Genomic DNA, 55,728 nt, shown 5'->3' with positions numbered 1-55,728 from the left:
ACTGCTGACCACCAGCGCATTCAGGCGTTCCGCTTGTATACGTTGCAGCAGCGCCGCCCCTTCCAGGGCTGGGCAGGCACGTCGGTAAAGTTCGAGATAATCAACGCTGGCACCGTGACTGTGCAAGCCTTTGGCCAATACTTCGCGGCCGCCCTGCCCGCGCACGATCAGCACCCTGCCAGCCGAGCGGGCCAGGCGGGCGTGTAAGGCTGGCATGGCCAGCAGGGCTTCGCTGTCTTCGCCGCTGGCAGGCCACAGCGCGTCGATACCCTGCTCCTGCAGCACCGCCGCGGTGCCGGCGCCCACCGCAAACACCGGCTCGGCTGGCGGGCGCCGGCCGGTGGCGGCAAGCCTGGCAAGCAATAGCCGGGCTGCCGGCTGGCTCACCACCAGCAATGCCCGGTACGTGCCCAATTGCGACAACTGCGCCTGCTGCTCGGGCGTTTCGGCCAACGGCTCGATGGCCACCAACGGCAGTACCGCGGCGTGATACCCCAAGCGCCTCAATTCGCAGGCCTGTGTGTCGGCACCGGGTAGCGCACGGGTTATCAACAGCCGCCAGTCGCTCACGTGTCGGGGGCCTGCGCATAAACTGCCGCGAGGATTTCACCCGCCCCCTGCGCCAACAGCGCCTCGGCCACGCGCACCCCGAGTGATTCTGCCTCACCGCGCGGCGCCCGTGCCTCGGCCTGTAGCAACGGGCCGCCGGCCGGGTTGCCGACCATGCCGCGCAGCCAGAGCTGTTCGCCCTCAAGCTCGGCATAACAGGCGATGGGCACCTGGCAGCCGCCATTGAGGCGTTTGTTCATGGCCCGCTCAGCGCGCACACGCACCGCTGTGGCGTCGTGATGCAAGGGTGCCAGCAAAGCATGGATTGCATCATCCCCGGCCCGGCATTCGATGCCGACCGCGCCTTGCCCACCGGCGGGCAAACTGTGCTCGAGCGCCAGGCTGGCGCGGATGCGGCCTGCCAAGCCCAGGCGAATCAGGCCAGCGGCGGCAAGGATGATGGCGTCGTATTCACCAGCATCGAGCTTGGCCAGGCGCGTATTCACGTTGCCACGCAAAAAATGTACGGCCAAATCCGGCCGCCGCGCCAGCAACTGCGCTTGCCGGCGCAGGCTTGAGGTGCCTACCACGCTGCCGGCTGGAAGGGTGTCGAGGCTGTCGAAGCGGTTGGACACGAACGCGTCACGCGGGTCCTCACGCTCGCAAATGCAGAACAACCCCAGGCCGTCGGGGAAGTCCATCGGCACATCTTTCATCGAGTGAACGGCAATGTCTGCGTCGCCTTCGAGCAGGGCGGATTCCAGTTCTTTTACGAACAAACCCTTGCCACCGATCTTCGACAGGGGGGAATCCAGCAGCTTGTCGGCACGGCTGACCATCGGCACCAAGCTTACCTGTAAGCCGGGGTGAGCCTGTTCCAAGTGCGCTTTGACATACTCGGCCTGCCATAAGGCCAAGGCACTTTTACGAGTAGCAATGCGAATAAGGCGTGAAGGCATGGGGCGATCCGTAGGGGTAAATACCCGCGATCATACCAGTTCACACTGCCTCGCAAGGGCCCGCGACCTTTTATAGCACCTGCATTATCTTGCGCACGCCGGCCACATGGCGGCGGCTCACGATCAACGCATCGCTGGGCGGCAGCCCATCCAAGTAAAGCTGGAAGTGCCCCAGCGGCGTGCGCTGCAGCCGCTCGATACGTGCGCGCGCCACCAGCGCGTTGCGGTGAATCCGCACGAAGCGATCGCCGAACTCGTCTTCCAGGGCCTTCAACGGCTCGTCGAGCAACACTTCGCCGCCCACGTGGCGCAGGGTCACGTACTTGTGGTCGGCGATAAAATAAATCACCTGGTCGAGCGGGATAAGCTCGATACCCTTGCGGGTACGCGCGCTGATGTGGGTGCGCGGGCCGCTGCCCCGTTCGGCGGCGGGGCGGGTCAAGGCCGCCAGTTGCACGCGGTTGGGCCGCTCTGCTTTTTTTAGCGCATCGGACAAATCTTGCTGGCTCACAGGCTTGACCAGATAACCCACAGCGCTGACCTGGAAGGCATCCACGGCAAATTCATCGTGGGCGGTGCAGAACACCACCGCCGGTGGCGCTTCACGTTCGCAGAGGCGCGCGGCCACCTGCAGGCCGTCCAGGCCTGGCATGCGGATGTCGAGCAAGACGACATCCGGCTTGAGGTTGTCTATGAGCGTCAGGGCCTCATCGCCATTGGAGGCGCCGGGCTCCAGTACGCTATACCCGTCCAGGCTGCTGACCATCCGGGTCAACCGCTCACGGGCCAGGGGTTCGTCATCAACGATCAGGACATTCATAAAGGGCCGGATTCCTGCGTGAGTCTCGCACATGGGTAGCGTAGACAAGTGGAGTGACGACCGTCACGGCGTTCGACGGTGAGACTGGCGCGAGGGCCAAAAAGTGCCCCGAGCCTAGCTTCGATGTTCGCCAGCGCCTGCCGCGTGCCGCTGGCAACCGGCCCAGCCGAGGCTTCGTCATACGGGTTACTGACGCTCAATACGAACACCCCCCTGTGGTAACTGGCTTCGATACTGACCTGCCCGCCCTCTTTGCGCGGAGCGATCCCATGGATCAACGCATTCTCCAGCAGTGGCTGAAGAGTCAATTGAGGTATCGGCACATCATCGGGTACTTCGTCGATCCTCCATTCCAACTGTAGACGCTCGCCGAGCCGATAATGCTCAATCGATAAATATCGTTTCGCCAACGCCAGCTCATCAGCCCAGCCAACCACGCTGCCGGGGGCCTGCAAACTGGCCCGGAACAGGCTGGAGAGGTCCAGTACGGCCTGCTCGGCCTTGGCGGGGGCAAGCACCACAAGGCTGGCGATACTGTTGAGGCTGTTGAATAAAAAATGCGGTTTGATCCTGGCCTGCAAGGCTTCGAGGCGCGCCTTGAGCTCAGCCTGTTGCTGCAGCCGCCATTGGTTTTGCAAATAAAAGTAGCGCAACAGCAAGGCCGACATGATCAACGCAATCAAACCGTGGCGCAGGTAACGGTAGGCGCCCTCGGCCGGGCCAGGCCCACTGAGATGGTAGTGGTCGGTCAACGCCGTTCCCGCCAGTGCCAGCGCCACCACCAGCAAGCAACAAAGTATGCCGGCCGTGCCGGGGTGCAAACGGGCAAGCCAAGGGCGTAGCTGGCATAAAAGGGCTGCACTGAGCAGCACGATCCACTGTACGAACAGCGACGCCAAGGCCAACCGAACCCAATCGAAGCCGGCCACCATCGGCTCTGCCAGCACCAGTACCAGCACCAGCAGCTCGGCCAACAGCACCAGCATCAGCAGGGCTTGTGGCTCGCATAACTGCGGCAGGAAAAACTCCTGGGGCAAAACCCGCCGTGCCGCCTCACCACGTTTTCCCATGGGGTGTCCTGAATCAGCAGTGCCTATTGTAGTGTCCCAAGCGCATGGCGCTTAGCCGCCAGGCCGGGCAACCCTGCTATGATGGCGGGCGTTTCCGTCCGATGCCCTCAACGAGCCTTGCCATGAGCCTTGAAAAGACCAACCAGTCCTGGGGCGGCCGCTTCAGCGAACCTGTAGACGCTTTCGTAGCCCGCTTCACCGCCTCGGTCGACTTCGACCGCCGCCTGTATCGCCATGACATCATGGGTTCGATCGCCCACGCCAGCATGCTCGCCAGCGTCGGCGTACTGACCGATGCCGAGCGCGACAGTATCGTCCAGGGCCTGGAAACCATCCAGGCCGAAATCGAAGCCGGGCAATTCGAATGGCGCGTGGAACTGGAAGACGTGCACATGAACATCGAGGCTCGCCTGACCGACCGCATCGGCGTGACCGGCAAAAAGCTGCACACCGGACGCAGCCGCAACGACCAGGTCGCCACCGACATCCGCCTGTGGCTGCGCGATGAAATCGACTTGATCCTCAGCGAAATCACCCGCTTGCAGCGGGGCCTGCTTGAAGTCGCCGAGCGCGAAGCGGCGACCATCATGCCGGGGTTCACCCACCTGCAAACCGCCCAGCCGGTCACGTTCGGCCATCACCTGATGGCCTGGTTCGAAATGCTGAGCCGCGACCATGAGCGCTTGGTTGACTGCCGCAAGCGTACCAACCGCCTGCCCCTGGGCAGCGCGGCGCTGGCCGGCACCACCTACCCCATCGACCGCGAAATCACCTGCGCGCTGCTGGGCTTCGAAGCGGTGGGCGGCAATTCGCTGGACAGCGTATCGGACCGCGACTTCGCCATCGAATTCTGTGCCGCCGCCAGCGTGGCGATGATGCACCTGTCGCGGTTTTCCGAAGAGCTGGTGCTGTGGACCAGCGCGCAATTTCAATTCATCGACCTGCCTGACCGCTTCTGCACCGGCAGTTCGATCATGCCGCAAAAGAAAAACCCCGACGTGCCCGAGCTGGTACGCGGCAAAAGTGGCCGAGTGTTCGGCGCCCTGGTCGGCCTTTTGACCTTGATGAAGGGCCAGCCGCTGGCCTACAACAAGGACAACCAAGAAGACAAAGAGCCACTGTTCGACGCGGCCGACACTTTGCGCGACTCACTGCGGGCCTTCGCCGACATGGTGCCGGCCATCAAGCCGCGCCCCCAAGCAATGCGCGAAGCTGCCTTGCGCGGGTTCTCTACCGCCACGGACCTGGCCGACTACCTGGTGCGCAAGGGCCTGCCGTTTCGCGACTGCCACGAAATCGTCGGCCATGCGGTCAAGTACGGAGTAGAAAGCGGCAAGGACTTGGCCGAGATGAACCTGGAAGAGTTGCGCCGCTTCAGCGACAAGATCGACCAGGACGTGTTCGAGGTGCTGACCTTGGAAGGCTCGGTCAACGCCCGTGACCATATCGGGGGCACAGCCCCGGCGCAAGTGCAGGCCGCGGTGATTCGCGGCCAGGCGCTGTTGGCCGCCCGCAGCGCCTGATGAAAACGGCCGGGGTAGCTGCCCCGGCGCCTTCCCCGCCCCAAAGGACCGCCGCATGAGCAGCGAAACCCCCGATGCCGACGAAGACTTCGCCGAAGCCACCTTGACCCAGGCCATCGAGAACCAGATCGAAAGCGGCGAGCCGCCGGCCGCCCTGGCGACGTACAACAAACTGACCCTGGTCGGCTACGAACGTGAAGACATCCTGAACCTCATGGCCCATGTCCTGGCCATGGAAATCGACGCGATGCTCGAACAAGACCGCCCCTTCGACGGCCCCTGGTATGAAAGCGCCTTGCGCACCTTGCCAGAGCTGCCGCAAGCACGCTAAAAAGCAGGCTACACTGGGGGCAGGTGGGGTGTTTCATCGGCGCGCCAAGTGCTGAACCACCCCGCTGGCCCAACAACAAAACCAGGAGCCGCCATGACGCTTGCACCAGACCTGCTTGCCGAATTCGAAATCATCTCCATGTTCAACCTCGCCAACACGCTAGAAGGCCTGAAGGTCCACCAGGATGCCGGCAACCGCCTGATCGACGCGGCCCAGCGCCTGCATGCCAAGGGCCTGACCAGCCAGCCCGATGGTGGCTACCTTACCTCGTTGGGCCTTGAGGCCGCCGAGCACGCCCAAGGGCTTTTAACCATCCTGGCCGAACGGCAGGCGGCATGATGCGGGGCGCCTTGCAGCAGGCAATACCGTTGCTGCATACGGGCCTTTGCCTACTCCAGGCCGGCAACCAGCAGGCGCTGATAGGCACGGGGTAGTGCGCTACACAGCCCGCCCCAAGCGGGCCATGGCCGGCGCCGCGTTCAGGCCGGCGCTTGCCGGCGGGCCTCGGCCAACGCGCAGATCTCACGGCGGCGCTCGTCACTGGCGGCGCGCCATTCGCGGATATGCTCCACGTGGCGCAGGCAGCCCAAGCAGTAGCGGGCTTCGTCGAGCCGGCAAAGGCTCACGCACGGCGACTTCACCGCCGGGCTCACGTTGCTGTAAAGGGGTTTAGCGCGGGCCATCGATCTCATCGAACTCCAACTCGGCGCCGGCTTGCTCCTGGACGATGCGCACGAGCATTTCGCCGAGCAATTCGTCGCTGGAATCGCACATCCACCGTTGGCTGCCATCGTCGTAATCGAAATGAAACCCACCGGAACGGGCCGCCAACCACAGTTGGCGCAGCGCAGGCTGGCGGCTGAAGATGAGTTGGCTGGCGTTTTCGAAGCGCACGGTCAACACACCGCCGGCGTTTTCTACGTCTACATCCAGGTCGCTGTTGTCGAAAACGTCTTCCAGGGCTTGGTGGGTTTCATCTACCAGGTCATGGAAGCGGGCTTCGCTCAAACTCATGTATCCACCTCGGTTGTTGGCACCAGCGCGGCAATGTACGAGCCACGCGGGCCGAATGCAAAGACTATCGCCAGCAAGGCCGCCGAGCGGGCGCCCATTTATTAGGCAACCACGCGGTGCGCCGGTATACTCGGGCGCAATTGCCGGTTTATACAAAGGATTTCCCATGAAGCGCCTGATCGCCTCATTCGCTGCGCTACTTGCCGTTGCCTGCTTGGTGTCTGCCTGCGGCCAAAAAGGCCCGTTGTACCTTCCCGACGATAGCAAAAGCCCGAACGGCGAGCACGGCTCGCATTCGCGCTCGCATTCGTCCTGAAGAGGCGCGCCATGAACGCATTCAACTACCGCGACGGCGAACTGTTCGCGGAAGGCGTAGCGCTCTCGGCCGTCGCCGAGCGTTTCGGCACGCCCACCTACGTCTACTCTCGCGCCCATATCGAACAACAGTACCACAGCTACACCGAGGCCCTGGCCGGCATGGAGCACATGGTGTGCTTCGCGGTGAAGGCCAACTCGAACCTGGCCGTGTTGAACCTGCTTGCGCGCCTGGGCGCAGGCTTCGATATCGTGTCGGGCGGCGAACTGGAGCGCGTGCTGGCCGCCGGCGGGCGGGCCGAGCGCGTGGTGTTCTCCGGCGTGGGCAAAACCCGCGCCGACATGCGCCGCGCGCTAGAAGTCGGCGTGCACTGCTTCAACGTCGAATCCGCCAATGAACTGGAGCGCCTGGCGCAAGTGGCCGCCGAAATGGGCGTGCGCGCGCCCGTGTCGCTGCGCGTTAACCCCGACGTGGATGCCGGCACCCACCCGTACATCTCTACCGGGCTCAAGGAAAACAAATTCGGCGTGTCCATCGCCGAAGCCGAAGCGGTGTACGTGCGTGCTGCGCAACTGGCGAGCCTGGACATCATCGGCGTAGACTGCCACATCGGTTCGCAATTGACCTCGCTGGCACCTTTCATCGATGCCCTGGACCGCCTGCTGCTGCTGGTCGACCGCCTGGCCGCCTGCGGCATCCACCTCAAGCACCTGGACCTCGGCGGCGGCTTGGGCGTGCGCTACCGTAACGAACAGCCGCCGCTGGCAGGCGATTACATCCAAGCCATCCGCCAACGCCTCGAAGGCCGCGACCTTGCGCTGGTGTTCGAGCCGGGCCGCTACATCGTCGCCAACGCTGGCGTGCTGCTGACCCGGGTCGAATACCTCAAGCACACCGAACACAAGAACTTCGCAATCGTCGACGCGGCCATGAACGATCTCATCCGCCCGGCGCTATACCAAGCCTGGATGGACGTGACCGCAGTCGTTCCGCGCCAGGGCCAGGCCAAGGCCTACGACCTGGTGGGCCCGATCTGCGAAACCGGCGATTTTCTCGCCAAAGACCGCGAACTGTCACTCGAAGAAGGCGACCTGCTGGCAGTACATTCGGCCGGCGCCTATGGTTTTGTCATGAGCTCGAACTACAACACCCGCGGGCGCTGCGCCGAAGTGCTGGTAGACGGTGAGCATGCGTTCGAAGTGCGCCGCCGCGAAACCGTGGCTGAACTGTATGCCGGCGAAAGCCTATTGCCGGAGTGAACACATGCTGCTGCGTTTTACCAAGATGCACGGCCTGGGCAATGACTTCATGGTTCTGGACCTTGTCAGCCAACACGCGCATATCACCCCCAAGCACGCGCGCCAATGGGGCGACCGCAACACGGGGGTAGGCTTCGACCAACTGTTGCTCGTCGAAGCGCCGAGCAACCCGGACGTAGACTTTCGCTATCGCATTTTCAATGCCGACGGCTCGGAGGTCGAACAATGCGGCAATGGTGCGCGTTGCTTTGCCCGCTTCGTGCTCGATAAGCGGCTAACCGCCAAGCGGCAGATCCGCGTAGAAACCAAGGGCGGCATCATCGAGCTGCACGTGCAAAATGATGGCCAGGTACGGGTGAACATGGGCCCACCACGCTTCGTACCCGAGCAGGTTCCCTTTCAGGCCCCTGAACAGGCGTTGAGCTATGCCCTGGAGGTCGATGGCCAACGGCTGGACATCGCCGCGCTGTCGATGGGCAACCCGCACGCCGTGACCCGGGTCGATAACGTCGACACCGCCCCGGTGCGGGAGCTGGGGCCGAAAATCGAGCACCACCCGCGCTTCCCGCAGCGCGTCAATGCCGGGTTTTTGCAGGTGCTGGACCGCCAGCATGGCAAGCTGCGGGTGTGGGAGCGCGGCGCCGGGGAAACCCTGGCCTGCGGCACCGGCGCCTGCGCGGCGGCGGTGGCGGCCATCGCCCAAGGCTGGATGGACTCCCCGGTGGAGCTGGAGCTGCCCGGTGGCAAACTCACCCTGGAATGGGCAGGCCCCGACGCGCCGGTATTGATGACGGGCCCGGCCGCACGGGTTTTCGAAGGCCAAGTACGTTTATGAGCGAGTACACCCCATGACCGATAAGCCCCGAGGCTCCGCACGCCAGCCCGCTGAAGACGGTACGCCGCCGGTACCGGGGGCTGAAACGGTCGAACAGTACCTGCAAGCGCATCCGGACTTTTTCGTTGGCCGCGAAGAACTTCTGGCCCAACTGCGCATTCCCCACCAGCGCGGCGACACGGTGTCGCTGGTGGAGCACCAGCTCAAGCTGTTGCGCGAACGCAATATCGACCTGCGAACGCGCCTGGGCCAGTTGATGGACGTGGCGCGCGACAACGACCGCCTGTTCAACAAAACCCGCCGGCTGATCCTTGCGCTGCTCGACGCGGCCAACCTCGAAGAGGTGGTAATGGGCGTCGAAGACAGCCTGCGCCAGGAATTCAAGGTGCCCTATGTGGCGTTGATCCTGTTCAGCGACTTACCTACCCCAGTGGGCCGCTCGCTACCCCTGAGCGAGGCCCAGCAAGCGATCGGTAGCCTATTGGGCGAAGGTAAAGCGGTGAGCGGTACGTTGCGGGCCCATGAGCTGGCTTTCCTGTTCGGCGAGGCGCAGCACCAGGAGGTTGCCTCTACTGCCTTGGTACCGCTGATGCACCATGGCCTGCATGGCATCCTCGCCATCGGTAGCCGCGACCCGCACCATTACAAAGGCGCCGTGGGCACCTTGTTTTTGAGCTATATCGGCGAAGTGCTAGGGCGCGTGCTGCCGCGCTTTGCCCCGAACCTGCGCTCGGTACGCTGAGCATGCAGGCGTGGTTGAACGCCTACTGCGCCTACCTGCGCAGCGAGCGCCAGGCGTCGGCCCATACCGAAGCCGCCTACCGCCGCGACCTGGGCAAGCTCATCGCGCAGTGCGAACACGCCAAAATCGAGCACTGGGAGCAACTGACCACCGCCCAGTTGCGCCGTATCATCGCCCGCCTGCACCAACAGGGGCAGGCCCCCCGCAGCCTCGCCCGGTTGTTGTCTTCCATACGCGGCCTTTATCGCTGGGCCAACCGAGAAGGGCTATGCCCACACAACCCGGCAGTGGGCCTGAGTGCGCCGAAGGGCGAGCGCAAACTGCCCAGGGTGCTGGATGCCGACCGTGCGCAGCAGTTGCTCGACGGCGCGGTGGAAAACGACTTCCTGGCGCGGCGCAACCAGGCCATTCTCGAACTGTTCTATTCGTGCGGCATGCGCCTGTCGGAGCTGTGCGGCCTGGACCTGGACGGCCTCGACCTGGCCGCCGGCCTGGTGCAGGTGGTGGGCAAGGGCAACAAGCACCGTGTGCTGCCAGTCGGGCGAAAGGCCCGCGAGGCACTGCAAGCGTGGCTGCAATTACGCGGCGCGGCCAGCCCAGCGGACCGCGCGCTGTTCGTGAGCCAGCGCGGTCGGCGGCTGGGGGTGCGCGGGGTGCAGTTCGTGGTGGGCAAGGCCGGCGCCCAAGCGCTCGGGCAGCACCTGCACCCACACATGCTTCGCCATTCGTTCGCCAGCCACTTGCTCGAATCGTCGCAAGACCTGCGCGCCGTGCAAGAGCTGCTCGGCCATGCGGACATTTCCACCACGCAGATTTATACCCACCTGGACTTCCAGCACCTGGCCACCGTTTACGACCAGGCCCACCCGCGCGCCCGGCGCAACAAGGAGCGAGAAGGATGAGCATCGATCTGATCACCTTCGACCTGGACGATACGCTCTGGGATACTGCCCCGGTGATCGAAAATGCCGAAATGGTGCTGCGCGAATGGCTGGCCGCACACGCACCGAAGATCGGCCCGTTCCCGCCGCAAGCATTGTTCGCCATCCGCCAACGGCTGGTGGAGGCCGAGCCGGGGCTTAAGCACCGCATCAGCGAATTGCGCCGCCGCGTGCTGTTCCATGGGCTGCATGAAGCGGGCTACGCCGAGAGCGAAGCCCAGGACCTGGCCGAGCGCAGCTTCGAAGTGTTCTTGCACGCCCGCCATCAGGTCGATTTTTTCCCCGAGGTTCACCCTACCCTGGAACTGTTGGCGCAGCGTTATCGGCTGGCGGCGGTGACCAATGGCAACGCCGACGTACGCCGTATGGGGGTGGCCGATTATTTCAGCTTCGCCTTGTGTGCCGAAGACGTGGGCATTGGCAAACCGCACCCGCGGCCGTTCGAAGAGGCCCTGCGGCGTGCCGGCACCGACGCCTCACACGCAGTGCATGTGGGCGACAACCCTAACGATGACATCGCCGGCGCCCAGCAGGCCGGCTTACGCGCCGTGTGGTACAACCCACGGCGCTGCCCATGGGAAGGCGGCGCCGCACCGGATGCGCAAATTGCCAGCCTGGCTGAATTGCCTGCGCTGCTCAGGCGTTGGGAAACCCCCTGATTCACCGGTGAGAAAGCCCGCAGCGACGGCGGGCGAGTGGGTGGCCCCAGAAGAACTGGCGCGTGAATGTTTCAGATGGGGCGGCTACCATATTTGTTATCGGGCTTCTTGGGCGGGTCGGCGACCACATTCGGCTCGACCTCCTGGATGGTACCGCCCCTGGCCAAATACTCCTCCATGGCCCTGGCCAGGGCATCGCGCTCTTTCTGCTTAGCTTCAAGGCTGGGCATCTCGTCGACAGTGACCGCAGCCTTCTTGCCCTTGCCCGCGGGCGTAGGCGCATCGCCGTCGTCAGCGCTGTCTTCGACGGAGACGTCTTCGGCCGCTACTTCCAAGCCGTCATCCGTGTCTTCTTCGCCTACTTCGAGGTCGTCTTGTTCCAGATCATCGTCGCTCATTGTCATACCTCATGACTCGCCAAAGCAGAGTATTTATAGACCAAGCACGCTTGAGATAAAGCACGCCTAAAAAAATTCATATCCCGTGGGGATCAGCGGTCACCCCAGCTCCCCCGACAACGTCGCCAGCACCCGCCGGGCACCGCCATGGTCACGGTGCTCGCCAAGGTAAATGCCTTGCCAGGTGCCCACTGCCAGCCGCCCCGCGTTGACCGGCACGGTCAACTGGCAGCCGAGCAAGCTGGCCTTGAAATGGGCTGGGAGGTCGTCATCGCCTTCGTCGTTGTGCTCGAACCCAGGCTGCCCTTCGGGCACCAAACGGTTGAAGAACCGTTCGAAGTCCCGGCGTACGGCAGGGTCGGCATTTTCGTTGACCGTCAACGATGCAGACGTGTGCTGTAACCACAGGTGCAGCAAACCGATACGGCAGCTTCGCACCTGCGGCAACGCTGCAAGAAGCTCGTCGGTCACCAGATGAAAGCCCCGCGCGCGCGGCTTAAGGGTAATGGTCGTTTGCTGCCACATGGCTTTCTCCCCTCTCTGGGGGCGCATTCTAGCGCGCTCCAGAAAAAAGCAAAGTGCTTGATCTCAAGGTAAAAAATCCTACGTTTTATACGGAATTGGACCCAGCGGTAGCTACGCCCGGCCCCTGCGAAGCGCGGTCACTCAAGCACTGACAAAACGTAGATAAAAAAATGCCCGGCAAGCCGGGCATTTTTTCGCGAGCGGGCAGTTACAGGTTGTAACCGCGCTCGTTGTGTTGCGCCAGGTCCAGGCCAATCGATTCTTCTTCGTCGGTGGCACGCAGGCCCATCACCATATCCAGCACCTTCAGGATGATGAAGGTGACGATAGCGGTGTAGATCACGGTAAAGCCTACCCCCTTGGCTTGCACCCACAGCTGCGCGGCGATGTCGGTAACGGTGCCGAAGCCGCCCAGCGAAGGCGCGGCGAACACGCCCGTGAGCAGTGCACCGAGGATACCGCCAATACCGTGCACGCCGAAGGCGTCCAGCGAGTCATCGTAGCCCAGCTTGCGCTTGAGGGTGGTCGCGCAGAAGAAGCACACCACACCGGCGGCCAGACCAATGATCAGCGCGCCCATCGGGCCTACGGTACCAGCGGCCGGGGTGATGGCCACGAGGCCCGCGACCACACCCGAGGCGATGCCCAGGGCGCTCGGCTTACCGTGGGTGATCCACTCGGCGAACATCCAGCCCAAGGCAGCAGCGGCGGTAGCGATTTGGGTGACCAGCATGGCCATGCCCGCGGTGCCGTTGGCAGCCGCCGCGGAGCCTGCGTTGAAGCCGAACCAGCCCACCCACAACATACCCGCGCCCACCAGCGTGTAACCCAGGTTGTGCGGTGCCATCGGGGTGCTTGGGTAGCCCTTGCGCTTGCCCAATACCAGGCAGGCAACCAAGCCAGCGACACCCGCGTTGATGTGCACCACGGTGCCGCCGGCGAAGTCCAGCACGCCCCAGTCCCACAACAAACCACCGTTACCGCTCCACACCATGTGGGCGATCGGCGCGTACACCAGGGTGAACCACACGCCCATGAATACCAGCATGGCCGAGAACTTCATGCGTTCAGCGAACGCACCGACGATCAGGGCCGGGGTGATGATGGCGAAGGTCATCTGGAAGGTCACGAACACCGCTTCGGGGAACAACGCGGTGGGCGAGGTGATGCTGTCTGGTGTAACGCCCGCCAGGAATGCCTTGGCCAGGCTGCCGACGAAGGAGTTGACGTTGATCACGCCCTGCTCCATGCCGGTGGTGTCGAAGGCCATCGAGTAGCCGTAAACGAACCACAGGATAGAGATCAGGCCGGTGATGGCGAAGCATTGCATCATCACCGAAAGGATGTTCTTGGAGCGCACCATCCCGCCGTAAAACAGCGCGAGACCCGGTATGGTCATGAACAGTACGAGCGCGGTGGAGGTCAACATCCAGGCGGTGTCGCCAGAGTTGAGCACCGGCGCCGCGGCCTCGTCGGCCATGGCCAGGCCTGGCATTACGAGGGACAACAGGGCTCCTAGCCCTGCGAACTGACGCAGAGTCATATTGTTTACTCCTGGGGCTTTTTAGTTATGTGTCGGCTTAGGGCTTTAAATGGCGTCGGTACCGATTTCGCCAGTACGGATACGAATCGCCTGCTCCAGCGGGACCACGAAAATCTTGCCATCGCCGATCTTGCCGGTGTTCGCCGCCTTGCTGATGGCTTCGATGACGCGGTCGAGCTGGTCGTCACCGATGGCGACGTCGATCTTCACCTTAGGCAGGAAATCAACGACATATTCGGCGCCGCGATACAGCTCGGTGTGGCCTTTCTGCCGACCGAAGCCCTTGACCTCGGTAACGGTGATGCCCTGCACGCCGATTTCGGACAGCGACTCGCGAACGTCGTCCAGCTTGAACGGCTTGATGATGGCAGTGACTAGCTTCATGAAACTCTCTCCCGAATTGGTGGACTTGCCCAGGAAAACAAACCCAGCTCAAGTCTAAGCGCAGTGCCTGGCTTTGTAACGCGTTGCCGGTTCCATATCCCGTAACCCGCACCAGAGACCGCTTCTGACGAAACACTTCCCGCTCCGCCTGCGCACTGCATTCGTCTCACGAGACTGCCTCAGTGCATGGGTCAATTGGCACTAAGCAGGTTTCTTGCCACATCTTAATAAACCGCATTTTACAGGCTAGGGGCCGCCCCGCATGGGCCTTGGCCCAGGCCCGCCTCGGCAGGGTTGCACAACATTGGTGCGAAGCGCTCCTGGGCGGAGCGCCAAAACGGTGCGACACCGGCAGCCCAATGAATATAGCCTGCACGTGATAAAATGCTGGCTTTACCGCCAGGAGCCGCCCATGCGCGCCCCCAAAGAATTCATCGATGCCCTCGCCGGCCAGGCTGCACGCTTATTGGACGGCCCCAATGGTAGCACCCGGGCTGAAGCAGAAGGCCAACTGCGCGCGCTGCTGCAAGCCGCCTTCGCCAAGCTCGAATTGGTAAGCCGTGAGGAGTTCGACAGCCAAATGGCCGTGCTTGCCCGCACCCGTACCAAGGTAGACGCCTTGGAGGGCCGCCTGGCCGAACTGGAAGCCAAGGCAGCCGAGCATAACCGTTAAGGTTTGCTGTGGTGTTTATCCCGCAGCGGGCCGCACAATTTTGGTGGCGCCTTTGGCTGCCGGCTCGCATTGCCCAGCCGTAAAACTTATGGGTCAATTCTTGTGCGAACTTCTGAAACACCGCACTAGACTGTTGCCGGTGCCAGCGAATACGGGGTAAGGAATGAACCGCAACGAATTGCGCAAGGCCGATATCAACCTGATGGTCGTGTTCGAAACACTGATGCAAGAGCGCAACGTCACACGCGTGGCCGAGAAGCTTTTTCTAGGCCAGCCCACGGTGAGCGCGGCCTTGAACCGCTTGCGCACGTTGTTCAATGACCCGTTGTTCGTGCGCGTTGGGCACCGTATGGAACCCACCGCGCGCGCCGAGGAAATCATCAAGCACCTTTCGCCGGCGCTCGATGCGATGTCGGTAGCGTTGAGCCTGTCGCAAGATTTCTCCCCATTGGAAAGCACCATGACCTTCCGCCTCGGCCTCTCCGACGACGTGGAATTCGGTTTGCTGCCGCCGCTGCTGCGGGCCCTGCGAACCGAAGCACCGAATGTGGTGGTGGTAGTGCAGCACGTCGATTATTGGCGCATTCCCGACCTGCTGGCCTCGGGCGAAATCACCGTGGGCATCACCCAAACCCGGGGCCTGCCGGCCAACGCCAAGCGCAAGTTGCTGCGGCGCATGCATGCCCGGGTATTGCGGGCCGACAAGTCGGATGCGCCGCTGACCCTCGATGAATACTGCGCGCGCCCCCATGTGCTGGTGTCACATACGGCCAATACCCGGGGTATCGCCGACGAATGGCTCGATGAAATCGGCCGCACGCGCCACGTGGTGCTCTCGGTGCCGCAATTCAGTTCATTGCCGGCGATCCTGGCCGGCACCGACCTGTTGGCGGGTTGCCCCGACTACGCGGCCACGGCCATGCTCGGCTGGGGAGGGCTTTACGCCGAAACCTTACCGTTCGACACGCCGGCACTGGAACTGTCGATGGTGTGGTTGAGCATCTCCGACAGCGACCCGGCCGAGCGCTGGTTACGCTCGCGCTTGGAACTGTACATGGGCGACCACAAGCCCTGATATTTATAGCGATAGCGGCTGTTTCACGCTGCCGGCTGGGTTGAGCGTGCAGCGCCATCAAGGGGGTGGGCCAAGCGGCGTTGGCCCGCCCAATAGCATGAGGCGGGCATTAGCCGGCTGAAGCTGCCTACGGTTACTGGGCGGCGCTGACCATCGCCCGCAGCAGCACCGCACAGCCAGCAGCCAAGTCCCCGGGCGCGGCGTTTTCGATTTCGTTATGGCTGATGCCCCCTTCGCAGGGTACGAAGATCATCCCCGCCGGCCCCAATTCGGCGATGAAGATCGCATCGTGCCCGGCGCCGCTGACGATATCCATATGGCTCAAGCCCAACTGCAGCGCCCCCTCGCGCACGGCATCGACGCAGCGGGTGTCGAAGTCCAGGGGCGGAAAGTCCGCCGTGGGCTCAAGTTCGAAGGCCAGCCCGTTATCCGCACAGGCTTGTTCGATCGCTTGGCGCACGTCATCGACCATTGCCTGCAGTTTGGCGCTGTGCAGGTGGCGAAGGTCGATGGTCATTTTCACCTGGCCCGGAATCACATTGCGCGAGCCGGGGTGAACGCTCAGGCAACCGACCGTGCCGCAGGCGTGAGGCTGGCTGGCATGGGCGACCCGGTTGACCGCGGTGACCACTTGGGCGGCACCAACCAGGGCGTCTTTGCGCAGCGCCATCGGCGTCGGGCCGGCATGGGCTTCCACCCCGCTCAAGGTCAAATCGAACCATTTCTGACCCATGCACCCCATCACAACGCCGAGGGTGGTGTGTTGGTCTTCGAGGATCGGGCCCTGCTCGATATGCGCCTCGAAATACGCACCCACCGGGTGGCCCAGCACGGCGCGGGCACCGGCATAGCCGATGCGTTGCAGTTCTTCCCCCACCGCCAGGCCATGCTCGTCCCGCTTGGCCAGGGTTTCGGCCAAGTCGAATTTCCCGGCGAACACCCCCGAGCCCATCATGCAGGGCGGGAAACGCGAGCCTTCTTCGTTGGTCCACACCACCACTTCGACGGGGGCTTCGGTTTCCACGCCAAGGTCGTTCAGGGTGCGAATAACCTCCAGGCCGGCCATCACCCCGAAGCAGCCATCGAATTTGCCGCCGGTAGGTTGGGTGTCGATATGGCTGCCGGTCATCACCGGCGCGCGCTGTGGGTCCCGGCCGGGCCTGCGCGCGAAGATGTTGCCAATCCCATCGACCGTGACGGTGCAGCCCGCCGCTTCGCACCATTTTACGAACAGGTCACGGGCCTGGCGGTCCAGGTCGGTCAAGGCCAAGCGGCAGACGCCACCTTTTGCCGTGGCGCCCAACTGCGCAAGGTCCATCAACGATTGCCACAGGCGTTCGCCATTGACCAAGGGCGCAGAGGTGTCGAAGGGGCTTGCGGGGGCGAATTGAGTGTTCATGACGTTCTCCTGTCAGCCATGCCGGTAGCGGCATCCATTGGCGAATCATTTGTGCGGGTGGCGGGTGCTTTAACGGCCAGGCCGTGCCTGCGCCGCGATCCGCACCGCCAGCTTGACCAGGCTCAGATCGCTGCCCTTGGGCCCCATCAGCGAGATACCCAAGGGCGCGCCCTCTTTGCTGGCCAACGGCATATTGAGTTGCGGTGTGCGACACAACACGGAAATGGCCAGCAAGTGATGGGAAGTACGCCGCGCCTCTTCGATTTCGTCGTCCTTGGCGCTGAGCAGCGGCGCAATGTCCGGCACCGTTGGCATGATCAGCACACGGTTGCCCAGCAACTGTTGCCAGCGGCCGGCAAACACCTCGCGCAGCGCGCAGGCATCGGTGTATTGCTCATCGGTCACGGTTTTAGCCCAAGCGAAGCGCGCGGCGACATCGGGGCCGAGAACCAAACCATTGCGCTCGATGAAATCGCCCTGGGCTAGCCATGCTTCGCGGCCCTGGATATAGCGGAACGCCCAGTAGCCATCGTGCAGTGAAGGCAGCTCCCCCTCAAGCTTATGCAACGGCGCGAACGCTGCACCGATCTGCGCCAAGGCCGGGGCCAACGCCTCACGGGAGGCGCCGGGTATCAGGGCAAACAGCTCGTCACTGATCACCCCTTGCGGCTGCTCCGGCAAGGGCGACGTGTCTTCGCCCAGCAGGCATTGGCCCACCCGCCCGAACAGCTCGGGGTCGCGGGTGAAATACCCGGCGGTGTCCATGCTTTCGCACAGGGCCTGGGTATTTTCGAGGGATACGCGGCCGTGGCTCGGGCGTAGGCCGAACAGCCCGCAATAGCTGGCGGGTGTGCGCACCGAGCCGCCGGTATCGGTGCCCATGGCAAAATCGCACAGGCCATTGGACACCGCTGAGGCTGACCCCGAAGACGACCCGCCGGGGATCCGCTCGGGGGCCGCACCGTTGCGCGGCGTACCGTAATGCGCGTTCTTCCCACTCATGGAGAAGGCCATCTCATTGGTGTGGGCCTTGCCGACCAGTTCGGCACCGGCATCGAGCAAACGTTGAATCACTGGCGCGGTGCTGCGCTTGATCCCGGACATCGCCAAAACATGGGGGTTGCCGCCGCCGGTAGGGTAACCGGCAACGTCGAACAGGTCTTTGGCGGCAAAGGTATAACCGGCCAGCGGGCCGCTGGGGGCATGGGCGACTTCGGCGGCCGGGTAAGGCATGAAGGCAAAAGCAGAGTCAGTCATTGCAGGCACTCGCAGAGGGTTAGATAGGCAGCCGGTTCCAGTGATGGCAACACACGGAATGGTCGGCGAGAACGGCCTCGATCGCCGGTACCTCGCTACGGCACAGGTCGCTCGCTTGTGGGCAGCGAGGGGCAAATGCACAACCGGCAGGCAGATTCGCCAGGTCTGGCGGCGCGCCAGGGATACTGACCAGCCGCTCGCCTTTGCGCAGGCCATCCTTGGGGCGGGTCCCGAGCAGTACCCGGGTGTAGGGGTGCTGTGGGTTGTTCAGCAGTTCGGCCAATGGCGCTTGTTCGACAATGCGCCCGCCGTACATCACCGCGATCCGGTCGGCCACTTCCACCGCGGCGGCGATGTCGTGCGTCACGAAAATAATCGACAGCCCCAGGGCCTGCTGTAATTCCCGTAGCAGGATCAAGATCTGGATCTGCACCGTCGCGTCCAGTGCGGTGGTCGGCTCGTCCGCCAGCAGCAGCTTTGGCTGGCAGGCCAGCGCCAGGGCGATCATCGCCCGCTGGCGCATGCCGCCGGACATCTCGTGAGGGTAGGCGTCCAGGCGTTGCTCCGGGCTTGGAATTCGCACGCTACGCAGGGCCTCCAGGGCCGCCTCGCGGGCGGCGGCCCTGGGCATTGGCCGGTGGCGGCGCAGCGTTTCGATAATCTGCTGGCCGATGGTGTATACCGGGTCCAATGCCAACAGCGGCTCTTGGAAAATCATCGCCGCCACCGGCCCGCGCAGCGCTTGCAGTTGGCGGCGAGACAACGCCATAAGGTTTTGCCCGGCGATTTCTATCCGGCCCTCGATACGGGTGGAGCGCTCGGCGTGCAGGCGCATCAAGGCACGCAGCGTCACGCTTTTGCCCGAACCGGATTCGCCGATCAGCGCCAACACCTCGCCCCGCGCCACCGATAGGTTCACCCCGTTAACGGCCGCCAGGGTCTGCCCACCGCGCTTGAAACGCACCTTGAGGTCTTGCACGGCAACCATGGGTTGTTCGCTCATGCCGAAGCTCCTGTGTAGATCAACCCGGCGGGCGGGCTTTGGCTATGGCCGGCCCCCGGCTGCACCATCAGGCACGCGGCATAATGGTGATCGCCGGTGGTGGTCAACTGCGGTGCAGCCTGCGCGCATACAGCTTCGGCATGGGGGCAACGGGTGTGAAAGCGGCACCCCGGCGGCGGGTCGATCGGGCTGGGCGGGTCGCCCGACAGTGGCGAAACCCGCGTGCGGTTGCCCGGGTCCATGGACGGCATGGAGGTCAGCAGCGCTTGGGTGTACGGGTGTTGCGCCGCGCTAAACAGCGCCTGGGTGGGGCCAACTTCGACGATTTCGCCGAGATACATGACCATGATCCGGTCAGACAAATAGCGCACCACATGCAGGTCGTGGCTGATGAACACGTAGGTCAGTTGCAGGCTGGCCTTGAGGTCGAGCAACAGGTTCAATACCTGGGCTTCCACCGATTTATCCAAGGCCGACACCGCTTCATCAAGGATCACCAGGCGCGGCTCCACGGCCAGGGCGCGGGCGATATTGACCCGCTGGCGTTGCCCGCCAGACAGCTCGTGGGCATAACGCCCGGCAAAACGGGTGGGTTCCAGGCCCACCCGGCCCAATAGGTCACGGGCACGCTGTAACGCCTCGCGCTGGCTGACACCATGCACCGACGGCCCAAACGCCACCGCTTGTTCCATGGTCAGGCGCGGGTTAAGTGACGAGTAGCTGTCTTGGAACACCATCTGCACCTGGCGCCGGTATTCGCGCAGCGGCAACTGATGGCCGCCGACGGCCATGGCGTCGAACACCAGCTCGCCGCTGTCCTGTTGGATCAACTGCATCAGCAGCCGGGCAGTGGTGGATTTACCGCAGCCCGACTCCCCCACCACACCGAGGGTTTCGCCCTTGCGCACGACGAAGTCGATGCCATCGACCGCACGGACCACGCGGCGCTTGCCCAGCCCTCCCTTGGTGGGGAAGTGCTTGAGCAGTTTTTCCACCCTCAACAGGGGTTGCGCCGGGCCGCCAATATCGCGTTGGGTCATGGTCAACTCCGCACGGCCATGGCCGCCCGCAAGCGGTCGGCCAGCACGTTGAAAGAGATCGAGGTGATGAAAATCATCGCCCCCGGCAGGGCCGACACCCAGGGCTGGGTATAAATGGCGGTGCGCAGGGTGTTGAGCATCAGGCCCCACTCCGGTTCTGGTGGGGTAACGCCCAACCCCAGGAACGACAGGCCCGATGCGAGAATCATCGATACCGAAATCAAACCGGTGGTGAACACAAAGATCGGCCCCAGTACATTGCCCAGCACCTGGCTTCGGATGATGGTGAACGCACCGGCGCCGGAGGCCCGCGCCGCTTCGATGTAATCGCGGTTGCGCACCTGGGTCGTCACGCTTTCGGCGATCCGCGCCACCTGGGGCACGAACACCAGGGTCAGGGAGATCAGTGCGTTGTTCACCCCGGCCCCCAGGGCCCCGGAAAACGCTATCGCCAGCAACACCGATGGGAACGCGTAGAACACATCGACGGTGCGCATGATCAGGCTGTTCAACCAGCCGCCGAAATACCCCGCCACCACGCCGATGGCACCGCCAATGAAAAAGGCGAACACCACCGGAGTAATGCCCATGAACAGCGACAAGCGCGTACCCAGCATCAAGCGTGACAGCATGTCGCGCCCCAACTCGTCGGTGCCCAACGGGAAGCCCTCCGTACCGATAGGCTTGAGGCGCTTGAACATCGAAGTGGTGAACGGGTCGCCCGGCACGGCCCACGGGCCCAATACCGCCAGGGCCAGCAACGCCAGTATCACAGCGGCCACCGCCAAGGCTATCGGGTCGCGACACACCCGGTTGAACACTTCACCCCAGTAACCCGGTGAGCGTTCGACCGGGGCTATGGCCGGCGCGGCAGGCCGCAGCATCGATAGGTTCATGCTCAGCCCCTTTTGATACGTGGATCGAGCAGCGTCTGCAGGATATCCACCAGCAGATTAAGCACGACGAAAAACAAGGCCAGTACCCAGATGGTGCCCTGCAATAACGGCAGGTCGCGCTGGAAGATGGCTGAGTTGAGCAGCAAGCCGGTACCGGGCCAGGCGAATACGGTTTCCACCAGAATCGAGCCGCCCATGAGGTAGCCGATTTGCAAGCCCATGACCGCCATGGCGGTGGGCGCGGCATTCTTCACCACGTGCCGGAACAGCCCCCACTCCCCAAGGCCCTTGGCGCGCAAGCCAACGATGAACTCCTGGGCGAGAATTTCCGCCACCTGCGCCCGCACGGTGCGGGCGATGATGCCGGTTGGAATCACCGACAAGGTAATGGCGGGCAGGACCATGAATTGCAAATGCGCCCAATCCCACGCCCAGGCCGATTGGCCCATGGGGCCACCACCGGTTGCCGGCAGCCAACCCAATTGCGAGGAAAACACGATGACCATCAGCATACCGAGCCAGTAATGCGGCACGCTCACGCCGATGGCGGAACAGGCCGAGGCGAGCTTGTCGAGCCAACTGCCCTGAAAATAACCGCCCACAAAGCCGAACAGGCTGCCGAACATAAAGCCGATCACGGTCGCCAACACCGCTAGGCGCAATGAATAGCCCACCGCATTGAACACCTCGCTGGCCACGGAACGGCCGCTGGCGATAGACATGCCGAGGTCGCCATGGAGCGCATGCCAAAGCCACAGGCCGAATTGCACGGGTAACGGCTTATCGAAACCATACGCCTTGACCAGTTGCTCGCGCAGCGCCTCGGAGGCGTCCGGTGGCATCACCGACACCAGCGGGTCGCCAGGCGCGAGGTGCACAAGCATGAAACACACCAGCGCCACGCCCAGCAGAATCGGGGTCGCCAACAGCAGGCGACGAAAGGTATAGGCAAGCATGGGCTTCCTCCCTCGGGTCAATCACGGTTCGGCCATCACTGCAGGGGTGCAACTACCGACCTGGATGAAACCTGCAGGCCGTTTTCAGTCCTGCTTGGAAACCAGGGCCAAGTCGATAAACCAGCTTTGCGGCTGAACCACGCCGGTGACCTTCGGCGAAATGGCGCGGGGGCCTACGTCGTGGGCGACGTAGAGAAACGGAACTTCATCGACGATGGCGGCATGCAGCTTGGCGGCCGCTTCGTCCAGCGCCTTGGGGTCGAAGGCGTTACGCACCGCGGTGATCAATTGCTCCACTTGTGGCGACTTGAAGTAACCCCAGTTGTTGGATACCGGCGGGAACGCCTTCTCGCTGGCGAAGCGCACCATGCCAAAGTAAGGGTCCATGACCGCGGAACTGACATTGATCGCATTGGCGCCCTGGGCGGCCGGGTCTTTGGCACCCAAGCGCCAGCCGCTGAACAGCGTATTCCATTCGGTGACCGCGATTTCTACATCGAAGTAGCAGCTTTTCAGGCTCTGCTGGATGTACTCGTTCATGGGCAGCGGTTGCATCTGCCCGGAGCCCGAGGCTGAGGTCAGCACCTTGACCTTGATCGGGTGGTCCTTGCTGAAGCCTGCATCGGCCATGAGTTTTTGCGCCGCGGCGGGGTCGTATTTGATCTTGAAATCGGGGTTGCCATACCACGGCGAATCTTTCTCGTAGGTGCCGGTGGCCTCTTGCATGTAGCCGCCCAGGTACGCCTTCAGCTCGCTGCGATCCAGGCACAGGTTGGCGGCTTGGCGCACCCGTTTGTCGAGCCAGGGCGAGCCGGGGGCAAACGAAAACTGCCAGGGCCACAAGTGCGGTTGGCCATTGGCGTAGATCTTGAAGCCCTTGCTCTTAAACTGGTCCATGGCATCCGGCGCCGGCGCTTCGATCCAGTCCACCTGGCCCGATAACAACGCCGCGGTACGGGCATTGGCCTCAGGCAAGGGGATCAACACCACGTGGTCGACCTTGGGCACGCGCTTGGGGTCCCAGTAGCCGGGGTTTTTATCCAGCACCAACTCTTGGCGCGGCACCATACGGTCCATTTTGAACGGCCCGGTACCCACCGAGTGGCTGGCGAAGGCGGTCCAGGCCAGCTTCGAGCGCTCGGCCGGGTCGGTGACAGCGGCCGGCACCGCCGCGAAGTCTTTTTGCCAAGCGGTCGGCGAGGCGATGAACAGGTTGGTCAGGTTGTAAGGCAGTACGGCATCGGGCTCACTGGTCGTCACTTCAACGGTCAGGTCATCGATTTTGCGCGCGCCGGTCAAGGTGGGCATGCGCGACAATGTCAGGCCGATTTGCCCTGGCGCATATTGCGGGGCTTGCTTGTCGAGCACCTTATTGACGTTCCACACCACGGCATCGGCATTGAATGCAGTGCCGTCGTGAAACGTCACACCGGGGCGCAATTTGAACACCCATGTTTTGTGGTCGTCGGGCTTTACCGCCCATTCAGTCGCCAGCCCAGGCACCAGGGTGCTGGGTTTCTCGCCTTGTGACAGGTCCCACTCCACCAGCGAGTCGAACATGGTGATCCCGGTGAAGCGGTTACCCTCATAGCCTTGGTCCGGCTGGCCGTGGGTCAAGGGGATGTCCGCCGCGGTCATGGCGATACGCAACGTGCTTTCGGCCTCGGCGGCCAAGGGTGAAAACGCGGCGACAGCCAGGGAAGCGGCCAATGCCAGGCGGGTAAAGCTACGTGCGCAGGTGACTGAAGCATGCGTCATGGCGGATCCCCATCGGTCAGGTAAGGCGACGGTCAGGGCTGAGGCAATGCACATACCAACTTTTTCCGCCCTAACCTGTGGCTTTCTGAGTTTTCGCAAAATTAACTGGTTTATCAGGTAGATATAGCGCTTTAAAAAACGCCAAAAAAATTTACCCAAACGTTTGCGTAGCGTTGGGCAGCGGTTTGTGCAAGCTTTTGGTACGCGACGCTCCATCGTGGCGCAACCAGCGTGTTTTAGCGTGGTGGCCCTGAAGTTTGCACACGAGGCGCCCCGGTAAATGCGGCTGGGTGCAGCCCGCCCCTGAGCCCTCATTGAGGTTGAGCGTGAAGGTAAGCCTGTGCAGCCGCGCTACTAAATGCGAGCATTGCGCCCTGCTAACCCGCGCTTTCAGGCATACCCCATGAACAGACGCCCGGCCACGCTTCGCGCTATCGCCCAGCAACTCAATGTGCATGTTTCGACGGTTTCACGGGTGCTCAATGGCACGCTGGATCACGCCGGGCGCGCGGCATCCAAAGAAACCATCGAGCGCATTCGCACCCTGGCGGCCAGCCTGGATTACCAACCCAACACCCACGCCCGAACCCTCAAGACCCGCCACAGCCACGAGATCGCCGTGCTGGTTCCCAGGCTTTCGGACATCGTGCTAGCAACGATCTACGAAGGCATCGACGAAGCCGCCAGTGCCTCGCGCTATACGGCATTCGTGGCCAACACCCTCGACCGCCCCGAACGCCAACGGGAACGCGCCGAGCGCGCGCTGGCGCGCAACGTCGAGGGCCTGATCATCAGCGATGTGCATTGCACGGCGCAGCCGGGTTTTCTCGAAGAGCTGGAAGAGCGCCAGGTGCCGTTCGTGCTGGTGAGCCGGCGGCGCGGCGAACATTGTTCGGTCACGTCGGACGACGAGATGGGAGGGCGCTTGGTCGCCGAGCATTTATTTGCCCAAGGCCATACCCGCGTGGCGGTGATCGCCGGCGAGCCGCACAGCAGCAACGCGCGGGAGCGTACCACCAGCTTTGTCGAGTATTACCGCGAGCGCGGCGTAGCAATCGCCGCCGAGCGGGTTATCCCAGGGCATTTCGATACCGAGGCCGGCTTCAGCATCGCAGAACGCTTGTTGACCCATCCACAGCCGCCGACCGCCATCTTCGCCGTGAATGACTTCCTCGCCATCGGCCTGTTCGGCGCCATGCGTAATCGCGGCCTAGTGGCCGGGCGCGATATCGCGGTGGTCGGTTACAACGACACGCCCCTGGCCGCGCACCTGCAATTGACCAGCATCAGCACCCACATGCACGCCCAGGGCGTGCGTGCGGTGGCCATGCTGCTCAAGCGAATCGCCGGTGAGCCGGTGCAGTCCTATCGGTTCCCGGCCTTGCTGAAGGTCCGTGCCAGCAGCCTTTGCCGGCCCTGAGGTTACCCGGTTGCACGGTTGCTTTGGCAACGCTGGGCGGCGCCGCTCAGGCCTGGCGCAGCGGCTGTGCCACGGGCCGGGGCCGGGAGCGCACGGCGAACAGTACCACCAGCATGCCCGCGCCAGCCACGCTCGCGGCGGTGAGGAAGGCTGACGCGTAGCCACCACCCAGTTGCACCAACAGGCCGGTGAGCGACGGTGAAGCGATGCCGGCCAGGTTCGCCAACAGGTGAACGAAACCGCCGGTGCCGCCGACGCGGTTCTTCGGCACGATGTCTTGTATCAAGGCCCAGCAGATTTGCGGGGTCACGAACAGGAACACACTCGATACGGTAATGCAGGCCACCGCCGCCTCCAGGGAAGACACCTGGTTCACCCACAGTACGCACAGTGCCGCCACGCCCAAGCCCAGGGTGAGCATGATCTTGCGCGCCACGATAACGTTATTCAGGCGCTTGGCCAGCCAATCGGTGACCGCGCCACCGCCCATAAAGCCCACGGCGGCGCCCAGCCAAGGGATGGTGCCAACGATGCTCATGCTTTTCACATCCAGGTGCTGGGCATCCATTAGGTAGCTGGGCAACCAGGTCAGGAAAAAGTACAGCACGTAGTTGAAGCAGAAGAACGCCAGCGCCACCGCCAGCACCGGGGCGGAGAAAATATAATGGGCCAGGCCCTTGCCGTCGTCGGTTTCGATCCCGGTTTCGGTCACCGCCTCGGCGCGGCTGCGCTCGATCAACTGGCGCTCGGCGGCGCTGACGCTGGGGTGGTCGGCCGGTTGGTCACGGAACCAACGCAACCAGGCGGCCAGCCAGGCCAAGCCCAGCACAGCGATGACCACGAACGACACCCGCCAGCCGAAGTGCAGCGCCACCAACCCTACCACCGGTGACGCCAACGCCGCCCCCAAAGGCTGGCCACAGTTGGTGAAGCCGATGGCGCGGCCCGCTTCTTCACGGGGGAACCAGTTGGTGATCGCCTTGTTGGTGGTGGTGCCCATCGGCCCCTCACCCATGCCGAACACCACCCGGTACACCAACAGTTGGCCATAACCGGTGATGGTCGCGGTTAGGCCGCAAAATATCGACCACGTGCCAGCCGCCCAGCCGAACACCTTACGCGGGCCGAAGCGGTCTGCCGCCCACCCGCCGATAAAACACAGGGCGCAATAGCCGATGAAAAAACTGCTGAAGATAAACCCCATATGCAGGTCATCGACGTGCAGTTCAGCTTTGACCATGGGCGCCACCACCGACAGGGCGGCGCGGTCCAGGTAGTTGAGCATACCCGCGCCGAACAACAGCGCGGCGATCCGCCAGCGGTACTGAGTGAACATGGTAAAGCCCTTTATTTTTGGAATCGGCAAGGCCACGGGAGGGGGTTAGGCCACCCGGGCGTGAGCAATGCAATAACGCGCCATCACGTCTGCGTCCGGGGCGAAGCCCAAGCCCGGGCGCTCCGGTAGGCTCAGGCGCGGGGTGAACGCAAGCTGCGGATACAACAGCGCTTCGAACTCGATGAACGGCACCTCCACCGCCACCTGCGCCGGCAATAGCGTGCACAGGTGCGCCACGGCAAGCAGCCCAGGGCCGAAGTAGAAGCAATGCGGTACCACCTGTACGCCATAGCCCTGCGCCAAGGCGAAGACTTCAAGCATGGCGGTGATGCCACCGACCTTGGCCACGCTAGGTTGTATGATGTCTACCGCGCGCTGATCGAGCAGGGCGCGGATGCCATTCACTCCGGCGGCATTCTCGCCGGCCGCCAACGGCACACCTTCCCGGCGCACCTGGGCCAAGCCATGGGCATCATCGGGTGGCCATACAGGCTCCTCGAGCCAGGTCAAACCGAGCTCACGTAATTGCCGCGCGGTGGCAGCGGCCTGCTCCACCGACCATGGGCAGTTCACATCGACCATCAACTGCCCGGCCTCGGCTGGCAACGCCTGGCGGGCCGCGGCGATCGCCGGGTACTCGGTTTCGTGCAGCTTCACCTTGGTAAAGCCGGCCTCGCGCGCACGGCTCACGTGCAAGGCAACGGTTTGCGGATCGTTGCCATAACTGACCAAGCTGGCATACAGCTCCAATTCCCGCGGCTGGCCACCGAGGTACTGCCACAACGGCTGGCCCGCCTGCTGCGCGGCCAAGTCCCATAGGGCGATGTCCATGCCGGCCAGGGCATAGGCGACCGGCCCGCTGCTGCCGAACCCGTGCAGGGCCTTGCGCGCCGCCTCCATCGCCCGGGCACGCTCAGTGATGTGCACACCGATAAACTGTGGGCTAACGAGGGTTTTCAGGGCTTCGAAGGTGACCGGGTTCGAACCGTGGCCGAATGCCTCGCCCCATCCGACGTGGCCGGTATCGGTGTGAACCTTGACGATCAGGCTTTCCATGCGGCTGTGGCGGGGCGAAGCGGCATTGAAGGCATCGTCATCTTGCACCGCACCCACATGGCGGCGGGCGCCGGCGGTGAACGGTACGCTGAGGCGCAACAGCTCTACGGCAATGATTTTCATACGAGCAGGTCTTTTTGAAATATTTGGAAACCAGTCCTCATACGTTATCGTACAAGCAGCGGCGTGCCAACCTTGTTTACCAAGGCCGGCACCGGCTCAGGGTGCTGCAGGCAGGTCGCTGATGAAGTGGTTTGGACGTTGCGGCTCCCTTTTGAAGGCGCCTTTTGCTGCCGGCTCCTTTCCGATAACACCGTTGCGCCGCCAATTGGTGCGAACGTCGAACACCCTCCACTAGCATGCCTCGACGCCATCAGCGGGTGGACCAACCCCCGGGTCGAAATAGGCCACCAGGTTGCCCATGATCACTCCAACGTCGTTCTGCCCCTGCGAACTCGGCAGCGCACCCAGCCAGCAAACCGAACCTACGGCGAAAACGATGCCCCCGGCGGGGGTGTTGCGTAACGTCATGTGGGCGACCAGTGCGTGGCGCTCAGCAGGGTCGTATAGCTCGCCGTCTTCCCACACGTAACCGTCCAGGAACGGGCCGGCTTCTGCCAGTAACTTCGTTTGCGCGGGGGTGCCCCATTTGTCGCTGACCCGGTCGATTTCATAGCCCGCTGGCCCCCCGAGCAGCAATCCCGGTGCGTCGATGTGGTCGCTTTGCACACCACGGAACAGCCATGCCAGCTCTGCTGAATAACTGGCCGGGCGCCGTTTGTAGGGCAGCGCGTGGGTAAACCCCATGCCGGTGGAACCAATGCCCGTGAGCCGGTGCTCTGGCTTACCTCGCCACCGCCAGAGCCCCCCAGCCTCACCCGTCAGGGACACATGGCCTTCGCCGGGCCTGCCTTCCCAGGTGCGCGTGCCGGTAACCCCGCGCCGCACCTCGATCCCGCGGCTGCTCGCCGCCGTAGCCCAATAGAAGCCGTTCCCTCCCAGGTAGGCGAGCGAGCCGCCCGCTTCCAAATGGGTGTGAAGCGCCTCATGCATTGGGCGCGTCCAATATTCCGGGTGGCTGCCGGTGAACAGCGCTTGGTAGCCCGCGAGTGCGGCATAACCTTCCCGATCAAGGTCGTGGTCAGTGATCACGTCGACCTGGGCGCCGCCTCTGGCGAAAAAGCGCAAGGCGTGCAGGTCTAGCGGAAAACCATGCGGGCCGCCACATAACGGGTAAATGTAATCGGGCCTTACGGTGACCCACGGCTTAGGCGAGCTGGCCCAACTGACCCCTGAACCATCTTGATGCCGGTCGTACAGGCTCAACCATCCGTTATCCTGGGCGAACCTGTGCCCACGATCCTCTGCAAGCCACGGGAAAAGCGCCTCGGGCAGCGCTTCGTTGGCATAGGCCTGATAGGTGAACGTGGGCAGTAGAAACACAATCTTCGCCGCCGGCGCCGCAGCCCTCACCACGAATGGAAATGTTTCGGCCAAAGCCCCATGGGATAAGGTCAGCCCATATACGCCGGGCGTAGCGTCGGCAGCGACTTCAAGCAGATAACTCGCCGGCCAGTCAAAGGGCGGTTGGTCATCTTCGTGCAGGTGCACCGCGGCATAGTGATCGGGGGCCAGGCGCGGATCGTGAACGGTACCGTCCCAGTGCGGCCCGGTAACCGCGAACGTGGGTGCCCCGTTAACACGAAGCGCGCAACGGGCCCCGCTGCTGTCCGGGATAGCCAGCGTGGGTTGGAAGGGGAAATCCCACCGGGATTCGCCGGTTTCGTCGGCGTATCGGATATGGGCTATTTTGGCGTTGATACCGGGCGTCGATGCGCGGTTGTCGCTTCCTAGAACAACCTTGCCCACTGCCGCAAAAGGCCCTGCCAATTCAAAGGAACAAACCCCTTGGAACGGAAGGGTAACTGAAGCAACAACCCGTTGGGCTGTACCCACCAAACACAGCCGAACCCACTGCAATAAAGGAACCTGCGGGCCAACGGCTTCGGTACCCGCATGCCTGAGGCAAAGGTTCCCCTCGGCGGTAATGAATAGCCCAAAGGCCTCAGTGCCGATCACACACCGCTCGGCCAGCGAATAAAGCTCAAGCTGGAATTCCAGCTGCCAGGGCGCCTTTTGCGCGCCGATATCGAGCTCTAACCAAGAGCCGGCCGTGGCCTGCTGGATACCGAGGTCTGCCAGTTGGGTGACTGCGCAAACGGCGCTGGCTTCGTTCCGGTCCAGCGCGGTAATCGACACCGCTGGCCGCGCGCACAGGGACGATGCATGGAACGACAAGGTAGCCCCGGCCGTGACCGACAGGGAAGCGAAGTATCCAACCGCGAACATCGAATCATGGTTCAGCACCCGCCTCATTACCCTGCCCTCGCTGTTGTCTCATTCACCTAAGGCGGCTGGCAACTGCCTGCAATAGCAGGCCTTGCACCGCCAAAAGGGTGCGCCCCTCCGAGCATCAGCCCGCGGCTCAGATACCGGCCAAGTACCCGCCATCCACGTACAACACCTGCCCGGTGATGTAGCTTGCCGCCGCAGAACTCAGGAAAATGGCAGCGCCCGAAAGGTCATCCAGCCTGCCGAGCCTGCCCAACGGTACCTTCTGGCGCATGGTGTTTTGCCATTGCGGATCGTCGTAGAACACCTGGGTCATGTCCGTCTCGAAGTAACCTGGGCCGATAGCATTGACCCTGATACCCAAAGGCGCCCATTCCGTGGCAAGGCCCCGTGTCATGCCCAGCAACCCCGATTTGGATGAGCCATAGGGCACAGCGCCTGGCACGCCAACGGCGCTTGTGAGCGAGCAAAGGTTCAAGATCGACCCGCCCTTGCCGAGCATCAGCTTTGCCGCCCCCTGGGCGCAGAAGAATGCCCCCTTCAGGTTCACGTCCACGATCGCATCCCACGTGGCTTCATCGACCTCCAGCGAGCCCTTGAGCCTTTCTACGCCGGCGTTGTTAACCAGCACATCGAGGGCACCGAACTCTCCCTCGATGAAACGAAACGCCGCGGTGATGGACTGCAGGTCCGCAACATCCATCGACACCACCGTACATTCACCGCCGGTGGCCACAATCTCTTGTTGAAGGTTCTCGAGCTTGCGCGTGTCCCGCGCCGCCGCTATGACCGCAGCGCCCCCGCCGGAAAACGCCAACGCGAGCGCACGCCCGATGCCCCGCGAGGCGCCGGTAATGAGGACCTTTTGGCCTGATACCGAAAACGATGTAGCCATGCCCAGTCCCTCCCCACGGCGTGATAAACCTAGGCAATTGCCGAAAACAGGCGGCTGAACTGGTCAGCCCCTGCAACCGGCTCGCTGCCGGCGCTGATGGCAATGGCCAGCCCCAATGCGGAGCTGTCGGGCGTATGCCCGCCATTGCCACCGGCGCGTAGGTCCAGTACCAGCGTCGGGCAGCAGAACAATGCCAGGCGCATCACCCGTTGCCAATTCAGCGGTAACAGGTTCCGGGCTTTCAGCTCGGCAATGAGCGGCTTCCAGTATTCGCGGGCCTTGCTCGCCAAAAAAGCCTCGCGAAGCGGCGAAAGGTCCCAGTCAAAGTCGACATGTATGCGGCCGCCCTCTATGCGGGTGTAGACCTTGTAACGCTCAGCGACGCGCGCGGGCTCGTACAACCACAATGGGTGCGCAAAGATGTTATGAAAGGTCGCTTTGATTTCTGCAAGCAGTGCGGGGATATGGCGCCCCGCAAAGGCGGGATCGAAGCTGACCAGCCGTGCTTCGCCCTGGGTGTCTTCGAACCAGACATTCGCGTTATGGGCATCGCCATGGGCCGTGACCACACCGTGGCCAGCCAGCTTTGCCGGGGCCAATACGTCGCCGGCTTCCAAGAACAGCTCTTCAAGCGTGCGGTTGTATTCCAGCCCGTTGATCACCCACTTCAGCGCCTTGAGCACGTCCCAGCTCACTTCGGCCCCCGGGAAGGTGAACCGCTGGCCTACGTAGTTGCGATAAACGCGACCGCCGAGGCCATCGCGTAACTCCGGGGTGGCGAGCCGGTGATGGAATAACTGATGTACCGGCTCCTTGACCACGGCCGCGGGGTTTCCCACCTTCAGCGTGCGCAGCGCAATATCGAGCGCCTCCTTGTCGTAGCACGCTTGCGCGCGGACAACACGCTCCATGTGCTGCCAGCCGGCCGCTTCTTCGATGTTGCGGCACACATCCGCGAGCCGTAGGTCTTCCCGGAGCCCATAGAACAGAATCTGCCGCCCCGGCTCACCACAAGCGTAAACCGGCACATCCACGCGGTACCCCGCGGCCCGGAGCAATTCAGCGTTGTAATACTCTTCAATGGTTTTATCTTCGCCTTCTTCATTGTGATATTTGAAGAAGAAGTGACGGCCGTCCACTAACGTGGCTACGCCATTCAATGAATTCAGGCTGTACTGATCGCGGTTGATCTTCAGGTCTATTGCCTGGGTGCCAATAACCTCTGTCACCAACTCAAGCAGCTTGGTACGGGCACCGCCCCAATCACCCTGCTTGGCCAACGCTCTGGCTTGGGCTGCCAACGGTTCGGAGGGCTCACGCATCTCGGCTTCCTTCAATAAAATCGATAGGCCACCACGCCATACTTATCGGTGCATATACCTGGCAGGGCGTGCGCCTTTGTGTGGGTTATTGGCCGTTGCGAATGATCTCTTTACGCAACGGCGAAACCGCCAAGGCGTGAGCGCTGAAGCCTTCGTATAGGGCGAACCCATGGGCCTGTTCGGCCAGCTCATCGTAGCCGGCGCGGGTCACATAACCCACCGAGATGCGTTTCATGTAGTCGAACACCGAGAGCGGGCCAGCGGTTTTGGCGGCGCCATTGGTTGGAAGCACCGCATTGGGCCCCAGCACGAAGTTCCCGAGCGTGACGGGGGTGTAATTGCCCAACAGGATCTCACCCGCATTGCGAATGCGCGTCATCACCGCCATCGGCTCTTCTGCAAGAATCTCCAAGTGCTCAGGGGCGTACTCGTTTACCCAGTCGACGGCGGTGTCAAAGTGGTTGGTGAGCACAATGCCTCCATGCTCACCGCACAGCACGGCCTGTGAAAACTCGGCCCGTTGCGGATCGAGCATGGCCCACAAACCGGGCAGTGCGGCCATCACGCCTTCGGCCACCGCGCGGCTATTGGTAACCAAATAAGCCGAAGAGTCCGGGCCGTGCTCGGACTCGATGATCAAGTCCAACGCCGCCAGGCTTGGGTTAGCGGTGTGATCCGCCAGCACCACACTTTCGCTGGGCCCGGCCGGGGTGCCGGGGTCGATCAGGTGCGACAACTGCCGCTTGGCGCTGACCACCCACGGCGAGCCGGGGCCGACGACCTTCAGGCATTTCGGAACGGTTTGGGTGCCATAGGCCACGGCCGCCACGCCTTGCGCACCACCACATTTGTAGACTTCTTCGATGCCCACCAGGCGCGCGGCTACCAACGTCGCATCGTCAACGGTGCCATCCGGGCCGGGCGGGGTGATCACTATCGGCCGGGGCACGCCCGCCACGATGGCCGGAATCGCCGTCATCAACAGCACACTGGGGAAAGACCCTTTACCCCGGGGCACATAGCACGCTACCGAATCGATAGGTACATGGCGATCACCGGCAAAGGCGCCCGGGCGCATTTCTTTCAGCCACATGTCTTCTGGCTTCTGGGCGGTATGGAAGGCGCGAATATTGTCGGCAGCGTAGCGAATCGAGTCGACCACCTTCGGGTCCATGCGCGCCAAGGCGGCGTCGAACTCGTGTGGCTCGGCGCGAATCGACAGGGTGCTAGCGGTGACCCGATCGAAATCCTTGGCAAAGCGGACCAAGGCCGCATCGCCTTCGGTACGCACCGCCTCGATAATCGGCTTAACCTTCTCGGCGAAGAACGAAAGGTCGGCTTCGGTACGCTTGAACAGGTTAGGCGGCAGCACGTCAACGGTGGTGAGGTCGTGAAAGGTCGGTTGTTTCATACAACACTCCAAACGTGTCGGTTATCGGTAAGGCACGGTCCCAATTTTGCAGCCAACGCCTGAAACACCACACTAGGCTTGGGCCGTCGTATCCTGGCGAATCAGGCCAAGCACATGCCGCTGGATGTTCAGAAATTCGGGCAGTTCACAGGTAGCCTCAACCCGTGGGCGATGTAATGGAACATCGATAATTTCTTTAATGTGCCCAACACCCATCACCACGACCCGGTCGGAAAGGTAAACCGCTTCCTCGACATCATGCGTAACAAACATCACGGTCAACCGGTGGGCTTCCCACACCTGGGTCAACAATGCTTGCATCTGCCGCCGGGTCATTGCATCCAACGCACCGAAGGGTTCATCCATCAATAATATTTTAGGGCGGTAGGACAGCGCCCGAGCAATTGCCACCCGCTGCTTCATGCCACCGGACAATTCACTGGGGTAGGCGTGTGCGAAAGCGCTTAAATTAACCAGGGCCAGATGTTCAAGGGCGATCTCTTTACAGGCCTTGGCACTGTTACCCGCAGCCTTGAGTGCAAACTCAATATTACCCAACGCCGTCAGCCAGGGCAGCAAGGTGTAGGCTTGGAATACAACGCCGCGGTCCATTCCGGCGCCCTGGATGGGCTGCCCATCCACGGTCACATTGCCGCCTTCGAAGTCTTCGAGGCCAGCGGCGATAGACAGCAGGGTACTTTTGCCACACCCGGAGGTGCCGACGACCGAAACGAACTCGTTGTCGGCCAGCGTTAGACTAATTCCGTTGAGCACCTGCTTCACCTTGTTGTTGATGGTGAAACTTTTTTGAAGGTTGTGGATGGCTAACGTACTCACGGCCGCTTCCTATTGTAACGGAACAATACTTTCTCTCCGGCACGCATCGCTTGGTCGGTGATCAAACCGAGAATGCCCAGGAATAGGATGTAACCGATGATGGTATCGGTTTGGAAAAAGCGCTGGGAGACGGTGATTCGGTAACCCAGGCCAGAAGTAGACGCAACCAGTTCGGCCAACACCAGCCAGGTCCAGGCCCACCCCAGGCTTACGCGCAAGGCGTCCCAAATGCCTGGCATCGCGCTCGGCAGCACGATCTTCCACAGAATCTTCTGGTCGCTCATGCCCAGGGTTCTACCCAGGCCAATGAAATCGGCCGGTACACGCTTTACCGCGTCCATGACCATCAGCACTTGCTGAAAGAATGTGCCCAACCAAATGATCAGAAACTTTTGGAAGTCCCCAGTGCCGCTCCATAAAATAGTCAGCGGTACGAAAGCGACCACTGGCATATACCGCACGAAATCCACAAAGGGCTCAATGGCTGCCTTCCAAAAACCGTAGGTACCCGCTAACGTTCCAAACAGTATGGCCATCACAGAAGAAACCAAAAAGGCGACACTGATCCGGTAAATACTCACCTCAAGGTCAGTCCACAAGGTTCCGTCCGCTGCCAACTGCGCCATTTTCGCCAACACGGCATTGGGCGCTGGCAGGAAAATAGGCGGCACAATGCCGAGCACACTGAATACCCACCACGCCACGGCGATCACAACGAACACCGATACCGCAATGCCGAGATAGGCTGCCCTGGTTGGCTGGCGGCCAATCACAAAAAGAGTTCCCCGTTTGTGACGTTTTGGTGCGACGGTATCGACCACTGCGCCTTTCCCTCTATCGATTTCGACGTCACTCATCACTGCCTCGCCCGCCTCACTCATTTACCCGGGGTGGATAGCGCACGCTTTTGCCTATGCGCTATCCCGCCCGCCATGGTAGCCAGTGACCAACCCGGGTGAACCGAGTGTGTTGTCCGAGAAGCTCGCACCACAGTTGCCGAGTGGCTGTGATCGCCTGCCAACACCGCGCGGCAGCGACATTCACGGGTCAACTCGTGCGAACTTCTGAAATACCGCACTAGTTTTTCTGCCTTACGAATTGGCCGTCGATCAGGGTATTAGCATCGACTGGCTTTTGTGGGCTGACCAGTTGGGCCTCGATCGCCGCCTTCAGTACCATGGGAAACGTCTTTTCCTTGAACACACCTTCCAACTCGCTGGTGTTCTGCGCGAAGTCGTAATACTCGACACCGTCGAAAGCGCTCGCCAGGTCTTCCGGGCTTGCCCCTACTGCCTTGGCGATCACGGCTCGGTCGGACGCGGTATTGGCGCGGTAATGGGTGACTGCATCACCCCACGCATTGACCAAGGCCTGGACCTGGCCAGGGCGCTTGCTGATCACGTCTTCACGTATCACCAATACATCGCTGATGATGCCGGGCTGGTCTTTGCCGCTGAACAGTACGTTGAGCTTGGCATTCTGCTGGTGGGCGGCAGTCAGGTAAGGCTCATAGGTCACCGCGACCGGTACCCGGCCTGCTATCAATGCGCTGCCGGCGTTACTCGCGGGCATCGGAACCGGCTTGATATCAACCCATTGCAAGCCAGCTTTGGCCAGGGCGGCATGGAGCAGAATGTCGCTGGTCGTACCCTCTTCAAAGGCAATTTCCTTGCCCTTGAGGTCTTGCACACGCTTGATGTCGGGCGCCGCGATAACCGCATCTGCCGTCATGCTCTGGTCTAGCAACATCACGATTTTTACTGGCAAGCCCGCCGAAACCATGCCCATGGCGGTGTGGGTAGCGATCGTCGCGGCATCGAGCTGCCCGCTTGCCAGGCCGGCGTTGATGTCTTTGTCTTCGTTGAAGTTGACCAGCTCAACTTTTTCCAAGCCGCGCTTGGCGAAGAAGCCTTGCGCCGCGGCCACATGCATCGGGCCGTAGCCTAGCCAGGGTTCCACACCCAGCTTGAGCGCACCGGGCTCAACGCTGGGCTGGGCGGCCCAAGTCGCCGCGGCTACCGTTAGCGTACACGCGCCGAGCAGAAACCTGACCGCATTTTTCAGCAACTGATTCATGTTGTTTCTCACTTATGGTTGGAAAGCACGGTTCGCCCGGCTGTTCGTGCAGGCTTGCGCAGCAGGGCGCCCCAAGCCACCGAGAAGAGGCTGCCTAGCCTTAACACGTATATACATGTAAGCACGCAGCGTGCCTGATCGCCTTGTTGCTGTGGAAAACCTCCAGCGCCCTGTTCACCCGGGGCCCCCTGCTAGGCGGGCTGACCTGCTAGGGCCGCCAGGCAAGCCGTTTGCGCGGGGAAATCGCCTCAAAATAGGGCCGCGTACGTAACGCCCTGTGCGATCGGAGTGCAGGGATTGGTAACACCTTACGCGCGAGCGCCCTGTCGCTTTCACCTTAAAGGCTTATAAGTACAGGCGGGAATGGCACGGCCCGCGTTTGGTCTATATATTGCTTATCCTGTATATACATGCACACCTGACCTGGGCCATTTTAAGGTACATCGTAATGACGCAAGCTCTGCTCCTGAAACCGGGCCACCTTACCCTCGCTCAACTGCGTACCCTCTTCACCGAGCAAGCGCCTATTGAGCTGGACCCTGCCTGCCATGCCGACATCCGGCGCAGCATTCGCACCGTGGCCGAGATCATTGCGAACGAGCGTACCGTTTATGGCATTAACACCGGGTTCGGGCTGCTAGCGCGCACATCCATTCCGACGCAGTCGCTGACCAAGCTGCAGCGTAACCTGTTGCTCTCTCACAGTACGGGTACGGGCCCTATTTTGGATGATGCGACCGTGGGGCTGGTCATGGCACTGAAGGTCGCCTCGCTGGCCCGTGGCTATTCCGGCGTGTCCTTCGAGGTGATCGATGCGCTGACCAAGCTGTACAACGCCAAGGTATTTCCATGCATACCGTCGAAAGGGTCGGTGGGCGCCTCCGGTGACCTCGCCCCTCTCGCGCACATGTCGTGTGCGCTTATCGGTGTGGGTACGGTGCGCTGTGCAGGCCGCGAAATGCCTGCCGTCGAGGGCCTTGCGATGGCCGGGCTCAAGCCCTTGGAGCTGGGGCCAAAAGAAGGGTTGGCGCTGATCAACGGCACCCAGGTGTCAACAGCCCTGGCTTTGCGCGGCCTGTTCGCCACCGAGAAGCTGTTCAGCGCCGCCGTTGTGGCCGGCAGCATGACGGTGGAGGCGCTGAAAGGCTCTTATGTGCCCTTCGACCCCCGTATCCAGGCCGTGCGCGGCCAAGTGGGCCAGGCGTTGGTGGCCGGGCTATATCGGTCGTTGCTGGACGAAAGCGAAATACACAATTCCCACGAGCTTTGCACGCGGGTACAAGACCCTTACTCCTTACGCTGCCAACCGCAAGTCATGGGCGCTTGCCTGGACCATATCCGTTTCGCCGCCGATATTTTCTTGCGTGAGGCCAACGCGGTGTCGGACAACCCGCTGGTGTTCTCCGCCGACGGTGACGTGTTGTCGGGCGGTAACTTCCATGCAGAGCCCGTCGCCATGGCGGCCGATACCCTCGCCTTGGCCATTGCGGAAATAGGCGCGCTCTCCGAGCGGCGTATGGCGCAACTGGTAGACCCTGCCCTGTCCGGCTTGCCGGCATTCCTGGTGAAAGAAGGCGGCCTTAATTCGGGCTTCATGATCGCCCAGGTAACCACCGCGGCGCTGGCCTCGGAAAACAAGACGCTGGCCCACCCGGCCTCGGTGGACAGCCTGCCGACCTCGGCAAACCAGGAAGACCACGTATCGATGGCAACGTTTGCCGCCCGGCGCCTTGAAGACATGGCCGGTAACAGTGCTGCAGTGGTCGCCATCGAGGCGCTTGCCGCGGCCCAGGGCATCGATTTTCATGCACCGCTCAACACCACCAAGAAGCTGGCCGAAGTGATGGCGATGATTCGCAGCGAAGTGGCTACCTACGACGAGGACCGCTATTTCGCCCCGGATATCGTCGTCGCCCGCAACTGGGTTGAAAGCGGCGCGTTCACCCGCTGGGTCTGCGTACAAAGCCTTTACGCTTAAGCCGTAGCCGTAGCTGCGTAGCAAAGCAGCGGGCCTTCCAACCGCGTGGAGCCATGGTGCATGAGACGTTTCTACCAAGGGCGCGACCTTTCCCGGGTGCATACCATTGAAGAACTGGCGTGGATCGCAAAGCGTTGCTTGCCCTATTTCGCGTGGGAATACTTGGCCGGTGGCGCAGAGGCCGAACTGACCCTGGCGGATAACCGGCGCGACTTCGACCGCCTTGGGCTGTTGCCCAGAACCTTGCGCGGAATAGATGCACCGGCCCTTGAGACTCGGTTGTTTGGCCAGGCAACCGCTATGCCTATGGCGATCGCGCCTACCGGCTATAACGCCATGCTGTATCGCAATGCCGATATTCATTTGGCCCGGGCCGCGACCGAGGCGGGTATACCCTTCTGCATGAGCACGGTATCAACCAGCTCAATGGAAGAGGTAGTAGCACACGTACCGGGGGTTAACCTCTGGTTCCAGCTTTACTGCCTTAACGACCCAGCGATTCAAGAAGACCTGCTCAAGCGCGCGCAAAGCCTGCAAGTTTCCACGCTGCTGTTAACCAGTGATGCGGTAACGCTTGGCAACCGAGAGTGGGACAAGCGCAATTTCATCCGCCCGCGGCAATTGTCGCTGCGAAATAAACTGGACGTGCTCCGGCACCCCGCCTGGATACGGCGGGCTTTGTGGCCGTCGGGTATGCCGAGCCTTGGCAACCTGAACCCTTACCTGCCTGCCCACGCCAGGACCGCCGCCGGGGCGGCGCACTTTATCGGCCAGGCGATGGACGCCACATTGGACTGGAATGCGTTGGCGAAGCTGCGCGATCGATGGCCCGGGAACCTGGTGCTTAAAGGCGTGCTGCACCCGGGCGATGCAGAGCGCGCGTTAGCCCTCGGGCTTGACGGTATCGTGGTGACCAACCATGGCGGGCGGCAACTCGATGGCAGCCCTTCCTCGATTCGGGCCCTGGCGGGCATCCGTTCAGCGGTAAAAGGCAAGATGCAGATTCTGTTCGACAGCGGTGTGCGCAGGGGCACCGATGTGGCCAAAGCACTTGCCTTAGGTGCGGACGCCGTGCTGGTGGGGCGCCCGACGCTATATGGCGTAGCGGCCGCGGGCCAGCAGGGGGCTGCAAAAGCGTTGTGTATTCTGGCCGAAGAGTTGAAACGAACCATGATCCTATTGGGTAGCAGCCGCTTGGATGAGCTCAATGAGGATCAACTGTTCGACCGAATGGGCGCCTTCTACGGCACAGAGCCACCAGTGGCCGCTATCGACAAAAGACCATGCGAGTGGCCCATCATGCAATGAGGCGTACGTTGAATTTGCACCGTGGCGAGCACTACCCCTGACGGCCCAGGCGGGCGCAGGCGGCGGCCCGCAACCCTCAGGAACCGAAAACGCCCTCCAATCTATAGCGGCTACCAGGGTAAAGCAGGCGGGCAAAAGTAGCTGGCTGTTTTCCCGACCAAGTCGTGCGCTTGATCAGCAAGCAAGGCTCGCTACGTTTGACTTTCAATACCTTAGCTTCGTAAGGCTCGGCGAGAATCGCCTCTACAACATGTTTAGCTTCGGTCACAGGCGACAGCTGCATCAGATAGACGTAGGGCGTTTCCCGCTTGAAATTCTGCTTCAGGTAATCTGGCGCGAACGTGGGGTGAACGAACCGGTCTTCGATTTGCACCGGCAAGTCGTTTTCGAAGTGCACCAGCAGCGAGTGGTAAACGTGGAAACCTTCAGCTACCGACAATGCTGCAGCCACCTCTGGCGGCGCCGCAAGCGTATCCAGCGCCATCACCTGCGCGCGGTGTATATGCCCACGGGCGGCAATCTCATCGGCGATGTTGTGGATTTCGAAGAGCGCGGTTTGCCCTTTGGCTTCAGCGACAAAGGTGCCCACACCTTGCATTCGAACCAACAGGCCTTCGGCGGTAAGCTCGCGCAACGCACGGTTGATGGTCATCCGGCTTAAGCCCAGTTGCGCTACCAGCTCGCTCTCGGACGGGACCCGCTGGTGTACCGCCCAAGCACCACTGGCGATTTGCGCCGTGATCATCTGCTTCACCCGCTCGTATTGGGGCGCCGGCGGCGCATCCCACTGCGGCGTCAAGCCTTTTGCAACCCTGCTTTGCGACGACATCCCACGCTCCCGAACAGGTGAATAGCTATTGCTGTTCAGTTTACTGAGCCTTTTCGGGAGCTGTATATACATGTAAAACGCCCAAGCGCCGACGGCCATTAAGCCTGCATTTTTAATGGAGCATGCTTTCGCTGCCGGGTGTGCGCGCAATGTTTGGGCCAGGGCGGCGCTTCGCCTTTCTATCTCAGACCCGTACTGTTTGCACTGAACTGGGTCCTCGACTCAACTGGCGTAATCCAGCGGGTCGCCAAGCAAGTGGCGCGCTTCATCAAAATGCGCAAACCCTGATTCGGTGAAGCGCTCCCAATCCCGCGCGGTTTGCTCGGCAACGCCATCTGGCAATTCACGCAATGGTTGCCCGGTCGCATAGGCGAGCGTCAAGGTCCGGCAGGCGCGCTCCAGGTGGTAGATCGTATCGAAGGCTTCGGCAATGCTTTGCCCCGCAACCAGCACGCCGTGGTTGCCCATCAGCAGTATCGGTTGCTGGGCCAGCAAACGGGACAAGCGCAGGCCTTCGTCGGCGGCATCGGCCATGCCGTTGTAGTGTTGATCGATGACCACCCGCCGATGGAAGCGAGCGGTCGTTTGGTCGATTGCCTTGATGCGCGGGTCAGCCAGACAAGATAACGCCGTCGCGTAGGGCGTATGCAGGTGCAATAGGCAACGCAGCTGTGGCAACCGTGCGTGGAGCGTGCCATGAATGCTCCATGCCGTAGGGTCTGGCGCATCGGGCCGGTGCATCACTTCAGTGTCGCGGGCATCGAGCGACAACAGATCACTGGCACGCATACGAGCAAAGTGGCGCCACTTGGGATTAAGCAGGAAGCGCTGCCCGTCTTCCGATAATGCCACGCTGAAATGATTGGCCACGCCTTCGTGCCAATCCAATTGCGCAACCATCCGGAAGGTCGCCGCCAATTGCACCCGCAACTGCCATTCTTCAGGGTCGTAGTGCGTCGCTATCATTGAGCACTGCCTTATCGTCAATGAAGGTATCGGGGCCGTCGTGTTTGCCGTGCCCACGGTGAGCTACATGGGCATGCATACGCTCGGTGATCTGCTTCGGCGTGCGGATGGTCTGCTGGCAATGGTGCAGGAATTCGCGGGTTGGGCCCGTCAGTTCGTTGGCTCCATGCCAGGCCATGACGGTGCGCGACGGCGTCATGCGGTCGCTCAGGGGCACTGTCACCACTTCCTTGCCGTCGAACGTCTGGGAGTTGGCCGGTTCAGTGACCAGTACCGAAATCCCCAGGCCATGGCCGACCAAACCTCTCACCATATCCAGCGAAGGTGCCTTGTAGGCCACTCGGGGAGACACCCCGGCCTTTTCGAACAGGCTTAGGAAGTATTCATTGCTGGGCCAGATATCCAAAAGCACCAGCGGATCATTGGCCAGCATCGACAACGAAATGGCCGAGTGCTCCGCCAGGCGGTGGCCCTGGGGCAACACGGCATGGGCGAACAGATCAGGCAGAAGCGCCACATGCTCGATCACGCTGGGCAAACCCTGGACGTAGCAGATCGCGATGTCATAAATACCGGAGCGCAGCCCTTCGATGATCCGCTCCTGCGAACCGACATGCAGGCGAATGGAAACGTCGGGGAAACGTTGCTGGAACGAGGCGATCAGGTGCGGCGCGTACAGCGGGGCGAGGGTGTCGAAGCAGGCAAGGGAAATCTCGCCAGCGATCAGGCAGGTTTCACCGTACGCTTTTTGCTCGAACTCTCGTGAGTGCCGCAGCAGGTGGACCGCGTGTAAATAAAATCGGCGGCCAACCGCCGTGGGTGACAGGCCCGAAGAACGATGGCGCAGAAACAGTTTCATGCCGAAGCTCGTCTCAAGGTCCTTGATCGCCACTGAAATCGAAGGTTCGGAGATATTGATGTGGCGCGCGGCCTGGGCCACTCCACCGTTCTCGACCGTGGCCACGAAATAGCGCAATTGCCGAAGAGAATAGGTCGCCATCGTTTTTGCCCTCGGTCGGTACACATCAGCGCGAGCCACCATAGGCCGCACCCAGCAGGATTTAAAACAATAAAAATCCTAATTGGCAATGCGGAAAATTCGATTCCGCTTGGGTGTCTCCAGCGCTTTGCAGGCTGTTATGCTCGGCCCCGCAACATTCCCGCCGCCGGACTCTCGAGGCTAACGAGAGCCGGTGGTGCGAAGGCCGGCCGCTTGCACCTTCCCCTACTGCTGACTCATTCCCTTCTTTCCTTGGATCGAATATGAAAAAGCAGTTGAATGCCTCGCTGATGATTTCTCTGGCTGCCGCATTGTTCAGCGCCAGCCCGATGACCCAAGCCGCTTCGCAGGAAATCGCCGTGATGGCCTGGGGCACCACCTGGGAGCAAGGGTTGCAGGTGGTCGCCGACAAATTCGAAAAGCAAACCGGCATTCATGTGGTTCCGGTGACGCAGTCGGGCTCCGCCGATGGCTATGCGCGGCTGCAGTCGATGCAGGATGCGCCCAAGATCGATATCTGGTTTTCGACGTCTAGCCTCGCGGCCCGTGTGACCCCGGATAAAAAACTCTTTGCGCCGATTCCCGACGCGGCCCTGAGCAACGTTAGCGCCTTGATTCCCGGTGCAAAGGCACCGACCTGGGTCGCGGCCTATTACTATCCGCTGTCGATCATCTACCGGCCCACCTTGGTTACCCATCCGATCACCGCCTGGGCCGACCTGTGGAAACCGGAGTTCAAAGACAGCCTTGCGGTGCCGGATGTGCAGACGTATCAGGCGCGGATGCTGATGGTTTCGGCGCTGACCCATGGTGGCAGCATTGATAATGTCGATCCCGGCTTCACCGCGCTGAAGCAATTGCGCCCCAACATCGCCATGTTCTATGGGTCAGATTCCGATTCGCGCCGGGCCCTCGCCCAGGGTGAAGTTTCGGTGTTGATCGGCCCACCGTCCCAGGCAAAACCGTTGAGCGATGCAGGTGTCGATGTGACCGTGGTCAGCCCGAAACCGGCGCCGGTGATGTTCGATGTGATGACGTTGGTGAACACGCCCAAGCAAGCCATGGCGCTCAAGTTCATCGACTTCGTGCTGTCGGCCGAATCGCAGTCGACGATCTCTACGCTGTACAACATGGGTCCGGTGAATCACAACGTGAAGGCTGCACCGGAACTGGCGGCGGTGTTACCCAAGGAGTCAGATCAGGTCAGCTTCGATGAAGCCAAGATCAACGACCACGTAGCACAATGGAATGAACGCTTCAACGCAGAGATCAGCCGGTGACCCTGGCGTTGGCGACACCGGCCTTGGAGCTGGTGGGGCTGCGCAAGCAATATGGCGAGCACCTTGCTGTAGGCAACGTCTCGCTGGCGGTGCCCAACGGCTCGCTGTTGACCTTGCTGGGCCCCTCAGGCTGCGGCAAGAGCACCTTGCTGCGCATGATTGCCGGGTTCATCCGCCCTGACAGCGGGTCGATCAGCATCGAAGGCCGCGACGTGACGGCTTTGCTGCCTGAGCATCGTCCGACGGCCATGGTGTTTCAGAGCTACGCCCTGTTCCCGCACATGTCGGTGTTCGACAACGTCGCCTTTGGCCTGAAGCTGCGTAAGCTAACATCGGCGCAATTGCGGGCGAAGGTCGAGGCTACACTGGCGCTGGTTCGAATGGAGTCATTTGCCGGGCGTTATCCTGCCGAATTGTCGGGGGGCCAGCAGCAGCGGGTTGCCCTGGCCCGCTGCCTGGTGATCGAGCCGCAAATTCTGCTGCTCGATGAGCCCTTCGGCGCATTGGATCGCCACCTGCGTGAAGAGATGCAAGTGGAGCTGCGCAAGCTCCAGCGGCAACTGGGCATCACCATGTTGGTGGTGACTCACGATCAGGACGAAGCCTTTATCCTCTCAGATTTCGTGGCGGTGATGAACGGCGGCCGCATCGAGCAATTTGCCGCACCCGCCGACCTTTACGACCGCCCTGCCACATGCTTCGTTGCCCGTTTCATGGGGATTCCCAACCTATTGCCGGGTGCTGTGGCCCACCATGAAGGCAAGCTACTGTTTCGCCATGAAAATGGTGAGTGCATTGAACTCAATCATGGCGGTGGCATGCTCGCTGGCGAACCCGCGCACCTGGCCCTCAGGCCGGAAACCCTACGGCTTGTGGACCCCGTTTCTGAACACGTGGACCTGGTCGGCACCCTGGTGTTCGCGACCCTGATCGGCAGCCGCCTGCAATACGAAGTCGATCTGGGCTGGGCCACCGTGCAGGTGGTCATGCCCCGCGCGGACCAGACCTGGCAACCCGGTGAATGGGTAGGCATCGCTATCGACCGCCGCCACGCCATAGTGCTCAGCGCATGAAGGCCGGGGCACGGGTGTTACTGCTGCCCGCGGCGGCCTTGATGGCGATTTTTTTCGGTGCGTTTCTGGTGTTCGCGGCGGTCGGGATGCTGAGCTGCGCCCCTGGCACACCGGGTTACAGCGCCCCGCTGACCTTGGGCAATTACCTGCGCTTTTTTAGCGACCCGGCGGGGCTCAGGATTTTGGGTTGGACGGTCGTTTTTTCGTTGTCACTGACGGCGGCTACGATCGTTGCGGGTTACCCATTTGCCTACTTGATTGCGCGTACGCGCTGGGCCTGGGTGCGCAACCTTTTACTGGGCGTGCTGCTGGTGACTTTTCTGTGCGGCAGCATCAGCCGCGCCTATGGCTGGTTGATTCTCCTGGGCAGGCGCGGCCTGGTGAACGAAGCGCTGATGTGGACTGGCCTGATAGACCATCCACTGGCGCTGATCTACAACGTCAGCGGGGTCTTCATCGCGCTGCTGCATTTCACCCTGCCGTACTTCGTGCTGACGGTATTCGGCGCCATTCGGGCGGTGCCGTCACAGGTCGAGGAATCAGCGAGGGACTTGGGCGCCAGCGCCTTACGGGTGTTTTTCCAAATCACCGTGCCCTTGACCTTACCCGCTATCGTCGGCGGCGCGACGCTGGCGTTTTCCCTGGCCATCAGCGCGTTCGCCTTTCCATTGCTGCTCGGCGGGGGCCGGGTACGGCTGATCTCCAACTACATCTACGACCAACTCTTCGTGGCCTTCGACCTCCCCTTCGCGGCCGCCGTGTCGTCGCTGTTTCTGCTGGTGGCGTTGGTGATTCTGTGGGGGTTCTTCGCCGTCGAGCGCTGGGCGACACGGGCTGTTTATCGGAGGGCCGGCTGATGAGGCATTACCTGGGCAAGGCGCTGTGGCTACTGTTCGGCGTGGCGATACTGAGCTTTCTGTTGTTGCCGGTGGTTTTCACCGCCGTGTACTCAGTGGGTGAATCGCGCTACTTCCAGTTTCCCCCTCAAGCATGGTCCCTGCAGTGGTATATGGCGTTCTTTCGTGCGCAGAAGTTCTACGATGCGCTGATCAACAGCGCGATCCTCGCATTGGTGGTGACCCCGCTGTGCCTGCTGGCGGCCCTGCCCACTGCCCATGCACTGGCGCGCTACCGCTTCCCTGGCCAGCGGTGGATTGATGCGCTGGTGCTATCGCCATTGATCGTGCCAGGCGTGATCACCGGTGTGGCACTGCTCAGCCTGTTCCGCATCCTGCATCAGGACATCGGCCTGGTGCGCATGAGCGTAGCGATGATCGTGGTGTGCTTTCCCTACGGCTTACGCGCCCTGGCGGCGAATTATCAGGGCGTCGACCCAGCGACCGAAGAGGCCGCGCGGGATCTGGGCTATGGCCCTTTGCGCACATGGTGGGCCATCACTTTGCCGCAGTTGCGTACAGGGCTACTGGCCGGCGCGGTGTTCGTCTTCGTCGAGGTCATCGATAACTTTTCGGTGAACGTGTTCTTGGTGGATCTGCACAGCAACACGCTGCCGATTGCCGCCTACCAGCATATCCGCGACGTCGATGACCCTCTGGTGGCGGTGATGTCGACCCTCTTGTCGATTCTGTCGGTGCTGTTGGTGCTGGGCTTCAGCCGGATGATGGGGCTGGAGCGAATGTTCAAGAGCCGTTGACCCGCATCGGAAAATCCAAAGTGGGGCTTCGTTTGTTTGAGTTTGACCCAGGCCAGTTGCCACAGCACCATCCAGTGACATCGAGCAGGGCCACCGGTACCTTTATGAAACAGCAACTTTCCCGCACTTTAACCCCAAGTTATTGCGACATCGGCGCATTTATCAACGCTATGGGTGGCGCAGTAACCGGTGTCGGCATTGTCGCCACCGATGGCCCGGGCGGGCGTTTTGGGGTCACGGTCAGCTCGATGGCCTCGGTCTCTGCCGAACCGCCGATGCTCTTGGTCTGTGTGCGCGCCAGCAGCCCCAGCGCCCAAGCGGTGAAGGCCAACGGGCGTTTTACGCTGAACCTTTTGCACGCCGCCCAGGCGCACCTCGCTGACGCCTTTGCCGGCCGGCCCCGCACGGGCGCAGCTTATGACTTCAGCGACCCGGCCTGGGTCAGCGACGCAGACCAGGCGCCACGGCTGGAAGGCGCCTGCGCGAGCTTTGTCTGCGAATTGGAATCGGCGCAGCAGGCGGGCAGCCATTTGATACTGATCGGCACGGTTTCGGCGTGCTACCACCAGCCCCAGCCACCGCTGCTTTATTGCGGGCGCCGCTACGGTGTGCCGGCCTCTTTCTAATTCAATGCTAAACGCTAAAAAAGGATAAACACCTATGTTGCGCACGGGCGAGCAGTACCGGGATTCGATTCGCGATGGCCGACGCATCTGGATTGATGGCGAACGGGTCAACGACGTAACTGAACACCCCGCATTCAAGCCGATGATCGATGTGCGTAGCCGCATCTATGACATGCAGCATGAGGCGGCCACCCGCGCCACCATGGTCACCCGTGACCGTGACGGTGATGAAGTGCCGGTGGGCCTGGCGCTGCCCTGGACCCAGGATGACTTGCGCGCCAAGCGCCGCGCTGTGGATGCCGTGCTCGACGACGTCGGGGGCGTGGTATCACGGGTCGGCGACGAAACCATTGGCGAGATGTGGTCGCTGCATGACGGCCTGGATGTGCTCAAGGGCATCGACGCGCACTACGCAGACAACATCGAGCCGCATATCCAGCGCATCCTCAAGCAAGACGTATTCCACGTATCGGCCAACACCGACCCCAAGGGCGACCGCTCCAAGCGCCCCCAAGATCAGGACCCGGACATGCTGTTGCATGTGGTGCGGGAAACCGATGCCGGGATCGTTGTGCGCGGCGCTAAGTATGAAACGGCTGCGGCCTACGCCAACCAGGCTTTCGTCAAACCGACCATTGCCAACTGGGGCGATGCCAAGCTGTCGGAATATGCCGTTGGGTTCATTTCAGACTTCAGCGCGCCCAATATGCGTTTCATCTGCCGGTCAGGTTTCGCCGGGCGTGGCTCGGTGGAGGACTACCCGCTGTCGAACCGCTTTGATGAAGTGGACACCCTGGTCATCTATGACGATGTATTAGTGCCGTGGGAGAACGTGCTGTTCAACCAGCATACGGCGGCCGCCGGCTTCATTCGCAATACCTTGCACCGTTATGCAGCCTTCCCTTTCCTGCAACGGCTCGAGCGCTATGCCGACATGCTGGTCGGCGCGGCGTTGCTCAATGTGCGACAGACCGGCCTGGAAAAGCAGCAGGCCGTGCAGGAAAAACTCACCCAATTGGCCTGCTATCGGGAAACCATCAACGCGCACCTGACTGCCTCCATTAGTGAGGCACAGACCAGCCCCAGCGGGCTGTGCATGCACAATCAGTCGCTGGTTTACGCCGGCCGCATGTTCGGTTGCGCCCAGTTGCCGCAGATGATGCACCTGGCCCGTGAGCTGTGCGGCGGGCAGATTTGCGTAACGCCCTCTGCTGCGGCCTTCGAAGACCCGGAAACCGCCGATTGGCTGAAGAAGTACTACTCGGTGAACGCCAATTGGCAGGCGGCCGACCGCCGCCGTTTGCTGGCCTTCGCGCGGGATTTACTCAACTCCGATTACGCCGGCCATCGCCTGACCTTTCACCTTTTCGCCCAAAGCCCACCGTATGCCCAGTCGGGTGCGGTTTACCGCAATTTCGATTGGGAAAACTCTGCAGCCATCGTCGAGAAAGCCGCGCGATTGTCGCCAGCCATTCATGGCGCTCAAGGCGTTTGAGAGGAAACGAGCAATGACTTTTAGCCTTGTAGCGCGCTGCGCCAGCACCGGCATGCTGGGTGTCGCGGTCTGTTCATCCTCGCCGGCAGTGGCGGCGCGCTGTGCCTATGCCCGGGCGGGCATTGGTGCGGTGCTGACGCAGAATTTCACCGATCCGAGCCTGGGCGAGCGTGGCCTTGAATTGATGTCACTCGGTGCCAGCGCCACGCAGGCCATAGAGATTCTGGCGCGCACGGCGAGTGACCCGGCCTACCGCCAATTGGCAGCCATCGGCCCGCTCGGTGCCCCGGCAACCCACACCGGTGGGCTGTGCCTGCAAGCCACGGCGTCGGCCATCGGCATCGACTGCGCCGCGGTGGGCAACTGGCTGGCCGCCGGCGATATTGCGCAGCGCATGGTTGAGGCCTTCACCGCCAGCCAGGGCCATCTGGCCCATCGATTGCTGATAGCCATGCGTGCCGGGCTTGAAGCCGGCGGTGAAATCGAAGCAGTGCATTCTGCCGGGTTGAAAGTAATGCATGAGCAACCATGGCCCATCGCCGACCTGCGTATCGACTGGACCGAGGCGTGCCCGATCACCGAACTCGAAGGCCTTTGGGCACTCTGGGAGCCGCGCATGCCGCTGTATTTGGCGCGCGCCCTGCAACCGGCGGCCGCCCCGGCCGAGGACCTAGCATGACTGCGCGCCTTAGCGACGTTCCAGTACCCGACAGCGTTTCCATTTTGCGAAGCCTGGTGGGGTTTCCCACTGTCAGCCCGGCCAGTAACCTGAACCTGATCGACTACATGGCGCAGTTTCTCGCCGATTACGGCATCGCCAGTGCTCGGGTACTGAGCGAAGACGGAAAAAAAGCCAACTTCCATGCCACAGTTGGGCCCGCCGACGCCGCTGGCGTTGTGCTGTCTGGGCATACGGACGTAGTACCCAGCGAAGGCCAGGCGTGGCAGGCGGACCCGTTCGTATTACGCGTCACCGATGACCGCGCGATTGGCCGTGGCGCCGTGGACATGAAGGGGTTTATCGCCTGCGCGTTGCGCTGTGCCGCACTGGCCAGTACCCGGAAACTGAGCCGCCCGCTGATTCTTGCATTCAGCCACGACGAAGAAATCGGTTGTGTCGGCGTACGCCGGTTGTTGCCGGCCCTGGCGCAAATGCCAGTGCGGCCGCTGTTGTGCATCGTCGGCGAGCCCACCACCATGGGTGTAGTGACGGCCCACAAAGGCAAGGTCATGGGGCAGATCCGCTGCACCGGCCTTGAGGGGCATTCCAGCGAGCCGGAAAAAGGCGTCAACGCCATTCACTTGGCCGCTGAAATGGTGGCCGCATCGCGATCGGTACAAGCGCGCTTCAGCCAAGTTCCGTATCGCGACGCCACGTTCAATGTGCCGTACTCCACTTTGCATTTGGGGAGGATTCAAGGCGGGACCAGCGTCAACATCATCCCCCGCGACTGCGTTATCGACTTCGAGATTCGCAACCTGCCCACCGTTGACCCCAAGCCCATGCTCGATGCACTGGCCGGCGACGCCGCGCGCATCGTCGGCCCTTATCGCCGGCTTGCCGAACAAGTCGCGGTGAACATTCATATTCACAATGAATACCCAGGCCTGGACATCGACGATAACGACCCGGCGGTAGGTTTCGTGCAATCGCTGTGTGGCAACCCGGGCAGCCGCAAGGTCGCCTACGGAACCGAAGCCGGCCTGTTTCGCAACGTGTTAGGCCTGCCAACGGTTGTTTGTGGCCCCGGCAGCGTCGACCAGGCCCACAAGCCAGAAGAATTCGTGACCCTTAGCCAACTGCACGCTTGCGATGTTTTTCTCGAGCGCCTGCTGGACCGGCTGGCTGAAGGTTTCAACCTTTGAACGCGACCCAACGTGCATGCACAGGAGCCTTTGATGCCTAACATCCAGGACATTCTCGCGCGGGTGACCCGCGACGAGTTGATTGACATTGTGAGTGAGCTGGTAGCGATCCCGAGTTTCAAGGGTGAGGAAACACCGCTGGCATTGCATGTCGCGGCATGGTGCAAGGCGCGTGGCTACGATGTGGAACTCGACGAAGTCGAGCCCGGCCGCATGCAGGTGATTGCCACCCTCAAGGGCACCGGCGGCGGGCGTAGCCTGATGTTCAACGGCCACCTGGACATCAACTCCCTGACCCGTGGCTGGGAGCGGGACCCCTGGACGTGTTGGGTCGAAGGCGACCGCTTGTACGGCCATGGCGCGCAAAACATGAAAGGCGGCTTGGGCACCTTCATGGTAGCGGCCGAGGCCGTACGCCGCAGTGGTGTGCCACTGGCAGGTGACTTGGTGCTGGCGTTCGTGGTGGGTGAAACGCAAGGCGGCGAAGGCATGCACCACTTGATGGAACGTGGTTTTCGCACCGATATGGCGGTGATCACCGAACCCTTTGGCGCCGACAACATTGCCACGATTCACAGTGGCATCATGCACTTTGCTATTCACGTGATCGGCCGGTCCGGGCACCTCAGCCAGCGCGAAAACACCGTGCATGCCGTGAACAAAATGGCGTTGGTGCTACAGCGCCTGGAACACATGAGCTTCACTGCCGCGCCCTATCCGCCACTGCCGGCATTGCCACGGCTCAATGTCGGCAGCATCCTCGGCGGGCGCGGCGAGCATTACCTGTCGGAACCACCGTATGTGCCGGACATGTGCACGATCGTTGTCGATGTGCACTTCGTCCCCGGCCAGAGCGTGGAAAGCGTATTGGCCGACGTGCAGCGTGAATTGGACGCGATCAAGGCCGAAGACCCCGACTTCGTCTCTTCCATTGAAATGCCGCCACCGGCCTTCATCAAAGGGCGCCGACGCTTGGTGATGGAGCCGGTGGATGTCGCGCAGGGCGCTGACATCGTGCAATCGCTGGCCAACAGCTACAAAATCATCACCGGAAAGCCCCCAGCCCAAATTGGCGCGATCTTGCCAGCGTCCTACTCTGCCTGCGACACCGCCTGGTTGTGCAAGGCCGGTATCAGCGCCGTGAACTACGGCCCAACCGCTGCATTTGCCGCTGCAGGCCCCGAAGGCGCCTACGTGGTAATCAGCGAAATGGAAACCGTGGCCAAGGTGCTTGTGCTGACCGCCGTGGATGTCTGTAATTCCACTCAGCCATCGGGTTCGGCGCAGGCGTTAGGCTAATGCGGGCAAGCCTCGCAGGTAGCGCCCTATTTCACGCTTTGATAACACCCAGACATACATTTCAAAGCCGCCCGGCACGCATTCTTCCTATGCTTCGGCGACGATCGTCCCCCCAAGGAGCCAAGGATGCCCCTCGCCATCGCCTACAGCCGCGCCCAGGTCGGGGTTGGTGCGCCCGCCGTAATGGTCGAGGCGCATTTGGCCAACGGCCTGCCCTCGCTGACCCTGGTCGGCCTACCCGAAGCCTCGGTAAAAGAAAGCAAAGACCGCGTGCGCAGTGCCATCGTGAACTCCGGCCTGGCGTTCCCGGCACAGCGCATCACCCTTAACCTGGCCCCAGCCGACTTGCCCAAAGACGGCGGCCGTTTCGACCTGCCCATTGCCTTGGGCATCCTCGCCAGCAGCGGGCAGGTTCCCTTGAAGGCGCTCGAAGGCATTGAATGCCTCGGCGAGCTGGCACTGTCCGGCGCGATCCGGCCGGTGCAAGGGGTGCTACCCGCCGCACTGGCGGCCCGCGATGCCGGGCGCATGCTGGTAGTGCCCAAGGAGAACGCCGAAGAAGCGTCGCTGGCCAGCGGCTTGAAGGTACTGGCCAGCGAGCACTTGGTGGAGCTGGTGGCGCATTTCAACGAACAGCAAACGCTGCCACTATTTCGCGCCAACGGCCTGCTGCTGGTGGCCAAACCGTACCCGGACCTTGCCGAGGTGCAGGGCCAGGTAGCGGCCAAGCGCGCGTTGGTGGTGGCCGCCGCGGGTGCGCACAACCTGCTGTTCAGTGGCCCGCCGGGCACCGGCAAAACCCTGCTTGCCAGCCGCCTGCCCGGCCTGCTGCCGCCGTTGTGCGAGCCTGAGGCACTGGAGGTGGCGGCGATCCAGTCGGTCACCAGCCACGTGCCATTGAGCAGTTGGCCGCAGCGGCCGTTTCGCCACCCGCACCATTCGGCCTCCGCGGCGGCCTTGGTGGGCGGCGGCAGCCGGCCGCAGCCGGGGGAGATCACCTTGGCCCACCATGGCGTACTGTTTCTCGACGAGTTGCCCGAATTCGACCGCAAGGTGCTGGAGGTGCTGCGCGAGCCGCTGGAGTCCGGTGAAATCATCATCGCCCGCGCCCGGGATAAAACCCGCTTTCCGGCGCGCTTCCAGTTGGTGGCAGCGATGAACCCCTGCCCCTGCGGTTACCTGGGCGACACCACTGGCCGCTGCCGCTGCGGGCCAGACCAAATCGAACGCTACCGCAACAAACTTTCCGGCCCGCTGCTCGACCGTATCGACCTGCATTTGACCGTAGCCCGCGAAAGCACCAGCCTCAACCCGCGCCTGGGCAGCGGCGAGAACACCGCCGCGGCTGCTGCACGGGTCGCCGCCGCGCGGGATCGGCAATTGGCCCGCCAGGGCTGCGCCAATGCGTTTCTCGGCCTGCCGGGTTTGCGGGAGCACTGCCAATTACGGCCGGCGGACGAACAGTGGCTGGAAGCCGCGTGTGAGCGGCTTACGCTTTCGTTGCGGGCCGCACACCGGTTGCTGAAGGTGGCGCGCACGTTAGCCGACCTCGACGGGCACGCGGCCATTGCCCGTGAGCATGTGGCAGAGGCGCTGCAGTATCGGCCGGCAGCGGGGTAAGGCGGCGTGCGGCAACGCCGCCTGGCCACAACAGGCACCGCCAAAATGGTGCGGCCAGCGCCTGAAGAACACTACAGCCGAGCGGGTGTGCCATTGTCTCGACTCATAGGTCATCCAGGCTCACCAAGATGGCCTGTCCATCGGCACGGGCCATGGCGATTTTGACCGGCTTGTTGCCCTCTAGGCGCTCCATCATGGGCCCGTACCACTCGGGCGGAAACCCAGTAGCCGGTGACGCGATTAGCGTTGCACACGGCAACCGGCGCACCACCAGCACCGGCCATTATTCCTGGGCGGATTTTTCTTTAGTTCAACCCGCTGGCGACCCTGTCGGCAAAAAAACTGCGCCACGGGCCTCTTCCTCATGTCAACCACGCCCACAGCAGCAACGTCCCCACCAACCCCACCACCGAGACAATCGTCTGCAGCACCGACCATACCCAGATCGTTTGCTTAAGCTGCAGGCCGAAGTACTCACGCACCATCCAGAAGCCGGCGTCGTTCACGTGGCAGAAGAACACCGAGCCCGCACCAATGGCCAGGGCCACCAGTGAGCTTTGGGTGGCGGCCAGCCCGGCCATCATGGGGGCCAGGATGCCGGCCGTGGTGGTGGTGGCCACGGTGGCTGAACCTGTCGCCTGGCGCAGGGCCACGGCGATCAACCAGGCCAGCAGCAGGTAGGGCATATGGGCGCCTTCGGCCACTTTGCTGATGGTTTGGCTTACACCCGCCTCGAGCAAGGTTTGCTTCAGGCCACCGCCGGCGCCAATGGTGAGCAACAGCGCCGCGATGGGCGCCAGGCTTTTGCGCAGCGTATGCCCCACTTGGTCCCGCCCCATGCCGTTGGCCCAGCCCAGCAGCACCACCGCCGCCAGCACGGCCAGCCCCAATGCGACCAAGGGCTCGCCGAGAAACTTCAACACCAGCGCCAGGTTGCTCTCGGCGGGCAGGGCAACCTTGGCCAAGGTGCTGCCCAACATCAGCACCACCGGCAATAAGATAATCCCCAACGAAACGGCAAAGCCCGGCGGGTGTGCCGCCTGCGGCCTGGCGCTGAACAGTTCGCCCAGCTCGGCGGGCACCGCCACCTGCAGCCGCCGTGACAGCCATAGGCCGTAGACCGGGCCGGCCAGAATCACCGCCGGCACGGCAAGCGTGAACCCCAGCAGCATGGTCAGGCCGAGGTCTGCATGCAACGCGCTCACCGCGATCAGCGGGCCGGGGTGGGGCGGCATCAAGGCATGCAGGGTGGTCATCCCGGCGAGCGCCGGAATGGCGATTTTCAACAGCGGCTGGTTCGACTGGCGCGCCATCACGAAGATGATCGGCACCATCATCACCAAGCCCACTTCAAAGAACAGTGGCAAGCCGATGATCATCGCCACCAGCGCCATCACCCACGGCAATGCGCGGCCCTTGCCTAACTTCAGCAGGGTGCTGGCAATGCGGTCGGCGGCGCCGGTTTCAGCCATCAGCGCACCCAGCATGGCACCCAGGGCAATGATGATCCCCGCCTCGCCGAGGATACCGCCCGCGCCCTTGCTGAAGGCCTTGGCCACTTCTTCCGGGGCCAACCCGGCACCGATACCGGCGATGAACGTTCCCACCAAGATCGACAAGAAAGGCGGCAGCCGGGTCCAACTGATCAATACGATGATGCTGGCGATGGCCAACACACAGCACACGATCAAGCGGCTGTCATGGGCCAGCCAGGCGACGTGGGATAGCTCCACGGGGTACTCCTTTGTTATTGGCGTGAATACCGCTGCAACATTCAGTTGCAAAACCCACCGAGAGTACCGGAGCGAGGCTTTCACCAGGCTGTCAGCCGTGCCCCCGCCCCATGAAATGTTCTTCAGCCAGGATCCAACGCCATCATGGCCCTGGCAAAGCGGGCCGACGCAACTTGCAGGCTTTTCCTACGGCGGTTTCAGAATCGCCCGGCAGCCGAGACGCGTACGACTCTCATAGCAAGGCGGCTATCGCGCTTTCGGCGCCTCTCCGGCTGTCTCTTAGACTCATCGCCTAGCCCACGCGACCGATAGTGGTCTCGTATGCCTGCTTCTGGTTGATAATAAAATGGGTTACAAGCAATGGTTCCGCC

At 62.2% G+C, this 55,728-nt stretch carries 54 protein-coding genes (1 of these 54 only partly in view); 24 read left to right on the top strand and 30 right to left on the bottom strand.

The features are described 5' to 3' along the window. The 4 genes from HAQ05_RS14550 to HAQ05_RS14535 form a co-directional block, all read right to left on the bottom strand. Window positions 1–570: the 5' portion of a uroporphyrinogen-III synthase gene (locus tag HAQ05_RS14550; protein WP_190421775.1), read on the bottom strand. The gene continues 192 nt to the left of window position 1, outside the view; 570 of the gene's 762 nt are visible here — the first part of the coding sequence; it begins with the start codon at window positions 568–570; its stop codon lies beyond the left edge, outside the window. Further along, window positions 567–1,508 (bottom strand): hydroxymethylbilane synthase, encoded by a 942-nt coding sequence (hemC, locus tag HAQ05_RS14545; protein WP_190421774.1) that lies wholly within the window; start codon window positions 1,506–1,508, stop codon window positions 567–569. Before hemC ends, HAQ05_RS14550 begins: the two co-directional genes overlap by 4 nt. A 70-nt stretch (window positions 1,509–1,578) precedes the next feature. Next, a complete protein-coding gene (locus HAQ05_RS14540; RefSeq protein WP_190421773.1) occupies window positions 1,579–2,328 on the bottom strand; it encodes a LytR/AlgR family response regulator transcription factor in 750 nt (249 codons plus the stop codon). Then, entirely contained in the window at window positions 2,325–3,398 is a 1,074-nt protein-coding gene (locus tag HAQ05_RS14535; RefSeq protein ID WP_190421772.1) for a sensor histidine kinase, read from the bottom strand. The genes HAQ05_RS14540 and HAQ05_RS14535 overlap by 4 nt, the downstream gene beginning before the upstream one ends. A 122-nt stretch (window positions 3,399–3,520) precedes the next feature. Here HAQ05_RS14535 and argH point away from each other — a divergent pair, with 122 nt between their 5' ends. The 3 genes from argH (at window position 3,521) to HAQ05_RS14520 (ending at window position 5,591) form a co-directional block, all read left to right on the top strand. Next, window positions 3,521–4,921, top strand: a complete 1,401-nt coding sequence (argH, locus tag HAQ05_RS14530) for an argininosuccinate lyase (RefSeq protein WP_190421771.1) — start codon at window positions 3,521–3,523, stop codon at window positions 4,919–4,921. Between the two features lie 55 nt (window positions 4,922–4,976). Beyond that, window positions 4,977–5,252 (top strand): hypothetical protein, encoded by a 276-nt coding sequence (locus HAQ05_RS14525; RefSeq protein ID WP_190421770.1) that lies wholly within the window; start codon window positions 4,977–4,979, stop codon window positions 5,250–5,252. A gap of 93 nt (window positions 5,253–5,345) precedes the next feature. Beyond that, complete coding sequence (locus HAQ05_RS14520) at window positions 5,346–5,591, top strand: TIGR02647 family protein (protein WP_190421769.1); 246 nt, start codon at window positions 5,346–5,348, stop codon at window positions 5,589–5,591. Window positions 5,592–5,731: 140 nt separating this feature from the next. Here HAQ05_RS14520 and HAQ05_RS14515 read toward each other — a convergent pair whose 3' ends face one another. Both HAQ05_RS14515 and cyaY read right to left on the bottom strand, forming a co-directional pair. Beyond that, window positions 5,732–5,944, bottom strand: coding sequence for a DUF1289 domain-containing protein (locus tag HAQ05_RS14515; RefSeq protein WP_190421768.1), 213 nt, complete (start codon window positions 5,942–5,944; stop codon window positions 5,732–5,734). Continuing rightward, window positions 5,922–6,266: an iron donor protein CyaY gene (cyaY, locus tag HAQ05_RS14510; protein ID WP_190421766.1), complete on the bottom strand. Its 345-nt coding sequence runs from the start codon at window positions 6,264–6,266 to the stop codon at window positions 5,922–5,924. Before cyaY ends, HAQ05_RS14515 begins: the two co-directional genes overlap by 23 nt. A 166-nt stretch (window positions 6,267–6,432) precedes the next feature. Here cyaY and lptM point away from each other — a divergent pair, with 166 nt between their 5' ends. The 6 genes from lptM to HAQ05_RS14480 are packed head-to-tail and all read left to right on the top strand — an operon-like array spanning window position 6,433 to window position 11,018. Beyond that, window positions 6,433–6,582 (top strand): LPS translocon maturation chaperone LptM, encoded by a 150-nt coding sequence (lptM, locus tag HAQ05_RS14505; RefSeq protein WP_190421763.1) that lies wholly within the window; start codon window positions 6,433–6,435, stop codon window positions 6,580–6,582. Window positions 6,583–6,593: 11 nt separating this feature from the next. Next, complete coding sequence (lysA, locus tag HAQ05_RS14500; RefSeq protein WP_190421762.1) at window positions 6,594–7,841, top strand: diaminopimelate decarboxylase; 1,248 nt, start codon at window positions 6,594–6,596, stop codon at window positions 7,839–7,841. A 4-nt stretch (window positions 7,842–7,845) separates the two neighbouring features. Beyond that, window positions 7,846–8,676, top strand: a complete 831-nt coding sequence (gene dapF, locus HAQ05_RS14495; RefSeq protein ID WP_190421761.1) for a diaminopimelate epimerase — start codon at window positions 7,846–7,848, stop codon at window positions 8,674–8,676. Between the two features lie 13 nt (window positions 8,677–8,689). Next, entirely contained in the window at window positions 8,690–9,418 is a 729-nt protein-coding gene (locus tag HAQ05_RS14490; RefSeq protein WP_190421760.1) for a DUF484 family protein, read from the top strand. 2 nt (window positions 9,419–9,420) lie between these two features. Further along, window positions 9,421–10,320 carry a tyrosine recombinase XerC gene (xerC, locus tag HAQ05_RS14485; RefSeq protein ID WP_190421759.1) on the top strand — a complete coding sequence of 300 codons (900 nt, stop codon included), beginning with the start codon at window positions 9,421–9,423 and terminating at the stop codon, window positions 10,318–10,320. Continuing rightward, window positions 10,317–11,018 carry an HAD family hydrolase gene (locus tag HAQ05_RS14480; RefSeq protein ID WP_190421758.1) on the top strand — a complete coding sequence of 234 codons (702 nt, stop codon included), beginning with the start codon at window positions 10,317–10,319 and terminating at the stop codon, window positions 11,016–11,018. Before xerC ends, HAQ05_RS14480 begins: the two co-directional genes overlap by 4 nt. 71 nt (window positions 11,019–11,089) lie before the next feature. Here HAQ05_RS14480 and sutA read toward each other — a convergent pair whose 3' ends face one another. The 4 genes from sutA to glnK form a co-directional block, all read right to left on the bottom strand. Beyond that, complete coding sequence (sutA, locus tag HAQ05_RS14475; RefSeq protein ID WP_190421757.1) at window positions 11,090–11,416, bottom strand: transcriptional regulator SutA; 327 nt, start codon at window positions 11,414–11,416, stop codon at window positions 11,090–11,092. Between the two features lie 99 nt (window positions 11,417–11,515). Then, window positions 11,516–11,941, bottom strand: a complete 426-nt coding sequence (locus tag HAQ05_RS14470) for a secondary thiamine-phosphate synthase enzyme YjbQ (protein WP_190421756.1) — start codon at window positions 11,939–11,941, stop codon at window positions 11,516–11,518. 208 nt (window positions 11,942–12,149) lie between these two features. Then, a complete protein-coding gene (locus HAQ05_RS14465; RefSeq protein ID WP_190421754.1) occupies window positions 12,150–13,484 on the bottom strand; it encodes an ammonium transporter in 1,335 nt (444 codons plus the stop codon). Between the two features lie 45 nt (window positions 13,485–13,529). After that, the gene (gene glnK / locus HAQ05_RS14460) at window positions 13,530–13,868 is read right to left on the bottom strand and encodes a P-II family nitrogen regulator (protein WP_190421752.1); all 339 of its coding nucleotides are present in this window, start codon (window positions 13,866–13,868) and stop codon (window positions 13,530–13,532) included. 412 nt (window positions 13,869–14,280) lie between these two features. Here glnK and HAQ05_RS14455 point away from each other — a divergent pair, with 412 nt between their 5' ends. Together HAQ05_RS14455 and HAQ05_RS14450 are read left to right on the top strand one after the other, a co-directional pair. After that, window positions 14,281–14,541 (top strand): accessory factor UbiK family protein, encoded by a 261-nt coding sequence (locus tag HAQ05_RS14455; RefSeq protein ID WP_190421742.1) that lies wholly within the window; start codon window positions 14,281–14,283, stop codon window positions 14,539–14,541. A gap of 163 nt (window positions 14,542–14,704) precedes the next feature. Then, complete coding sequence (locus HAQ05_RS14450; protein ID WP_190421740.1) at window positions 14,705–15,616, top strand: LysR substrate-binding domain-containing protein; 912 nt, start codon at window positions 14,705–14,707, stop codon at window positions 15,614–15,616. 133 nt (window positions 15,617–15,749) lie between these two features. Here the strand turns inward: HAQ05_RS14450 and HAQ05_RS14445 are convergent, their stop codons facing one another. The 7 genes from HAQ05_RS14445 to HAQ05_RS14415 all read right to left on the bottom strand — a co-directional run bounded on the left by HAQ05_RS14445 (window position 15,750) and on the right by HAQ05_RS14415 (window position 23,925). Next, window positions 15,750–17,015: a Zn-dependent hydrolase gene (locus HAQ05_RS14445; RefSeq protein WP_190421739.1), complete on the bottom strand. Its 1,266-nt coding sequence runs from the start codon at window positions 17,013–17,015 to the stop codon at window positions 15,750–15,752. Window positions 17,016–17,084: 69 nt separating this feature from the next. Then, the gene (locus HAQ05_RS14440) at window positions 17,085–18,272 is read right to left on the bottom strand and encodes an amidase (RefSeq protein ID WP_190421738.1); all 1,188 of its coding nucleotides are present in this window, start codon (window positions 18,270–18,272) and stop codon (window positions 17,085–17,087) included. Window positions 18,273–18,291: 19 nt separating this feature from the next. Continuing rightward, complete coding sequence (locus HAQ05_RS14435; RefSeq protein WP_190421737.1) at window positions 18,292–19,275, bottom strand: ABC transporter ATP-binding protein; 984 nt, start codon at window positions 19,273–19,275, stop codon at window positions 18,292–18,294. Next, window positions 19,272–20,315 (bottom strand): ABC transporter ATP-binding protein, encoded by a 1,044-nt coding sequence (locus HAQ05_RS14430; protein WP_190421736.1) that lies wholly within the window; start codon window positions 20,313–20,315, stop codon window positions 19,272–19,274. The genes HAQ05_RS14435 and HAQ05_RS14430 overlap by 4 nt, the downstream gene beginning before the upstream one ends. Window positions 20,316–20,317: 2 nt before the next feature. Further along, window positions 20,318–21,211, bottom strand: a complete 894-nt coding sequence (locus tag HAQ05_RS14425; protein WP_190421735.1) for an ABC transporter permease — start codon at window positions 21,209–21,211, stop codon at window positions 20,318–20,320. A gap of 2 nt (window positions 21,212–21,213) precedes the next feature. Beyond that, window positions 21,214–22,167 (bottom strand): ABC transporter permease, encoded by a 954-nt coding sequence (locus tag HAQ05_RS14420; RefSeq protein WP_190421734.1) that lies wholly within the window; start codon window positions 22,165–22,167, stop codon window positions 21,214–21,216. Between the two features lie 84 nt (window positions 22,168–22,251). Then, window positions 22,252–23,925 (bottom strand): ABC transporter substrate-binding protein, encoded by a 1,674-nt coding sequence (locus tag HAQ05_RS14415; RefSeq protein WP_190421733.1) that lies wholly within the window; start codon window positions 23,923–23,925, stop codon window positions 22,252–22,254. A 403-nt stretch (window positions 23,926–24,328) separates the two neighbouring features. On the opposite strand from HAQ05_RS14415, the gene HAQ05_RS14410 reads away from it, so the two are divergent. Next, a complete protein-coding gene (locus HAQ05_RS14410) occupies window positions 24,329–25,345 on the top strand; it encodes a LacI family DNA-binding transcriptional regulator (protein WP_190421731.1) in 1,017 nt (338 codons plus the stop codon). Between the two features lie 46 nt (window positions 25,346–25,391). Here the strand turns inward: HAQ05_RS14410 and HAQ05_RS14405 are convergent, their stop codons facing one another. From HAQ05_RS14405 to HAQ05_RS14365, 9 genes are all read right to left on the bottom strand, one after another. Beyond that, complete coding sequence (locus tag HAQ05_RS14405; protein ID WP_190421729.1) at window positions 25,392–26,681, bottom strand: MFS transporter; 1,290 nt, start codon at window positions 26,679–26,681, stop codon at window positions 25,392–25,394. Between the two features lie 45 nt (window positions 26,682–26,726). Further along, complete coding sequence (locus tag HAQ05_RS14400; protein WP_190421727.1) at window positions 26,727–27,860, bottom strand: mandelate racemase/muconate lactonizing enzyme family protein; 1,134 nt, start codon at window positions 27,858–27,860, stop codon at window positions 26,727–26,729. A 231-nt stretch (window positions 27,861–28,091) separates the two neighbouring features. Continuing rightward, window positions 28,092–30,113 carry a N,N-dimethylformamidase beta subunit family domain-containing protein gene (locus HAQ05_RS14395; RefSeq protein ID WP_190421725.1) on the bottom strand — a complete coding sequence of 674 codons (2,022 nt, stop codon included), beginning with the start codon at window positions 30,111–30,113 and terminating at the stop codon, window positions 28,092–28,094. Window positions 30,114–30,222: 109 nt separating this feature from the next. Beyond that, window positions 30,223–30,984: an SDR family NAD(P)-dependent oxidoreductase gene (locus HAQ05_RS14390; protein WP_190421723.1), complete on the bottom strand. Its 762-nt coding sequence runs from the start codon at window positions 30,982–30,984 to the stop codon at window positions 30,223–30,225. Between the two features lie 29 nt (window positions 30,985–31,013). Further along, complete coding sequence (locus HAQ05_RS14385) at window positions 31,014–32,306, bottom strand: hypothetical protein (protein ID WP_190421721.1); 1,293 nt, start codon at window positions 32,304–32,306, stop codon at window positions 31,014–31,016. Between the two features lie 85 nt (window positions 32,307–32,391). Continuing rightward, window positions 32,392–33,717, bottom strand: coding sequence for a histidinol dehydrogenase (gene hisD, locus HAQ05_RS14380; protein ID WP_190421719.1), 1,326 nt, complete (start codon window positions 33,715–33,717; stop codon window positions 32,392–32,394). A gap of 72 nt (window positions 33,718–33,789) precedes the next feature. After that, window positions 33,790–34,554, bottom strand: a complete 765-nt coding sequence (locus tag HAQ05_RS14375) for an ATP-binding cassette domain-containing protein (protein ID WP_190421717.1) — start codon at window positions 34,552–34,554, stop codon at window positions 33,790–33,792. Then, window positions 34,551–35,411 (bottom strand): ABC transporter permease, encoded by an 861-nt coding sequence (locus tag HAQ05_RS14370; protein ID WP_190421715.1) that lies wholly within the window; start codon window positions 35,409–35,411, stop codon window positions 34,551–34,553. Before HAQ05_RS14370 ends, HAQ05_RS14375 begins: the two co-directional genes overlap by 4 nt. Before the next feature lie 220 nt (window positions 35,412–35,631). Then, complete coding sequence (locus HAQ05_RS14365; RefSeq protein ID WP_190421713.1) at window positions 35,632–36,630, bottom strand: ABC transporter substrate-binding protein; 999 nt, start codon at window positions 36,628–36,630, stop codon at window positions 35,632–35,634. A 448-nt stretch (window positions 36,631–37,078) separates the two neighbouring features. On the opposite strand from HAQ05_RS14365, the gene hutH reads away from it, so the two are divergent. Both hutH and HAQ05_RS14355 read left to right on the top strand, forming a co-directional pair. Further along, on the top strand, window positions 37,079–38,608 hold the full coding sequence (hutH, locus tag HAQ05_RS14360) for a histidine ammonia-lyase (protein ID WP_190421711.1): 1,530 nt from the start codon (window positions 37,079–37,081) through the stop codon (window positions 38,606–38,608). 60 nt (window positions 38,609–38,668) lie between these two features. After that, window positions 38,669–39,916, top strand: a complete 1,248-nt coding sequence (locus HAQ05_RS14355) for an alpha-hydroxy acid oxidase (protein ID WP_190421709.1) — start codon at window positions 38,669–38,671, stop codon at window positions 39,914–39,916. 76 nt (window positions 39,917–39,992) lie between these two features. On the opposite strand, the gene hutC is transcribed toward HAQ05_RS14355, so the two are convergent. From hutC to HAQ05_RS14340, 3 genes are all read right to left on the bottom strand, one after another. Then, complete coding sequence (gene hutC / locus HAQ05_RS14350; protein WP_190421907.1) at window positions 39,993–40,745, bottom strand: histidine utilization repressor; 753 nt, start codon at window positions 40,743–40,745, stop codon at window positions 39,993–39,995. Window positions 40,746–40,967: 222 nt separating this feature from the next. Next, a complete protein-coding gene (locus HAQ05_RS14345) occupies window positions 40,968–41,711 on the bottom strand; it encodes a class II aldolase/adducin family protein (RefSeq protein WP_190421707.1) in 744 nt (247 codons plus the stop codon). Continuing rightward, on the bottom strand, window positions 41,686–42,711 hold the full coding sequence (locus tag HAQ05_RS14340) for a LysR substrate-binding domain-containing protein (RefSeq protein WP_190421705.1): 1,026 nt from the start codon (window positions 42,709–42,711) through the stop codon (window positions 41,686–41,688). The genes HAQ05_RS14345 and HAQ05_RS14340 overlap by 26 nt, the downstream gene beginning before the upstream one ends. Before the next feature lie 263 nt (window positions 42,712–42,974). Between HAQ05_RS14340 and HAQ05_RS14335 the strand changes: the two genes are divergently transcribed. From HAQ05_RS14335 to HAQ05_RS14290, 10 genes are all read left to right on the top strand, one after another. After that, window positions 42,975–43,991 (top strand): ABC transporter substrate-binding protein, encoded by a 1,017-nt coding sequence (locus HAQ05_RS14335; RefSeq protein WP_190421703.1) that lies wholly within the window; start codon window positions 42,975–42,977, stop codon window positions 43,989–43,991. Further along, window positions 43,988–45,064 (top strand): ATP-binding cassette domain-containing protein, encoded by a 1,077-nt coding sequence (locus HAQ05_RS14330; RefSeq protein WP_202988084.1) that lies wholly within the window; start codon window positions 43,988–43,990, stop codon window positions 45,062–45,064. The genes HAQ05_RS14335 and HAQ05_RS14330 overlap by 4 nt, the downstream gene beginning before the upstream one ends. Beyond that, window positions 45,061–45,921 (top strand): ABC transporter permease, encoded by an 861-nt coding sequence (locus tag HAQ05_RS14325; RefSeq protein ID WP_190421701.1) that lies wholly within the window; start codon window positions 45,061–45,063, stop codon window positions 45,919–45,921. Before HAQ05_RS14330 ends, HAQ05_RS14325 begins: the two co-directional genes overlap by 4 nt. Beyond that, the gene (locus HAQ05_RS14320; RefSeq protein WP_190421699.1) at window positions 45,921–46,718 is read left to right on the top strand and encodes an ABC transporter permease; all 798 of its coding nucleotides are present in this window, start codon (window positions 45,921–45,923) and stop codon (window positions 46,716–46,718) included. Before HAQ05_RS14325 ends, HAQ05_RS14320 begins: the two co-directional genes overlap by 1 nt. 104 nt (window positions 46,719–46,822) lie before the next feature. Further along, window positions 46,823–47,344, top strand: a complete 522-nt coding sequence (locus tag HAQ05_RS14315) for a flavin reductase family protein (protein ID WP_190421697.1) — start codon at window positions 46,823–46,825, stop codon at window positions 47,342–47,344. A 34-nt stretch (window positions 47,345–47,378) separates the two neighbouring features. Beyond that, window positions 47,379–48,839: a 4-hydroxyphenylacetate 3-hydroxylase family protein gene (locus tag HAQ05_RS14310; RefSeq protein ID WP_190421695.1), complete on the top strand. Its 1,461-nt coding sequence runs from the start codon at window positions 47,379–47,381 to the stop codon at window positions 48,837–48,839. 13 nt (window positions 48,840–48,852) lie between these two features. Beyond that, on the top strand, window positions 48,853–49,518 hold the full coding sequence (locus tag HAQ05_RS14305; protein ID WP_190421693.1) for a DUF1028 domain-containing protein: 666 nt from the start codon (window positions 48,853–48,855) through the stop codon (window positions 49,516–49,518). Then, window positions 49,515–50,705: an acetylornithine deacetylase gene (gene argE / locus HAQ05_RS14300; protein ID WP_190421691.1), complete on the top strand. Its 1,191-nt coding sequence runs from the start codon at window positions 49,515–49,517 to the stop codon at window positions 50,703–50,705. Before HAQ05_RS14305 ends, argE begins: the two co-directional genes overlap by 4 nt. 33 nt (window positions 50,706–50,738) lie before the next feature. Beyond that, the gene (locus HAQ05_RS14295; RefSeq protein WP_190421689.1) at window positions 50,739–52,004 is read left to right on the top strand and encodes a M20 family metallopeptidase; all 1,266 of its coding nucleotides are present in this window, start codon (window positions 50,739–50,741) and stop codon (window positions 52,002–52,004) included. Window positions 52,005–52,130: 126 nt separating this feature from the next. Continuing rightward, the gene (locus tag HAQ05_RS14290; RefSeq protein ID WP_190421687.1) at window positions 52,131–53,624 is read left to right on the top strand and encodes a YifB family Mg chelatase-like AAA ATPase; all 1,494 of its coding nucleotides are present in this window, start codon (window positions 52,131–52,133) and stop codon (window positions 53,622–53,624) included. Window positions 53,625–53,986: 362 nt separating this feature from the next. Here the strand turns inward: HAQ05_RS14290 and HAQ05_RS14285 are convergent, their stop codons facing one another. Further along, on the bottom strand, window positions 53,987–55,357 hold the full coding sequence (locus HAQ05_RS14285) for a GntT/GntP/DsdX family permease (RefSeq protein ID WP_190421685.1): 1,371 nt from the start codon (window positions 55,355–55,357) through the stop codon (window positions 53,987–53,989). Window positions 55,358–55,728: the final 371 nt, after the last annotated feature.

Origin of the sequence: Pseudomonas typographi (assembly GCF_014694385.1) — a bacterium.
Classification (GTDB): domain Bacteria; phylum Pseudomonadota; class Gammaproteobacteria; order Pseudomonadales; family Pseudomonadaceae; genus Aquipseudomonas; species Aquipseudomonas typographi.
Note: the sequence above shows the minus strand (reverse complement) of the source record. Positions and strands in the feature narration are given on the sequence as shown.

What these genes read in the sequence shown, in the direction of transcription:
- HAQ05_RS14295 (WP_190421689.1), top strand. Translation starts at nt 50,739, where the DNA reads ATGCCTAACATCCAGGACATTCTCGCGCGGGTGACCCGCGACGAGTTG.
- hutH (WP_190421711.1), top strand. Translation starts at nt 37,079, where the DNA reads ATGACGCAAGCTCTGCTCCTGAAACCGGGCCACCTTACCCTCGCTCAA.
- HAQ05_RS14445 (WP_190421739.1), bottom strand. Translation starts at nt 17,015, where the DNA reads ATGAACACTCAATTCGCCCCCGCAAGCCCCTTCGACACCTCTGCGCCC.
- HAQ05_RS14335 (WP_190421703.1), top strand. Translation starts at nt 42,975, where the DNA reads ATGAAAAAGCAGTTGAATGCCTCGCTGATGATTTCTCTGGCTGCCGCA.
- HAQ05_RS14425 (WP_190421735.1), bottom strand. Translation starts at nt 21,211, where the DNA reads ATGAACCTATCGATGCTGCGGCCTGCCGCGCCGGCCATAGCCCCGGTC.
- HAQ05_RS14305 (WP_190421693.1), top strand. Translation starts at nt 48,853, where the DNA reads ATGACTTTTAGCCTTGTAGCGCGCTGCGCCAGCACCGGCATGCTGGGT.
- argH (WP_190421771.1), top strand. Translation starts at nt 3,521, where the DNA reads ATGAGCCTTGAAAAGACCAACCAGTCCTGGGGCGGCCGCTTCAGCGAA.
- HAQ05_RS14355 (WP_190421709.1), top strand. Translation starts at nt 38,669, where the DNA reads ATGAGACGTTTCTACCAAGGGCGCGACCTTTCCCGGGTGCATACCATT.
- HAQ05_RS14290 (WP_190421687.1), top strand. Translation starts at nt 52,131, where the DNA reads ATGCCCCTCGCCATCGCCTACAGCCGCGCCCAGGTCGGGGTTGGTGCG.
- HAQ05_RS14415 (WP_190421733.1), bottom strand. Translation starts at nt 23,925, where the DNA reads ATGACGCATGCTTCAGTCACCTGCGCACGTAGCTTTACCCGCCTGGCA.
- xerC (WP_190421759.1), top strand. Translation starts at nt 9,421, where the DNA reads ATGCAGGCGTGGTTGAACGCCTACTGCGCCTACCTGCGCAGCGAGCGC.
- cyaY (WP_190421766.1), bottom strand. Translation starts at nt 6,266, where the DNA reads ATGAGTTTGAGCGAAGCCCGCTTCCATGACCTGGTAGATGAAACCCAC.
- lysA (WP_190421762.1), top strand. Translation starts at nt 6,594, where the DNA reads ATGAACGCATTCAACTACCGCGACGGCGAACTGTTCGCGGAAGGCGTA.
- sutA (WP_190421757.1), bottom strand. Translation starts at nt 11,416, where the DNA reads ATGAGCGACGATGATCTGGAACAAGACGACCTCGAAGTAGGCGAAGAA.
- HAQ05_RS14450 (WP_190421740.1), top strand. Translation starts at nt 14,705, where the DNA reads ATGAACCGCAACGAATTGCGCAAGGCCGATATCAACCTGATGGTCGTG.
- HAQ05_RS14435 (WP_190421737.1), bottom strand. Translation starts at nt 19,275, where the DNA reads ATGAGCGAACAACCCATGGTTGCCGTGCAAGACCTCAAGGTGCGTTTC.
- HAQ05_RS14465 (WP_190421754.1), bottom strand. Translation starts at nt 13,484, where the DNA reads ATGACTCTGCGTCAGTTCGCAGGGCTAGGAGCCCTGTTGTCCCTCGTA.
- HAQ05_RS14420 (WP_190421734.1), bottom strand. Translation starts at nt 22,167, where the DNA reads ATGCTTGCCTATACCTTTCGTCGCCTGCTGTTGGCGACCCCGATTCTG.
- HAQ05_RS14455 (WP_190421742.1), top strand. Translation starts at nt 14,281, where the DNA reads ATGCGCGCCCCCAAAGAATTCATCGATGCCCTCGCCGGCCAGGCTGCA.
- HAQ05_RS14345 (WP_190421707.1), bottom strand. Translation starts at nt 41,711, where the DNA reads ATGATAGCGACGCACTACGACCCTGAAGAATGGCAGTTGCGGGTGCAA.
- HAQ05_RS14440 (WP_190421738.1), bottom strand. Translation starts at nt 18,272, where the DNA reads ATGACTGACTCTGCTTTTGCCTTCATGCCTTACCCGGCCGCCGAAGTC.
- HAQ05_RS14525 (WP_190421770.1), top strand. Translation starts at nt 4,977, where the DNA reads ATGAGCAGCGAAACCCCCGATGCCGACGAAGACTTCGCCGAAGCCACC.
- HAQ05_RS14405 (WP_190421729.1), bottom strand. Translation starts at nt 26,681, where the DNA reads ATGTTCACTCAGTACCGCTGGCGGATCGCCGCGCTGTTGTTCGGCGCG.
- HAQ05_RS14315 (WP_190421697.1), top strand. Translation starts at nt 46,823, where the DNA reads ATGAAACAGCAACTTTCCCGCACTTTAACCCCAAGTTATTGCGACATC.
- argE (WP_190421691.1), top strand. Translation starts at nt 49,515, where the DNA reads ATGACTGCGCGCCTTAGCGACGTTCCAGTACCCGACAGCGTTTCCATT.
- HAQ05_RS14540 (WP_190421773.1), bottom strand. Translation starts at nt 2,328, where the DNA reads ATGAATGTCCTGATCGTTGATGACGAACCCCTGGCCCGTGAGCGGTTG.
- HAQ05_RS14480 (WP_190421758.1), top strand. Translation starts at nt 10,317, where the DNA reads ATGAGCATCGATCTGATCACCTTCGACCTGGACGATACGCTCTGGGAT.
- dapF (WP_190421761.1), top strand. Translation starts at nt 7,846, where the DNA reads ATGCTGCTGCGTTTTACCAAGATGCACGGCCTGGGCAATGACTTCATG.
- HAQ05_RS14340 (WP_190421705.1), bottom strand. Translation starts at nt 42,711, where the DNA reads ATGGCGACCTATTCTCTTCGGCAATTGCGCTATTTCGTGGCCACGGTC.
- hisD (WP_190421719.1), bottom strand. Translation starts at nt 33,717, where the DNA reads ATGAAACAACCGACCTTTCACGACCTCACCACCGTTGACGTGCTGCCG.
- hemC (WP_190421774.1), bottom strand. Translation starts at nt 1,508, where the DNA reads ATGCCTTCACGCCTTATTCGCATTGCTACTCGTAAAAGTGCCTTGGCC.
- HAQ05_RS14385 (WP_190421721.1), bottom strand. Translation starts at nt 32,306, where the DNA reads ATGCGTGAGCCCTCCGAACCGTTGGCAGCCCAAGCCAGAGCGTTGGCC.
- HAQ05_RS14520 (WP_190421769.1), top strand. Translation starts at nt 5,346, where the DNA reads ATGACGCTTGCACCAGACCTGCTTGCCGAATTCGAAATCATCTCCATG.
- HAQ05_RS14400 (WP_190421727.1), bottom strand. Translation starts at nt 27,860, where the DNA reads ATGAAAATCATTGCCGTAGAGCTGTTGCGCCTCAGCGTACCGTTCACC.
- HAQ05_RS14310 (WP_190421695.1), top strand. Translation starts at nt 47,379, where the DNA reads ATGTTGCGCACGGGCGAGCAGTACCGGGATTCGATTCGCGATGGCCGA.
- HAQ05_RS14395 (WP_190421725.1), bottom strand. Translation starts at nt 30,113, where the DNA reads ATGAGGCGGGTGCTGAACCATGATTCGATGTTCGCGGTTGGATACTTC.
- glnK (WP_190421752.1), bottom strand. Translation starts at nt 13,868, where the DNA reads ATGAAGCTAGTCACTGCCATCATCAAGCCGTTCAAGCTGGACGACGTT.
- HAQ05_RS14410 (WP_190421731.1), top strand. Translation starts at nt 24,329, where the DNA reads ATGAACAGACGCCCGGCCACGCTTCGCGCTATCGCCCAGCAACTCAAT.
- lptM (WP_190421763.1), top strand. Translation starts at nt 6,433, where the DNA reads ATGAAGCGCCTGATCGCCTCATTCGCTGCGCTACTTGCCGTTGCCTGC.
- HAQ05_RS14470 (WP_190421756.1), bottom strand. Translation starts at nt 11,941, where the DNA reads ATGTGGCAGCAAACGACCATTACCCTTAAGCCGCGCGCGCGGGGCTTT.
- HAQ05_RS14370 (WP_190421715.1), bottom strand. Translation starts at nt 35,411, where the DNA reads ATGAGTGACGTCGAAATCGATAGAGGGAAAGGCGCAGTGGTCGATACC.
- hutC (WP_190421907.1), bottom strand. Translation starts at nt 40,745, where the DNA reads ATGTCGTCGCAAAGCAGGGTTGCAAAAGGCTTGACGCCGCAGTGGGAT.
- HAQ05_RS14430 (WP_190421736.1), bottom strand. Translation starts at nt 20,315, where the DNA reads ATGACCCAACGCGATATTGGCGGCCCGGCGCAACCCCTGTTGAGGGTG.
- HAQ05_RS14535 (WP_190421772.1), bottom strand. Translation starts at nt 3,398, where the DNA reads ATGGGAAAACGTGGTGAGGCGGCACGGCGGGTTTTGCCCCAGGAGTTT.
- HAQ05_RS14365 (WP_190421713.1), bottom strand. Translation starts at nt 36,630, where the DNA reads ATGAATCAGTTGCTGAAAAATGCGGTCAGGTTTCTGCTCGGCGCGTGT.
- HAQ05_RS14490 (WP_190421760.1), top strand. Translation starts at nt 8,690, where the DNA reads ATGACCGATAAGCCCCGAGGCTCCGCACGCCAGCCCGCTGAAGACGGT.
- HAQ05_RS14320 (WP_190421699.1), top strand. Translation starts at nt 45,921, where the DNA reads ATGAGGCATTACCTGGGCAAGGCGCTGTGGCTACTGTTCGGCGTGGCG.
- HAQ05_RS14515 (WP_190421768.1), bottom strand. Translation starts at nt 5,944, where the DNA reads ATGAGATCGATGGCCCGCGCTAAACCCCTTTACAGCAACGTGAGCCCG.
- HAQ05_RS14390 (WP_190421723.1), bottom strand. Translation starts at nt 30,984, where the DNA reads ATGGCTACATCGTTTTCGGTATCAGGCCAAAAGGTCCTCATTACCGGC.
- HAQ05_RS14325 (WP_190421701.1), top strand. Translation starts at nt 45,061, where the DNA reads ATGAAGGCCGGGGCACGGGTGTTACTGCTGCCCGCGGCGGCCTTGATG.